Below are 57671 nucleotides of genomic sequence, written 5' to 3' on the forward strand. Positions count from 1 at the left end.
GGCCTCGTCCTGAGTGGAGAAGATGTTGCACGACACCCACCGCACATCCGCACCCAGCGCAACCAGGGTCTCGATCAGCACGGCGGTCTGCACGGTCATGTGCAGGGAGCCGGCGATGCGGGCACCCCTGAGCGGCTGAGAACCGGCGTATTCCTCCCGCGTGGCCATCAGGCCCGGCATCTCGTGCTCGGCCAACCGGATCTGGTGCCGACCCGCCTCGGCCAGACCCAGGTCCTTCACGGCGAACTCCAGGCCGTTGACCTTCTGCAACTTGACGCTCATGACTTCCCCTCGGGTGCAAAGATCCATCGACGATCCAGTCCGGTGTGGACTGCTGCGTGGGAGGTGCCGGACGGTGATCGCACGGGGCTGGCGTAGATCCGGCTCAACACGGCCCAGCATCGTCGGCCGGCAGCCCTGAATCCCTCTCGCGACATCAAAAAAGGCACCTCCGTCAGGAGGCGCCCTTACCGTGCTGTCCCTTTACCCCGCCGGCCGAGCGTGGCGGACGTGTCGTCCGTTGCAGCGCCTCTCAGCCAGCGGTCGCGCTCCGAATCGGAGCGCATCGAGTCGGTCGAACCCGGCGTGCCCAAAATTTTGGTGACGCCCGAGGACTTTGTCAAGCTGCCAGGTCGGGGCGTTCACCTTCCCACACATCACCGGAACAGGTGGTGTTCGTCGGGCTGGCCGTCGCGCCTTCAAGGTTTGCGCGCGCGAGCGCGATAAACACGAGTGTCAAACCGTTGAGGTCAAAGCTAAAGAATGCGGCGCTCATGACACTTGTTGGTGGCTTCCGTGGGGTGGACGAGAACGAGACGCTCCAAGGCGAACGGCAGGACGAACCCCGCCGGGGGAATGCCGACCCGGCCATGGCCATGCGGACGTTCTTCGCCCCTCCGTTCGCCAACCTGCCCGTTGATCTCTACGCCAAGATCGAAGACGGCGCGGCCACCCGGCACCGCAAGGCGGTGACGGTCCACCCGCACAGCACGGTGTCCACCTCGACCTACTTCGGGCGCTTCCCAGCCAGCTACTGGCAGCGCTGGACCGCCGCCTCCGAAGTGACCGTCCGCGCCAGCGTCAGCGGCGCCGGAGTCGTGCGCGTGATGGCCTCCGACTCGCGAGGAGGAGCCCGCACGCTGCACACCGAGCGGGTCGCGGGGGAGACCACCGAGACCCAGGTGTGCCCGACCGTGGACATCGGCAAGTTCGTCGACGGTGGTGCGATCTGGCTCGAACTCATCACCGAGGCCGGCTCGCTGCAGGTCGCCGACGTCGCGTGGTTCGTGCCGAACCCACCGCGCAGCCGCCCCACCTCCGCGGTGCTGTGCACCCACGACCGCGCCGACGACTGCCTGAACACGCTGCGCGCGCTGGCGGCCGACCCCGCAGCGATGAGCGCGCTGTCAGCGGTCTACGTGATCGACCAGGGTGACGACGCCGTCGAGTCCCGCGATTCCTTCGAGTCCGTCAAGGAGGTGTTCGGGGGTCTGCTGCGCTACCGGCGGCAGCGGAACCTCGGTGGCGCAGGCGGCTTCACCCGCGGACTGCACGAGACGCTCGCCGACGACGAAACCGCCGCCAACGCGCTGTTCATGGATGACGACATCCTCCTGGAACCGGACACGGTCGTGCGGATGACGACGTTCGCCAACTCAGCCGTCGAACCGATCGTGGTCGGCTCGCAGATGTTGCAGCTGCTGCACCCGTACCGGATCCACGTCTCCGCCGAACGCGCCCGCTTCACCACCATCGAACCCGGCCTGGCCGTCGAGGGCGGCCTCGACCGCGTCGACCTCACCGAGGAGCTGCAGGAGCGGCGGGTCGACGCCGACTACAACGCCTGGTGGTGCTGCTTGCTCCCCTCGGAGATCGTGCGCGACGCCGGCTACCCCATCCCCATGTTCTTCCAGTGGGACGACGTGGAGTTCGGCTACCGCATCCGGGGCCGTGGCCACGCGACGGTCACGCTGCCCGGGGCGGCGGTGTGGCACGCCGACTTCGACTGGAAGGACGAGGACAGCTGGGTCCGCTACTTCACCTTGCGGAACGCGTTGATCATCGACGCGCTGCACGGTGACTTCGACGGAACCGCCAGCGCGAAGGTCTTCCTGCGCTGGGCTGCCGAGTGCCTGGTGTCGATGCGCTACGCCCAAACCGAGGTGCTCATCGCGGCGGTGGAGGACTTCCTCGCCGGTCCGGACGTGCTGCGCGACGGCGACGCCTCGACGCCGGCTCGGATCGCGAGGATCCGCGCCCCGCACGCCGAGACCGCACGGCACAAGCCCTCGCAGGTCCCGGGGCTGACCGGTGCGTCGCGGCCGATCGCCAAGGCCGGCCCGCACCCGGCCCGGCGCAGGCTCGTGCTGGTCAAGCGCCTGATCTGGCACCTGCTGGGCAGGGTCGGCGGTTCGGCGTCCATCCCGTCCCGCGACGCCCACTGGTGGCACGTCGGGCTCTTCGAGACCGCGGTGGTCACCGACGCCTCGCAGGAGTCGGTGTCGGTCCGCAGGGTCGATCGCGAGGAGCTGCACCGCATCGGCGCGAAGGTGCTGCGCACGGCGTTGCGGCTGCACCGCGAGGGGGACCGGGCGCGCGGTGCGTGGCGTGCGGGCCACCGCTCGCTCACCAGCAGGGAGAACTGGACACGCCTGTTCCAGCTCGACGAGACCAACGCTTCCAAGGAGTAGATCGTGAACATGCTGTCCCGCATCCTCACTCCCGTGCGGGCCGCCGCACGGGAGAAATTGCAGCGAGCGGTCTCCGAGGCCGTCGCGGGAGTGATCCGCCCGGAGATCGATCGCGCCGTCAACGCCACCCGCGACTTCGAGATGCGGTCCCGCCGCGACCTGTTCGCCGCAGGCGAGCGCGACGCCGCGGTCTCCACCGCACGGCTGGTGCACCAGGAGATGGCCTCGGCTCGGATGCTGCCCAACCCCATCGCCACCCTCAACCACGCGCTGTCGCTGGCTCCGGCCGAGGGCATGGCGCTGGAGTTCGGCGTGTACTCCGGCACAACCCTCACCGAGATCGCCCGCTCCCGCAAGGGCGTCGACGTCTACGGATTCGACTCGTTCGAGGGCCTGCCCGAGCACTGGCGGGCCGGTTTCCCGGAGGGCACCTTCGGCGGCGAGATGCTCCCCGACGGCCCGCCCGCGGTGGAGGGAGCGGAGCTGGTGGTCGGCTGGTTCGACGACACGCTGCCGAAGTTCCTGGAGACCCACCCGGGCCCGGTGGCGTTCCTGCACGTCGACTGCGACATCTACTCCTCCACCAAGACCGTGCTGGAGCTCGTCGGTCCGCGCCTGCAGCCCGGGAGCATCGTGGTGTTCGACGAGTTCTTCAACTACCCGGGCTGGCAGTTCGGCGAGTACCGCGCCTGGGGAGAGCACGTCGACGCGACCGGTTGGAAGTTCTCCTACGAAGCGTTCACCATCGACAACGAACAGGTGGCCGTCCGGCTGACCGACGTCGGTTCCCCCGTGGACATCGAGAGGTTCGCGCCGGCCCCCCGCGCCGCGGTTCAGCACCGCTGAACGCGTCGTCCCGTCGGCCGGTGCCGGCCGGGGGTCCGCCGGCACGAGGCCGGAGGGGTGTGGTCGTCGGCGTCCGCCTCGGGAGCGGAGGGCCATGGCTGAGAGCGACCGGCTGGATGGGGCGTCCGGGCTGGACGAGGAGCTCCGCGACCTGGCCTGCGAGGTCAACCGGGCCGCCGCCTGGAGCTACCGGTTCTCGGACGGCGATTTGCGCTGGTCGGCGGGGATGGCGGGCTTGCTGCAGGTCGACGAGGGCGATGCGGATGAGCTCCCGCGCCGGCTGCGGGAGCTCATCGCGCCCCTGGTGCATTCGGCCAGGACCGGGCAGGCGGACGGTTCGCAGTCCGTCGAGGAGCCGTTCCACACGCCGTCCGGGGAGCGGCGGACGATCTTCCTGCGCTGCTGCACCACGCTCCACGGCTCCGAACAGCGCCTGGTCGGGATCGCGGTGGACGTGGCGTACCCGCTGAGCGAGGAGGGACACGACACCGACGTCGCCGACCGCTACCGGCGGCTGATCGAGCTGAACCCGGACGCGGTGTGCGTGCACCAGGACGGCGTCACCGTCTACGTCAACCCCGCCGGGGTGCGGATGATGAACGCCTCCTCCCCCGAGGAGATCGTCGGGCACCCCATCACCGAGTTCGTCGCCGAGCACGCGCAGCCGGAGTTGTTCTCCCGACTGTCGGTGGCCAACGATCCGGGGACGACCACTGATCCCGCCGAAGCGGAGATGATCCGGGTCGACGGGTCGCGGATGCTGGTCGAGTCGATCGCGGTGCGCACCAGCTGGCACGGCCGTCCGGCGTTCCAGGTCATCCTGCGCGACGTCACCGCGCAGCGGGAGGCCGAGGCCGCTCTGCGCTACCAGGCGGCGCTGGTCGAGAACGTCAGCAACGCCATCATCGCCACCACCTGGCACGGCGTGGTGACCAGCTGGAACCCGGCGGCCGAGACGATCTACGGCTATTCCTCGGCGCAGGCGCGCGGGCGGCCGGTCTCCGAGGTCGTCGGATCCACGATCGATCCGGCCGCGCTGCTGACCGTGGGCGGCACCGTCGAGGCCAAGCACCGGCACGCCGACGGGTCACCGGTTCAGGTGCGGATCTCCGCGGCGGAGATGAGCGACGGCTACGTGCTGGTGTGCACCGACGAGACGGCGCGGCGCCGGGCCGAGAGGCACTACGCGACGGTCGTCAGCCTGCTCGACGAGGGCGTGCTGGTCATCGACGAGGGCGGCAAGGTCGTGATGGCCAACCCCGCGGCCACGTCCATCCTGGGAGCCCGGGAGGAGGACATCGTGGGCACCCGACCGGAGTCGTGGGCGACCTTCGACGAGGACGGCAACCGGCTCCCGCAGGCACCGTCCCTGCGCACCCGGCTCACCGGTGAGCCGGAGACCCGGCGCGTGGCGCGCTTGGTGCGCTCCGACCGCAGCAGCGTGTGGCTGGCGATCTCGGCGCGGTCGCTGACCGCGGACGATTCGCCGCCGCACCGGACGCTGGTGTCGTTCAGCGACATCACCGAGCCTCGCGCGTTCCGCAAGCGGCTGGAGCGGGAGGCCACCCACGACCCGCTGACCGGGCTGGCGAACCGGACGATGGTGCTGCGCAGGTTGCAGGCCGCGATGCGCGAGCCCGACCGCACGGTCACAACCGGCGTGATGTTCATCGACCTGGACAAGTTCAAGATCATCAACGATTCGCTGGGGCACGTCGTCGGTGACGAGGTCCTGCGCGTGACCGGTGAACGCCTCCGCGCCGTGATGCACTCCGCCGAGCAGGTCGGCAGGCACGGCGGCGACGAGTTCGTGGTGCTGGTGAACGACGAGGACGGCGGGCCGTCCCTGCGCGACCTGGCAGGCGCGATCCGGCGGCGGCTCACCGAGCCGATCACGGTCGAGGGCAGGCAGCTGCACGTCGACGCCAGCATCGGGATAGTGCTCGTCCCGCCCGGCGATCCGCGCACCGCCGAGGACGTGCTGCGCGATGCCGACGTGGCCATGTACGAGGCGAAGACGCGCGGCCGCGGGCGGGCGGCGTTCTTCGACGTGCAGCTGCGCGAGCGCCTTCAGCGCTACCTGGAGTTGGAGCAGGACCTGCGCTCGGCGGTCGACCGCGGCGAGCTCTGGCTGGCCTACCAGCCGATCGTGAACCTGCACGCCAACCGCGTCAGCGGCGTCGAAGCGCTGTTGCGCTGGACCCACCCGGTGCACGGGCAGGTCTCCCCTGAGGAGTTCATCTCGTTGGCCGAGGAGAGCGATCTGATCCACCACATCGGGTGGTGGGCGCTGTCCACCGCGATCGAGCAGCTGGCCGACTTCCGGAAGCGCTACGGCCTCGACCTGCGGGTGAAGGCCAACCTGTCGGTGCGCCAGCTGGAGGACCCGGGTCTTCCGGAGACGGTGGACGAGGCGCTGCGCACATCGGGGTTGTCCGCCAAGTCGTTGTCGCTGGAGATCACCGAGAGCGCGCTCATGCACGACCCGGTCACCGCCACCCGCATGCTGCGGGAGCTGCGCCGGTACGGGATCAGGCTGGCCATCGACGACTTCGGGACCGGCTACTCGTCGCTCGCGCAGCTGCTGCGGCTGCCGCTCGACTCGCTGAAGATCGACCGGTCGTTCATCGACGGCATCGCCCGCTCCCACGACGCCGAGGCTCTGGTCAACAGCATCATGGCGATGGCTCACGCGGTCGATCTCGCGGTGATCGCCGAGGGCGTGGAGACCGCCGAGCAGCTGGAGGTGCTCCGGCGGCTGGGCTGCGACCAGGCGCAGGGCTTCTACCTGGCCCGGCCTGTGCCGATCGAGGACCTGGCCGCGACCATCGACCTCGCCGACCGGCGCACGAGGTTCGGATGAGGCGCAGGTCGCGCGGTGCGACCCGCACATCCTCGAACGCATGCGCTCAATCGCGCGCGCCTTGCCTTGGCGGTCCAGCACAGGTCCAGGCCGAGCTTCTCAGCTTCGCGGACGAACTCGACGATTTCGCGCCAGTCCCCCGCCGGTGTAGCGCGCGCCCGTCCACTCCATGCCCGGCGACCTCCTCGGCGTGTGGCGTTGACCAGCGGGGTTGCGTTGTAGAACCCCGCCGCACGACGGAGAGTCGTCAGTCGAGCCGCGAGATCGAGACGGGCGCCGCCACCCGCGGAGCGACGACCTGATGAGAGGCCTCCAGCACGCGCTTGATGACGGTCACCACGTCCCGGCCGGGCTTCGAACAGGTGAACGCGGCGCGAGCGTGCTCGTTGATCGCGGCGCCCGCAGACACCTCGATCTCCATGTGCCGGAAGAGGTGGGTCATGCCCTCGACCTCGGAGAAGCTGTAGGTGATGGTCACCGAGGACGTGTCACCCACGCCCCGGGACCGGACGATCCAGCGGCGCCCCGGTTCGGACTCCAGTATCGCCCAGTCCTCGCCTTTCGATTCCCGCCAGGTCGTGCCGGCGGGTTGCCTGCCCCGGGGCACGAGTGTCCAACCTGGATCGGTCACCGGTCGACCGTCCTCCCAATTGGCCGGATCGGTGATGTAGCTGTAGACGTCCATGGCCGGGCACGCGATATCGGTCTCGGCCATCGTCGAATAGAAGGGCATAGCTCAAGCGTCCTTCCACTCAATTTCCCCCTGGGGCGCCCGCTACCGGATTACCCCCACCGGGACCATTGTTGGCCCCGAAAGGGAATCAGCAACTCGATCGGAACCCGGTGATCGCGCGGCAGGCACGACATCAGGCGACAGCGGTGGCACAGAACACATCCGCGTCGACACCCGAAAACCCGTGGACCCTAACCGCTTTCGCGATAGATCCCTCCGAATCGGACACCGGCGGATCGCTGCTCCCGCCGAGGTCGGCGAAGCTTACCCAACGCGACGTTCCCGGCAAGATCGCGAGCCCGCTTCAGGTTGCCCTCGAAGCGGCCCTGACCCGCAGGTTCATTGCACCGGCAACATCATGACCGGACCCCGCCAGCGTCACACGATGGTGGGGGTTTCCAGATCGATTCCGAAGTCCGCGACGGGGTCCGTCGCGGCTCCGGCGAGGCGCGGGAAGGGGCGTCAGGCGCGACCCCGCGACCGCCCGCGACCAGCGCATGTACCGTGACTGGCGAACCCACCGGCCGGCCCGCCGGGCGGTGATCCGCTGGAGCGTCCACAGGAGACTTACGACCGATGCAACCGAGTAACGAGCAGGACCGCGCGAAGTGGGCCGCGGGTACGGCCGTCATCGACGCCTACATCCGCGACGGCATGAAGCTCGGCCTGGGCTCGGGCACGACCTCGCACTGGTTCGTCCGCGCGCTGGGCGAGGCCGTGTCGAACGGCCTCAACGTGGTGGGCGTGCCCACCTCGACCGGCACTCGTGACCTGGCGCTCGAGGTCGGCGTGCCGCTGACCACGCTCGCCGAGGTCGGGCGGCTGGACCTCACCGTCGACGGCGCCGACGAGATCGACCCCGCGGGCCACATGATCAAGGGCGGCGGCGCCTGCCTGCTGTGGGAGCGCATCATCGCCGACACCTCGAACAAGGTGGTGTGCGTGGTCGACGAGGGCAAGGTCGTCGACCAGCTCGGCAAGTTCCCGCTGCCCATCGAGGTCGTGCAGTACGAGTGGCAGGCCACCGAGCGCGCCATCAGCTCGCTGCTGGACGAGCTGGGTCAGCCCGGCGTGAAGCTGACCCGCCGCGAGAAGGACGGCGGTCCGCTGGTCACCGACAGCGGCAACTTCATCGTCGACGCCCACCTCGAGGCGATCAAGGATCCGATCGCGCTGGACTCGCAGCTCAACTGGATTCCCGGCGTGGTGGAGAACGGCCTGTTCACCGGCATCGCCGCGGAGGTCGTCATCGGCCGTGCGGACGGCAGCCACGACATTCGCGACGTCTCGGCGACCCGGTCGGCCCGCCCGTCGACCCGCGGTCGCTGAAGCCCGCACCCGAGAGAGGGGCCGTGAGCGCTGCTCACGGCCCCTCATCGCGTTCTCAGAACCCCGCGTAGCAGTAGGAGTCCGACGAGGCGTCCCCTCCCTGGAGCCGGACCTGGTGGGCTCGACGGCCGCGGAAGTCCTCGCCGTGGGGGAAGAAGCCCTCGTCGACGGTCAGGCCGCCGCGGTGCGGGTCCGTGCTGAGCTTGGCCATCCACGCGCCGACGCCGTCGGGGTAGAACTGGTCGTCCCAGGACCCGTAGAGCGAGTTGGTCATGTAGATCCGAGTCCCGTCCCGGCTGACCTCGACCATCTGCGGCCCGCCCGCCAGCGGCCGGTCGGGTTCCGACGGGTGCGGGACCCGGCCGACGATGCCGCCGAGCCGGATCGATCCGGCTTCGCGAGGTGTGGCGGGGTCGCTGACGTCGTACTGCTTGAGCTCACCGGTCCCCCAGCACGAGACGTAGAGGAAGCGGTCGTCGACGGAGAGGTTGATGTCGGTGACCAGCGGCGGGACAGCGCCGAAGGGCTTGAGCGCGGGCGGCAGCAGTTCGACGTCGGCGGGTTCGGCGGGGATGGTGATGACCTTGTCGGCGGTCCACCGATCGCCGTCTCGCCGCCAGCGCCACACCGATGCGGACAGGTCTTCGGTGCTGATCACGACGCCGGCGAAGCCCCACGTGGCGTTCGGGTCGTGCGAGGGCCGCAGCTCCAGAACCATCTGGTGCTCGGCGCCGAGGTCCACCCGCTGCAGGTGCTTGCCCGCGGCGAGGTCCCAGAAGTGCAGCGCGTGGCCGTACTCGTTGGCGAGCAGCAGTTCGGGCACCACGCCCTCCTCGATCATCGAGGGCGTGCCCCACTCGCTGGTGATCAGGGTGTTCTGGTTGAGGTGCCACCAAGCGTCGTAGGCGAGCTGCTGCGGGCCCCGGTCGGACTCCCACGCCCGCACGACCTCGAAGGTGTCGTGGTCGAGCACCGCGATCCCGCCCGGCCCCCCGTCGCCGTCGGCGGCGCCCAGGCAAGACAGGTAGATGCCGTCGGGGCCGCAGTGCAGCGTGTGCGGACGGGAGTACCCGGCGCGGGCGGCGAGCTCGTCGGCGCCGACGGTGCGCACCAGCCGTGGCTGCTTCGGGTCCGGGTGGGTGTCGTAGACGTGCAGGTTCGAGGAGCGCAAACCGGGCAGCAGCAGGTACCGGCGTTGCAGGCCGTCGGTGTGGTGACCGGCGTGGGCGAAGGCGCTGCTGCAGGCGTTCCAGCCGAAGTGGTGCAGCTCATCGCCCTTGGTCGGCAGATCCGCCCACCCCACGATCTGCCCGTGCTGGGCGGATTCCGGGTCGGTGTCGATGACGGCGAGGGCATCGGGTTGTTCGGCCGCGCGGTCGAAGGTGACCACGTAGGCCAGCTTCTCCGGTGGCGCGGCGATCGCGTCGGCGGGACTGCGGTAGAAGGTCGGATCGACCGCGGCATGGCTCATCTCGTCCTCCTCGGGAGATGGCGTTCGGTCGTTCCAGCATGGTCCCGCGCTCCCCCCTCAGCGACCGTGCCCGCATTCCAGGAAGCCGCAGGTCGAGTGGTTCTGCAGCTGCGCGCAGCACAAGTCCGGACTGACCCGGTAGGTGGTGTGCAGGAGCACGTACCGGCCGCCCAACCAGCCCGTATCGCACTCGAGGTGAACCGTGCGCACGATGACGAAGTCCCACTCCTGCGACTCCCCGCGGAACTCGATGGCGACGTGGTTTCACCCGAGCGGAGGGCGGGGACGTGCCCATCCGCGTAGGGCACGTCCGCTCCGAGAGCCGCCAGTTCCGCCATGTCTCCAGGGCGAAGTCGCGGATGTCGGCTACGCCCGGCTCGTAGGCCACGCCCAGCACCAGGACCCGAGCTCCTGTGGCGCGCTTCCCGCGATCGGCGAGGAGCTGCCTGGCGCGATACACGACCTCGCGCGGGCGGGCCGCGATCGAACCCATGGCGGCGTTCATCAGCGGGGCGGGCAGGCGTTGGGCGCGCAGCTGCCCCAGCAGTGGATGCCGTGCCCGCCGACTCGATTGGTCGCCGTTCCACCGAGCAGGTGTCCCGGTGCTCGAACAGCACTTCGAGCACCGGGTCCACGCGCAGCCGCACGGGGAGCTCATCCTCGGACTCGGGATGCTGGACCTGCTGTTCGTCCAGGGCCGCTCAGCCGTCAGGACGTTCCAGGCCTCAGCCGCTTCGAAATCCCTCCGTTGCGCCCGCAGCGGTGTCCGCCGCCCATCCACAGAGGAGCGTTCTTCCGCTGACGCTTCAACTTCCACCTCATACTCGGTGTGAACTCCCGTGCGAGGACGGGACGCGCGGCCGCTGCGCGCATGCCTGGCTGACGGATTCGCTGATTACCGGCGGTCATGTCGGCCTGCCGGCGGTCGCGGCCGAGCGGCGTCGCCGGAAACCAAGCACTTTTCGTCCGCTTGAAGGCAACCCCAGTCGAGCGTGCGACGTGAGATGGGTGTCGCGATGCCAAAGCCCGGACTTCGGGCCTGGGGGCCACAGCACCACTCCACGGAACACGACTGTGCGATCGCACGCGTGTGAGCACTGAAACTGGGAGGAAAAGGATGTCGACGAACACACTGCGCAACAAGGGCTTCAAAGCCACCCTCGCGATTGCCGGGGGTCTGCTGCTGGCCGGATCGAGCATGGGCCTCGCCTCTGCCGAATCCGACCAGGAAGCCACTCACCGCGCCATGGCCGAAGCATGCGGGGACGGCTACCTGTGCGTCTGGCCCGAAGCCAACGGGCACGGCGAAATGGTGAAGCTCTTCGAGTGCGGCGTCTACGACACGCCGTGGCCGGTCGGGTCCTGGATCAACAACCAGTACACCGGCCAGGTGGCCGAGTTCATCGGTCCCGACCCGGCGAACCCGGGCGGCGAGTGGATCGTCCAGTACACCTCCACCGCGCCCGAGTTCAGTGACAACAGCAGGGGATTCGACACCCGGCGGGTGCACCCCTGCTGATGTGGAGGACGTCCCGGCCGCCGCTGTTCACGCGGTGGTGGCCGGGCAAAACCCTTCGAGATCGATCATGAAGGGGCAGACCCCCGGCACCGTCGCGCACTCCCACGGCGCTGGGGGTGAATGGCAGTCCTCCACCGCAGTGGAGGGATCACCCCGATGACGGGTTTCGACTCGATCCCTGCTGACAGAGGACGTCGACGGCCACGGCTGCTTCGAGCGGTCGTGGTCATCGGCATGCCGCAACATCGGTGGCACGATGGGCGGCATGACGCGATGGAGCAGCGATCAGCTACCGAACTTGGCCGGCAAGACGGCCGTCATCACCGGCGCGAACAGCGGACTCGGTTTGGAGACCGCGCAGGCGCTGGGGCGGGCGGGCGCGCACGTCGTGCTCGCCGTGCGCAACGCCGCCAAGGGTGAGCAGGCCGTCGGCAGCGTGCCCGGCTCGGCCGAGGTGCGCCGACTCGACCTGGGAGACCTCGCCTCGGTGCGCGAGTTCGCCGACTCGTGGGACGGCGAGATCTCCATGCTCATCAACAACGCCGGGGTCATGTTCCCGCCCGAGGGGCTGACCAGGGACGGGTTCGAGATCCAGTTCGGCACCAACCACCTCGGCCACTTCGCGTTGACCAACCTGCTGATCGACCACGTCACCGATCGCGTGGTCACGGTGTCCTCCAGCATGCACCGGTCGGTGAAGGGAATCCGCTGGGAGGACCCGAACTTCACCGGCGCCTACGACCCGCAGAAGGCTTACGGCCAGTCGAAGCTGGCGAACCTGCTGTTCACCCTGGAGCTGCAACGCCGGCTCTCCGAGGCGGGTTCGGCGGTTCGCGCCACGGCGGCGCACCCGGGCTACGCGGCGACGAACCTGCAGAGCCACGCGGGGAACCCGCTGCTGCGCCGGTTGATGGCCGTCGGCAACCTCTTCGCTGCGCAGCCTGCGCAGGTGGGTGCGCTGCCGACGCTGTTCGCCGCCACGCAGGACGTCCCGGGCGCCAGCTACGTGGGCCCGGACGGCCCGTTCGAGCTGCGCGGCTCCCCCACCCTGGTGGGACGCACCCAAGCGGCCAGCGACCCCGAGGCAGCCCAACGGCTGTGGACCCTTTCCGAGCACCTCACCGGGATCACGTTCCCGATGGCCGAGAAGTTCTGACGTCCACATCGACCCGTGCTCGGACCGAGCCGTGGGGATCGGTGGCCTCCGCGTAGGGTGGGCGCTGCATTTGAGAGTTCTGATGAGGACGAGGCCGGGGCGCTTGCTCTGACTTCCTCACCGCTGCGGAGGCCGGTGGTTCCTGCTGCGCCTGGCGGCGCGGGCTCCGCGATCGCCAAGTCGCCTCGGTGGGTTCCGGCTGACACCGCACAGCGAGCACACGCGCACGTCGTTCGCGTGACCGATTATCGGCACGGAGTCGGTGCGGGAGAAGCGGTCCCACGTGAAATCACCGCGTCCGCCCACCCCACACCGTCTCGACCTGTTAGCTCGCGGTGGCCGCGCTCCAGGCGAGACCATCCGAAACCGCACCTGCTCGCGCACCTGCGCACTCCTCGTTGAACGACCCCCAACGATCAACGCGTGGTGATGGTCAGCGGCAGGCCGTGCGGGTCGATGAGCAGCGGCTCCGGTCCCGGTCGCAGCACCGCCCCCGCACCAGCGGCGGTCATCGCCCCCACCGCTGCGGGCGCTTCGGCCACGCCGAGTCCGACGGCGCGCAGGCCGAGCCGGGACTGCCCCGCCGACCACGGGCTGGGCGTGGTCTCGCGGCGGAAGGTGAACAGCTCCAGCACGGCGCCGCCGAGTCGCAGGTTGGTGATGACGAACCCGCGCGGATCATCGGAGCGGACGAGCTTGCCGATCACCTTCGCGCCGAGGGTGCGGCCGTAGAAGTCGAGCGCTTCTTGCAGGTCCGGGGCGGTGACGGCGATGTGGTCGAAGACCGGGCCCGCGTCGCGCGGCCGGTTGTCGTGCGCGGCGACGTCTTCGGCGGCCAGCTCGGGCGAGTGAACCTCGTCGTGGCGGACGGCGCCCTCGACGAATTCCAGCGGCGTCCCGTCGGGGTCGGTGAAGAAGGTGATGCGCACGTTGCCGTGGGCATCCTTGGGAGGCGTGGTGAACTCGACGCCGGCCTCGCGCAGCCGGGCGGCCTGGGCGTCGACGTCGCCGACCTTCATGCCCACGTGCCGCATCCCGCACTGCAGGTCATCCGGCGCCCAGCCACCGAGGTCGCCCTCGCCGATCTCGACGAGCTTGATCCGCGCTGGCCCGGCATCGAGCCAGCGGACACCGGAATCCCGCGCGATTTCGTTGAATCCCAGCAGTCCGGTGTAGAACTCCTGGGAACGCGCCAAATTTCGGCAGCCGATCTCGACGTGCCGGATCGTGGCGGTGGCCGCGCTCGGGTCGGCGGAATGGTTCGCGGTCATCGCCCCTCCGGCGAGTCGTTCCGGACGCCGCTGGTGGTCGCGATCCGGTGGTCGTGCGTGATCACGATGCTGCCACCGCTCTCGATCTCAGGGCAACGGATTGTCCAGGACACGAACCGAACGCTGTCCGGTTCGTGTCCTGGACGAAGAGGTGCCCGCCTCACCGAGGGGGCGGGAGCGAGACGGGCAGCCGCGAGACTACGCCGTTCGGCTCAATGACGATCCCCGAAGGCGGCACTGCGTGACGATCTCACCGCATCCGGTGATCGGATTGGTTCGCCGGGTCAACTAAAAAGCCGCGTTTCCCTCTTCGAGGAGGACCGGAAGATGGTCGCACCGATGGCGGTCGCACGAAAAACCTTGTCATCGGGCGCTTCGGGTATTAGTTTGGCGGCCATACTTATTGGAGGTGGGTGTGGCCGAACGAGGAAGCGGTGAGGCCGTGCGGCTCGACGCGTCGCCGGCCGGTGTCGACCAGACCGCGGTGCGGCGGGCCAACCTCGCGCGCGTGCTCGACGAGGTGCGGCGCGGCGAGGTCGTCTCGCGCGCCGACATCGCCACCAGCAGCAAGCTCACCAAGGCGACCGTCTCCAGCCTGGCCACCGAACTCATCGACCGCGGCCTCATCCGCGAGACGGGCCTGCGTCGCGACGGCGCCGTCGGCCGTCCCGGACGCTCGCTGGAGCTCGACGGCGGCGGCATCACCGCGCTCGGGTTGGAGATCAACTCCCAGTACCTGGCCGCGCGCGGCACCGACCTGGCCGGTCGCGTCATCGTCGAACGGCGGCTCGGGTTCGACGCCATGCGCGCAGACCCGGAGACCACGCTCGACCGGCTCGCCGCGATCGCCCGCGAAGCCGTCACCGAACTGGCGGGCACCGGGTCGTCGTTCCTGGCAGGCATCGCCGTGGCGGTGCCCGGCCTGGTCGACGCCGAGACCGGCCGGGTGCGCTACGCGCCCAACCTGGAATGGCGCTCGATCCCGATCGCCGGAGCGCTGCGCGAGCGCCTCGGTGGTGACGTGCCGATCGTGGTCGACAACGAGGCCAACCTCTCCGCCCTCGCCGAGCTGCACTCCATGCCCCAGCCCGCCGCCGACCTGGTGTACCTGACCGGCGAGGTCGGTGTCGGCGCGGGCTTGATCACCGGCGGGCGACTGCTGCGCGGCTCCGGCGGGTTCACCGGGGAGATCGGGCACGTCCCGGTCGACCTCGACGGGCAGGTCTGCGGATGCGGACGCCGCGGCTGCCTGGAGACCAAGATCGGGTTGCCTGCCGTGCTGCGCGCGGCGGCACCCGACCTGGCCGACCAGGACGTCGACCCGCAGGAGCAGGCCCACGCGCTGCGCCAGCGCGCCGAGGACGGCGGGCCGGAAGCCATGGCCGGTTTCGACGAGATCGGCAGGTGGCTGGGCATCGGCGTGTCGGTGCTGGTCAACCTGCTCAACCCGGAGGTCGTCGTGCTCGGCGGCTACCTCGGCACCGTCGCGCCCTACCTGGTTCCCGCCGCGATGCGGGAACTGCGCGACCGCTCGGTGGCCGGAGACGCGGCGGTCTGCCGGATCACCGCCTCCACCCACGGGTTCTCCGCCGCCGTGCGCGGCGCCAGCAGCATCGTCATCGAGGAGATCTTCCGCGATCCGCTGCGCATCCCCGCGGCCGAGAAGGCCGTCGATTGAACGAGTTTCGCGGCACCGCCCGGTGCCGTCACGACATCGCACTGCACCACGACGTGAGGAGCACCAGCTCATGACCGACTTCACCCCGAAGCGCGAGGACAAGTTCTCGTTCGGCCTGTGGACCGTCGGCTGGCTCGGACGCGACCCGTTCGGCGAAGCCACCCGCAGCCCGCTGGACCCGGTCGAGGCCGTGCACCGGCTCTCCGACCTGGGCGCCCACGGCATCACCTTCCACGACGACGACCTGGTGCCGTTCGGTTCCGACGCCACCGAGCGCTCGGCCATCGTCTCCCGCTTCCGGGGCGCGCTGGACGAGACCGGTCTCGCCGTGCCGATGGTGACGACCAACCTGTTCAGCCACCCGGTGTTCAAGGACGGCGGCTTCACCGCCAACGACCGCGACGTGCGCCGCTTCGCGCTGCGCAAGGTGCTGCGCAACGTCGAGCTGGCCGCCGAGCTCGGCGCCCGGACCTTCGTCGCCTGGGGCGGTCGCGAGGGCGCCGAATCGGGTGCGGCCAAGGACGTTCGCGCCGCGCTGGACCGCTACCGCGAGGCCGTGGACACCGTCTGCGCGTTCATCAAGGAGCGCGGTTACGACCTCAAGCTGGCCCTGGAGCCCAAGCCGAACGAGCCGCGCGGCGACATCCTGCTGCCGACCGTCGGACACGCGCTGGCGTTCATCAACGAGCTCGAGCACGGCGACATCGTCGGCGTGAACCCCGAGGTCGGGCACGAGCAGATGGCGGGGCTGAACTTCACCCACGGCATCGCGCAGGCGCTGTGGGCGGGCAAGCTGTTCCACATCGACCTCAACGGGCAGAACGGCATCAAGTACGACCAGGACCTGCGCTTCGGCGCCGGCGACGTGCGCACCGCGTTCTTCCTGGTCGACCTGCTGGAGAACGGCGGCTACGAAGGCCCGAGGCACTTCGACTTCAAGCCGCCGCGCACCGAGGACTACGACGGCGTCTGGGCTTCGGCGGCCGGCTGCATGCGCAACTACCTGATCCTCAAGGAGCGCGCGGCGTCCTTCCGCGCGGACCCGCGGGTCGAGGAGGCGCTGGAAGCGGCTCGGGTCGCCGAGCTGTCCACCCCGACCCTCAACGCCGGGGAATCGGTGTCCGACCTGCTGTCCGAGGACCTCGACGTCGACGCGGTGGCCGCGCGGGGCATGCACTTCGAACGGCTCGACCAGCTCGCCATGGACCACCTCCTCGGCGTCAACTGATCAACCGAGACCCGGCCCCAGCACCCGAAACGGAACCCCCCTTCGGGTGTCGGGGCCGGTGATCGCACAACCGCGTCCTGATCGCGCACAATCGTGTCCGGTCAGAACCGACTCCGGCGTTCCATCGCCGCACGAACTTGCCCGGGAGTGCTCGCACTCCGCGAGCACGAAGGATGATCCGCAATGCTGGTGCTAGGCATCGACTCGTCGACCCAGTCCACCAAGGCGCTCGTCGTCGACGCCGACGACGGCGCGGTCGTCGCCGAGGCCAAGGCGTCGCACCCCGACGGCACCGAGGTGGACCCCGCGGTCTGGTGGGAAGCAGCGCAGAACGCCATCGCCGAGGCCGTCGCGAAGTCGCCGGGCCGCATCGAGGCAGTGTCGGTGGGCGGCCAGCAGCACGGCATGGTCGCGCTGGACGCCGGCGGCGAGCCGGTCCGCGACGCCCTGCTGTGGAACGACACCCGCTCCGCCCCGCAGGCCGAGGAGCTCATCGAACGCCACGGGGCCGAGTCGCTCGCCACCCGCACCGGGCTGGTCCCGGTCGCGAGCTTCACGATCACCAAGCTCGCGTGGTTGGCGCAGCACGAGCCGGGCAACGCCGACCGCGTCGCGCAGGTGCTGCTGCCGCACGACTGGCTCGGCTGGCAGCTCGCCGGCCGCCCCGAGCAGAGCTGGACCGACCACGGCGACGCCTCGGGCACCGGCTACTACTCCCCCACCACCGGTGAGTGGCTGCCCGAACTGCTCACCGAAGCCATGGGCGGACGCACCCCGAAGCTGCCGGAGCTGCTGAGCCCCAACGCCGAGGCCGCGCAGGCGACGTTGCCGAGCATCGAAGGCGCGACCATCGGCGTCGGCACCGGCGACAACATGGCCGCCGCGCTCGGTCTGGGGCTCAAGCCCGGTGACGTGGTGGTGTCGCTGGGCACCTCGGGTGCGGTGTTCGCGCCCGCCGAGAAGCCCAGCGCCGACCAGACCGGGATCGTTGCGGGCTTCCGCGACGCCACCGGCCGCTACTTGCCGCTGGTGTGCACGCTCAACGCCGCGCGCGTGCTCAGCTCCACCGCGCACATGCTCGACACCGACCTCGAGGGGCTCTCACGGCTCGCGCTGTCGGCCGAGCCGGGTGCGGGCGGGCTGAGCCTGCTGCCGTACTTGGAGGGCGAGCGGACTCCGAACCTCCCGGAGGCCACCGGCACGCTGGCCGGGCTGACCGGCGCGAACATGACGCCGCAGAACCTCGCCAGGGCGGCCGTGGAGGGGATGCTGTGCGGCATGGCCGACGCCATCGACGCGCTGCGCGACACCGGCGCCGAGGTCCGGCGAGTTCTGCTCATCGGCGGCGCGGCCCGTTCCGAGGCGGTCCAGGCCATCGCACCGGCCCTGTTCGGCGTCGACGTGGACATCCCCGAACCGGCCGAGTACGTGGCCATCGGCGCGGCGAAGCAGGCCGCCTGGGCCCGTTCCGGCAGTGCCGAGCCGCCGGAGTGGGAGGTCGCGGGCACCCGCCGTGCCGTCGGGGACGACACCAGCGGTGACGCGGTCAGGGCTGCCTACGCCGCCGCGCGGAAGCAGGCCCACGGCATCTGACACCGGTTCACGCGGCGACGACCTCGACGATCGCGGATGCCCGGAGGGTGCGGGCCGCGAGTCGAGAGGTTGTCGGGATTCGGTTCCCACCACCGGTTCCGGTGAAGCAGTGGTCGTAGCGGAACGTCGCTGGTAGCACCGAGGCCGCCGCCGAGACCGATGGAGTGGCTTCGCGCGGTTCCAGGCCGAGTGGCAGCGCGGGCTTTCCGGCCAGCGGGTCGCTCGGCAGCATCGCCAGCCAGGAGCGCAGCGGAACGCTGCCGTGCTGTTCGCAGCGGGACGTCACGAGCAGCACGAAGGGACACGACAGCACGGAGCTCTTGGAACGCGGTGCGAGCGCAGCCGTGACCGAGAACCGGTGGGGGAGGAGCGATCCCGGGCCGAACGGTTACCGGTCAGCCGTGGTTCCACAGATCGCGCTGCACACCCGCAACAGGTCGATGTGGCACCGCACCACGAGACCGGCCTGGGATGGCATGCCGGACAGCGATCGGGCGCGCTGTGGGGCGCCGCCGCTCGCCGTCCGGCATCTCAGCCGGGACACGCACCCCGTCAGGCCTCAGACGGGCTGCCGGTTCGACACGAAGGTCACCGACACCAGTCCGATGACCGCCACAGCCGCGAACGCGTAGAAACCCCACGGGTAGGCCAGACCCGCGCTGAGCAGCGCGCCGCCGACCAGGGGCCCGCAGATCGCGCCGAGCCGCCCCACGCCGCTGGACGCGCCGAGCGCGGTGGCCCGCCCGACGGCCGGGTAGTGGTGGCTGACGTAGGCGTAGACGAGGACCTGCGTGCTGAAGACGAACACGCCGGCCAACAGCACGCTGACGTACACGCCGAATCCGGGCAACCGCACGCTCAGCAGAGCCAGGAACACCGCTGCGGCGGTGAACCAGATCAGCGTGCAGGTGCGCACCCCGATGCGGTCGGACACCCGTCCGGCCAGCAGCAGGCCCAGCACCGCGCCGACGTTGAGGGTCAGCAGCAGCGCCAGCGCAGCGCCGAGCTCGTAGCCGGCCTCGCGCATGATCTCCGGCAGCCAGGTGTTGAGCCCGTAGACCAGCAGCAGGCCCATGAACGAGGTCACCCAGAACGCGAGCGAAGACCTCAAGTAGCCGCCCCGGAACAGGGTCGCCACGGGACTGCTAGCGGCCTTCTCCTCGGCCGTGGCCGGGAGCGACTCCGGAAGGTGGCGCGCCAGCAGGGGCAGCAGCACCAGCGCGGGCAGCGCACCGATGACGAACATGGCGCGCCAGCTCAGCGCGGGGATCACCAGGATCCCCAGCAACGAGGTGACCACGGCGCCCACGTGGTAGCCGGTCATCAGGGTGGTCGTCGCGCTCCCGCCCTTGGCCTCGGACGCCTCGTTGACCAACGCGATCGCCACCGGTAGGACGCCGCCGAGCCCGAGACCGGCCAGGAATCGCAGCGTGCCGAACAGCAGCGGGCCGCCGGCGAACGCGCACGCCAGGGTCAGCGCCGAGAACAACGCGACCGTGGTGATCATGAGGTTGCGGCGGCCGAAGCGGTCGGTCAGCGGTCCCACGCACAGCGCGCCGATCATCACGCCCACCAGTCCGACCGAGGAGATCAGCGAGGCCGTCGCGGGGGTGAGCTGCCAGCTGGGGTCTCGCAGCAGCTTGGGGAGCACGACGCCCAGGACCACCAGGTCGTAGCCCTCCAGCGCCACCACCGCCCAGCACAGCGCGGCGACGCCCCGGGCGCTGGTCTGCGGCGCGCGGCCGGTCCGTCCTGACGCCGTTGTCATTCCAGGTCACCTCTTCGATGTCGGTGTCGTGCCCGGAATCATGTGGGTTCCTCCCGGGACCCGTACCAGCGTTCGTTTCTGCTCAGCGGAAGCCGTTGGGAGGTTGATACCTGCGCGGCCCACGGTCACCCTCCCCGCCGGTCGGCACTGGGCGGTCTCGGTCCGGATCAACCGATCAGAATGAATTCCGGGTCCCGGACGGATCGGACCGGAGCTGGGTTCACGACGAGCTTGCCCGAAATGTTTCGGAGCCGGAGTCGAGTTTCAGCCCAGGCGGAGGTTCATCGTCTTGGCGCTCGAGGGCTGGGAATCGCTTCCACCGTGAACTCGAAAGTTGCGGATCTTGACCTTTCTTCGCCCGCGCCAATAGTCTTCGAAATCCGTGATGCTTGAAATATTTCGGAAACAGTTCCAGTAGAGAACGCGGGAGTCCGCAATGAAGCCGATTCGTCTCGCCACCACCACCGCCGCAGCGGTCCTGCTGCTACCCGTCCACGCCGAAGCCGCAGCCCAGGCTCCCGCCCTGCGCGATGCCGCACCGGAGGACCTCGTCGTCGGCTCCGCCGTCGCCGGCGGCGGCCACCACGACGAGCAGCCCTATCCCGACCCGTTCACCTCCGACCAGCCCTACAGGGACGTGCTCGCCCGCGAGTTCAGCTCGTTGTCGCCGGAGAACCAGATGAAGTGGGAGTACCTCCACCCCGCTCGCGACACCTACGAGTTCGCCACCGCCGACGCGATCGTCGACTTCGCCGACCGGAACGGCCAGGTGATGCGCGGCCACACCTTGTTGTGGCACAGCCAGAACCCGGAATGGCTGGAGAACGGCGAGTTCTCACCCGAAGAGCTGCGGGAGATCCTGCACGAGCACATCTCCACCGTGGTCGGCCGCTACGCCGGGCGGATCCAGCAGTGGGACGTGGCCAACGAGGTCTTCGACGAGTCCGGGAACCTGCGCACCACGGACAACATCTGGATCCGCGAGCTCGGCCCCGGCATCATCGCCGACGCCTTCCGCTGGGCCCACGACGCCGACCCCAACGCCAAGCTGTTCTTCAACGACTACGGGGTGGAGGCCGACAACGCCAAGAGCGACGCCTACTACGCGCTAACCCAGGACCTGCTGGCGCAGGGAGTTCCGGTGCAGGGCTTCTCCGCGCAGGCCCACCTCAACCTCGACGACGGGTTCCCGGCGGACCTCACGCAGAACCTGCAGCGCTTCGCCGACCTCGGGCTGGAAACCGCGATCACCGAGCTGGACGTGCGGATGACGCTGCCGCAGGGCGGTGCGCCCACCCCGCAGCAGCTGACCGAGCAGGCCGACTACTACCGCCGCGCGCTGCAGTCGTGCCTGGACGTCTCCAGCTGCCACTCGTTCACCGTGTGGGGGTTGCCGGACAAGTACTCCTGGGTGCCCGGCACGTTCCCGAACCAGGGCGCGGCGACGATCTACTGGGACGACTTCACCCCCAAGCCCGCCTACGACGCGCTGCTGGAGACCCTCTCCGCGAGCGAGCGGAAGAGCGGGGACCCAACTGGACGATGACGACGTCCGGTTGAGTCACGCCGGTCTCGCGAGGGCCCTCCTGCGGCACGGTGGATCGACTGGGGTTCTTCGCGGTGCGACGCGTGGACGACGTCCGGACTCGTGATGCGCGCTGGGGCGGCTTCCCGCCGCTCCACGCACGAGTGGCGACGGGTGGATGCGGGTCCGATGCGTCGCGGGCCGAGATCATCACTTCGACCGAACTCGCGCCGGGACGGCACACCGGCACGAGGACCGGAAGCGCGGATCACGCTGCGCACCTGTCGCAGCAGAGGCGGTTGCGCGACGGAGAGCGACGACGGGCACGTCCACTACGTCGACGGCTCCGCGCTGAGCACCGCCCCCTACGGCACGATCACCTCCACCCAGCCGGTGCCGTCCCACAGCTGACCTGCTGCGCACGTTCGCCGGTGGCCGCCGCCGAGCAGCCGCCTGCAGTGTCCTCCGAGACCTGACATGGGCGCTGCACTGCTTGAATGGGTCCACCGAGACGCGTGGAGGAGGACTGCACCATGGGCGAGTTGCACGTCAGCGATGAGTTCGACGCACTCATCGGACGGATCCGGGCCATCGGTCCGCTGCTGGAGGACCACGCCGAGCACAGCGAGGAGATCGGCAGGCTCAGCGACGAGTCCGCCAAGGCGCTCATCGACACCAGGATCTTCCGCATCGGAATCCCCGCCGAGCTCGGCGGCTACGAGTTCTCCCCTCGCCAGGCGATGGAGACCATCGCCGAGGTCAGCTACATCGACGCCTCGGCGGGCTGGGCGTTCATGGCGCTCCAGCTCGCCACCGGCACCACACCGGCCTACCTGGGCTGGGACGTGGTGCACGACCTGTTCCCGAACGTCCGAAGAGGACACCACGCGCTCATCGCCGGACAGGGCACCAGATCCGGCAAGGCCGTCAGGACCGAGGGCGGTTACCGGATCAGCGGGAACTGGCAGTTCGCCTCCGGCGTGTCGATGGCCACCCACATCCACACCGCCGCCCACTGCGCGGATGAGGGGCGCACGCTGGTGTTCACGCTGCCGATCGAACAGGTCGCGCTGCAGGACAACTGGGATGTGATGGGCCTGCGCGCCACCGGAAGCATCGACTACAGCATCCACGACGTGTTCGTGCCCACCTCCTACGCCTACGAGGCGACCTGCACGTCGCCCCGGATGGGCGGGGCGCTGTACCGGCTGGGGCTTGCCGGCATGTCGGGCATCTGCCACGCCGGCTGGGCTTTGGGCGTGGGGCGCCGCATGCTCGACGAGGTGCGCGCGCTGGCGGCCACCAAGACCGGCACGCCTCGGGCGGCGGTCGACAACCAGCAGTTCCACGCCGAGTACGCCCAGGCCGAAGCCAAGTTCCGGGCGGCGCGCGCGTTCGCCTTCGAGACCTGGCAGCGGTGCGAGGACGTCCTCGACGAAGGCCGCGCCCTCAGCACCGAAGACGAGACGCTGACCCGACTGGCGTTGAGCAACGCGACTTCGTCGGTGCACGAGGTGGGCCAGACCGCGTACAAGTGGGCGGGCACGGCAGCTCTGCGGCGCAGCGTCCTGCAGCGCTTCTTCCGCGATCTGCACGGGGGCACCCAGCACGTGACCTCGGGGCCGGGCGTGCTGCAGAACTGCGGCAAGCTGCTCGCCGGCCTCTCGGACGGTCACTGGCAGTTCCTGGACCTCGTCGAGAGCGACTGAGCTGGCCAGTGTTCCCCCAGCTCAACGGCTACGTCACGAAGAGTGACCGGCGGCGGCCGAACGGGTGCAATCCAGCGCAATCCGGGCGCGCCGGACATCAGCGCTTAACTTCTGCACCGGCCGCCTGTCAGATTGACCCAAGCACTCGGGTGCGCGGGCATGCCCACCTCGTCGGCGGTCGACCGAACGGATCAACGATCCCGAAGCCGTCGGGGCAGGCGGGAACCTCTGCCCGCGACGGATGAGGATGATCGGCCGCGAGGGGGCGCTGGTTTGAACACCGCACAGGTCCACCGGAAGGCACGGCGCAGGCAGCACACACGCGGCAGGCACAACACGCGGCCGACCGCCACCCGCCCCTGGGTGGGGCGCCCGCTGCCCGCTCGCCCCGGCACCTCCCCGATCCGCACTCCGCTGCCGGTCACCCCGGCCGCGCCGCCACCTGAACCCGAGCCCACCCGAGGAACCACCATGACCGCACGTCACGCCGAGATGATCACGGCGACGCTGTCCTTCACCACCTTCCTCATGGTCGGTGCGATGTGGATCGGCCACTCCTAGCGGCTGACGCGAGTTGAGTCGCGGACCACCAGTTCCGGCTGGAACACCATCTGGCGGTGCCGGATCGGCTCACCGGAGGTTTCAGCGATGAGCAGTTCCGCCGCCGTGCGGCCGAGCTTGCGCGCGGGCTGGCGCACCGAGGTCAGCGGCACCGCCGCAGCCCCGGCGAACTCGATGTCGTCGTACCCGACGATGGCCATCTCCTCCGGCACCCGCACACCGGCGGCCACCATCGCCTGCAACAGGCCCAGCGCGAGCAGGTCGTTGGCGCAGAACACGGCCGTCGGGCGCGGGCTCATCCCCAGCAGCCGCGCACCCGCGTCGCGTCCCGATGCGACGTCCAACGCGGAGGACTCCAGCACCGACAGGTGCGCGGCGGTGCCTTCCAGCGCCGATCGGGCACCCGCCTCGCGGTCCCGGCACTGCGCGAGCATCGACGGGCCGTTGACCATCGCGATCTCACGGTGCCCGGTCCCGGCCAGGTGGCGCGCCGCCAGCGCTCCCCCGGTCACGTCGTCGACGGCGACCGAGCTGCCCTGCACCTCCGGCACGGTGCGGTCGACGAACACGTAGGGGATGCGGCTGCGGGCGAAGGTCCGCAGCCGCTCACCGGTGGTGTCCACCGGGGACAGCAGCAGTCCGCGCACCCGCTGCTCGGCCAGCATCGACAGGTAGGACGACTCGAGGTCGACGCGCTGGCCGCTGTTGCAGGTGATCACGTTGAGCCCGGCCTCGTGAGCGGCCTCCTCGGCCCCTCGGGCGAGGTCGACGAAGAACGGGTTGGCCAGGTCCAGCACGAGCAGCGCCATGATGCGGCTGCTGCCGGCGCGCAACTGCCGAGCCGACTCGTCGCGGACGTAGCCGAGCTCCTCGATCGCCGCCCGCACCCGCCGCCGCGTCTCGTCCGACACCAGCTGCGGGCGGTTGACCACATTGGACACCGTGCCGATGGAAACCCCGGCCAGTCGCGCGACGTCCTTGATTCCGACCATGCTCAGACCTCACTCACAGACTCCCGTGAGCTTAGTCGCCGGTACCGGGCCCGGCGCGCGGCCGGGCCCGGTACCGCTCACACCTCGCGCGGCATCTCCTTGACCTCGCGGCGCAGGATCTTGCCGGTCGGCCCCTTCGGCAGCTCCGGGACCAGCCAGATCTCGCGCGGGTACTTGTAGGCGGCGATGCGCTGCTTGACGAAATCGCGCAGCTCGTCCTCGGTGGCGTCCTGGCCGGGCTTGAGCGACACGGCCGCGCCGACCTCCTCGCCGAGGTCGGGGTGCTTGACGCCGACCACGGCGGCCTCGGCGACGGCCGGGTGCTCGTAGAGCACCTCCTCGACCTCACGCGGGTAGACGTTGTAGCCGCCGCGGATGATCAGGTCCTTCTTGCGGTCGACGATGAAGAAGTAACCGTCAGCGTCCTTGGTGGCGATGTCGCCGCTGTGGAACCAGCCGTCCTTGATCGCCTCGGCGGTCGCCTCCGGCCGGCCCCAGTAGCCCTTCATCACGTTCTCGCCGCGGATCACGATCTCGCCCGGCTCGTCGAGGCCGACCTCGTTGCCGTCGAGGTCGACGACCTTCATCTCGCAGCCGCGCACCGGCAGCCCGATGGAACCGGGCTTGCGCTCGTAGCCGGGCTGGTTGAACGAGGCCACCGGCGAGGTCTCGGACAGTCCGTAGCCCTCCAGCACCTGGCAGTCGAACTTCGCCTCGAAGCCGCGCAGCACCTCCACCGGCATAGCCGAACCACCGGTCGCGCAGGTGCGCAGCGAGCTCATGTCGGCGCCGTCGGCGTCGGGGTGGTTGAGCATCGCGGCGTACATGGTGGGCACGCCCTCGAAGATGGTGACCTTGTCGCGCGGCACGATCTGCAGGGCCTTCGCCGGGTCGAACCGCGGCAGCAGGGTCAGGCACGCGCCGACCATCACCGAGGTGTTGAGCGCGCAGGTCAAGCCGAAGACGTGGAACAGCGGCAGGCAGCCCATCACCACGTCGTCAGGGGTGAGCTCGAACAGCGTCTCCACCGCCATCTCGGCGTTGGAGACGAGGTTGTGGTGGGTCAGCTCGGCACCCTTGGGCTTGCCGGTGGTCCCCGAGGTGTAGAGCAGCACGGCGGTGTCGGAATCAGTGCGCTCGACGGGTTCGGTGATCGGCTCGCCGCCGAGTTCGACCGGGCCGGTCGCCCCCACCACGAGTCCCGGGATTCCCACCTCCGCGGCAGCGGCAGGCACCGCGTCGCCGCCGCCGTCCCAGCCGTAGACCAGCGACATCTGCGAGTCGCGCAGGTAGTACTCGACCTCGCGGGCCTTGAGCAGCGGGTTCATCGGCACCACGGTCGCGCCTGCCAGCAGCGCGCCGTAGAACAGGATCGGGAAGGCGGGAACGTTCGGCAGCACAAGACCAACTCGGTCACCAGGCGAGATGCCGCGTTCCCTCAGGTCACCGGCCACGGCTGCGGCCGAGGCGTGGAGCTGGGCGTAGCTGAGCACGTGCTCGTCGAAGCGGACCGCGGGCCGGTCGCCGTGCCGCTGAGCGGACGCGACAAGGTTCGCTGCCAGGTTGGTCATGTTCCGTTCCCGTCGTCGTTGAGGTGGTTCGGAGCAGGCGAGATCGTCGATCCCCAGCGGATCGTCCACGTTCCGCAGCCAGGTGGCAATCGTTCAGGTGTACATTTCGGTAACACGTAGACGTCATACCTGTGGCAATGCGCCGAACGGACGATCACCTGCGCCTCAGGCCCTCAGAGGAGCTGGGCTGCGAGTTCGGCGATCGTCGCGGCTTGCAAGTCGAACTCGTCCGCTCCGACCGGCTCGCCGTCGTCCTCACCTTCGCGGGCGATGTAGGCGGTGGCCATGCCCTGCTCCGCGGCGGCGCGCAGATCCCACGGGTGGGAGGCCACCATCAGCGCTCGCCCGGATTCGACGCGCATGAGCTCCAGCGCCTTGCGGTAGACCGACGGGTCCGGCTTGTAGGCGCCGACCAGCTCCGAAGACAGGGCGAACGCCCAGCGCAAGCCGCCGCGACGGGTGATCTCGGCCAGCGCGAGCATGGTCGTGTTGGACAGCGCGACGACGTTGAACCGGTCCCCCAGCGCGCCGACACCGGGCGCGGCGTCGGGCCAGGGCTTGGGCCGCAGACCTTCCGCGGCGAGCTCGGTCAGGGCGTCGTCGCCGAGCGAGACGTCGCTGGCCTTGACGGCGTGTTCCAGGGCCTCGCGGTTGAGCTCGTCCATCGGCCGGTACTCGCCGTCGGCCGCCTCGGACAGCAGCTCGTCGAGCCTGTTCAGCCAGGCGGTCGCGAGCGCGTCGCCTCTTTCCTCCGCTTCACCCGCCTCCGCCAGCGTTCCCTGGACCGCGGCGCGGATCGAACCTCGTTCGTCGACAACGGTTCCCAGGACATCGAAGATCAGCACGGACAGGCGAGAGACATCGAGCGACACCGGGTGATCATGCCTGTTACAACGCGAGATCACACCCCTTCGGGTGAACACGGTTCGGTCTCGAGTCGGCAGCCGAAGTAGCAAAAGTCGGAAGCAACTCGACCACTTCGCTGCGACCTCCATGGTCTCGCTCGGCCTGCACCTGCTCAAGCCGAGCCAGATCGTCACCGGTGGAACGGCCGGGCTGTCACTGCTGCTCAGCTACGGCGCCCTTCGGGGTGCTGCTCCACGTCGTCCACCGGCCGTTCATGGCTCGGCGGTGGCCGATGAGGGCCGCCGGTGCGCGGATCTCGATCGCGCTGATCTCCGCGTTCGCCCCGGTGACGTGCAGCTGCTCGGCGCCCTGCACCTGCCGCAGTGCTAGGCGGCGGTCTGCGGCAACCTGCTCATCGGGATCGGGCTGCTGATCGTGCCCCGGCACGATTCCAGCCTCGGCGGGTTCGACGTGATGGCGTGATGGCCCAGGAACGGCTGCGGTGGCGGGCGGGCCACGTGCAGGTGGGTCTGGACGTGCTGGTGATCGCCGCCGCGCTGCTCCTCGTCTCCCCCACCGCGATGCTGATCGCGCCGCTGGGTGCGGTGCTGCTCAACGGGAATCGCGCGCTCAAGCACCGCCCGGGGCGGCACCTGGGGCGTGCTCGCGCGGGCGCGAAGCGGCGCTGTCGTCTACGAGGACGACCGTCGGGTTCGGCTTCGCACAGCGCGGATGAGGTCTTGGAGCGTGGTAGTTTTCCCGCGTTGACGAGGGATGTGTGCGATCTGCTGCGGAGGCTCGCTTGAGCACCGGACTTCCTGACTTCGACGCCGTCTACCGGGGCGAAGCGCCGGTGACCGAAGACGCGCGCGTGCCGTGGAACATCGGCGTGCCGCAACCGGCCGTCGCCGAGGTCATCGAGCGCGGGGAGATCGTCGGTCCGGTCCTCGACGCCGGGTGCGGCGTCGGCGTCACCACTCGGGAGCTGGCTGCCCGCGGCTTCGAAGTGCTGGGCGTGGACCTGTCCGAGACCGCCATCGCACAAGCCGAGTACGCCCGCGACGAACGGCACGCCTCGGCGACGTTCCAGGTCGGCGACATCACCGAGTTCTCCGGCCACGACGGGCACTTCGGCACGATCATCGACAGCACCCTGTTCCACTCCATGCCCGTCGAGAGCCGCGCCGCCTACGTCGCCGCCATCGCCCGCGCAGCACGCGAGGGCGCACGGCTGCACATGCTGGTGTTCGACAAGGGCGCGTTCCCGGAAGGCGGCGGACCCAACGCCGTCGACGCCGACGAACTGCGCGCGGCGCTCGCCGAGCACTGGACGATCGACTCGATCGAGCCGAGCACCATCGCCGGTTTCCTGCCCGCCGGGGTCGGCGCCCACCACCCGGCCGACGACGCGGGACGGGCGCTCGTTCCGGCCCACTTCCTCACCGCGCACCGCTGATCCGGTGCCGGTCGTGACGCCGAACCCACCGTCCTCGGGTGCGCCGCTGGCACGGCGGTTGGGCACCGTCGATGCGACCGCGATCGGCCTGGGCTCGATGCTGGGTGCCGGAGTGTTCGCGGTGTTCGCACCCGCCGCTGCCGCCGCCGGTACCGGCTTGCTGTTCGCCCTGGTCATCGCCGGGTTCATCGCCTACTGCAACGCCACGAGCTCGGCGCAGCTGGCGGCTGTCCACCCGGCGTCGGGTGGCACCTACGTCTACGGCCGCGCCCGGCTGGGCCACTGGTGGGGTTTCACCGCCGGGTGGGGTTTCGTGGTCGGGAAGACGGCCAGCTGCGCGGCGATGGCCCTGACCTTCGCGGCCTACGCCGCACCGGGCCTCGAACGACCAGCCGCCGCGCTGGCGGTCGCGGTGCTCGCGGCCGTCAACTACGTCGGCATCACCCGCACCGCCGCTCTGACCCGCATCCTGCTGGTGCTGGTGCTGCTCGTGCTTGCCGGTTCGGCGACGCTGCTCTACCCGTCCGCCGAGCCCATCGGTGCGCACGACTGGTTGCCGCGCGGGCCGGTGGGCGTGCTGCAGGCATCCGGTCTGCTGTTCTTCGCCTTCGCCGGATACGCCCGCATCGCCACACTCGGCGAAGAGGTCCGCGATCCGGCGCGCACCATCCCGCGTGCGGTCCTGCTGGCCCTCCCGATCGCCGCCGTCACCTACGGCGTCGTCGGACTTGCCGTGCTGATGGTCCTCGGCCCGCACGCGCTGGCCGCCAGCACCGCGCCGATCGCCGACGCGCTCACCGCGGCCGGGTACGCGCAGCTGACGCCGGTGGTGCGGATCGGCGCGGCGACCGCCAGCCTCGGCGCGCTGCTCGCGCTGATCGCCGGTGTCGGACGCACCGGGCTGGCGATGGCCCGCGAGGGAGACCTGCCGCGCTACCTCGCGGCGGTGCACCCGCGCTTCCAGGTCCCGCACCACGCCGAGCTGAGCCTCGCCGTGGTGGTGATCGTGCTGGTGCTCACCACAGACCTGCGCGGTGCGATCGGGTTCTCGAGCTTCGGCGTGCTGGTGTACTACGCGATCGCCAACGCCGCCGCCTTCACCCAGCCACAGGCCGAACGCCGGTGGCCGAAGGCGCTCAACGCCGCCGGGCTGGCGGGGTGCCTGCTGCTGGCCGCGACGCTGCCATGGACCTCGGTGGTGGCCGGCCTGGCGGTGTTCGCCGCCGGGCTCGGCCTTCGCCTGCTCAGCAGGGCACGCTCGGGTTGATGTCCGCGTTCAACCTCCTTCGCAGCTCGCCGGCCTCCGGAGCGTCGAGCTCCTCGTAGACCCGCACCGCCGTTTCCCAGTGGCGCGTGGCTGATTCGCGCCTGCCCGCCGCGTCGTGCAGATCGCCGAGCCCGGTGTGGGCGCGGGCCCGCACGTAGTTGCTGCACCCGCTGTTGGCCACGCCCAGGGCGTGCAGGTGGCAGCGTCTCGCTTCCGCCTCGTCGCCCATCGCTGCGTGGGTCTCGGCCAGCGCGATGAGCGCGATCGCCTCCAGGTTCGCCGACCGCATCTGACGCGCGAAGACCAGTGCCGCGCGGTGGCCTTCCAGCGCCTGCGGGTGGTCACCGAGACAACGCCGGATGGTGCCCAGCCGGTGCAACGTCATGCCTTCGAGGAACCGGAACTTGCTGCGGCGGGCGAGCACCAGCGCGCGCTCGGCGTGCTCGGCCGCCTCGGCGAACCGGTGCAGGTCCCGGTAGAGGCCGGCCAACGCGTAGGACGCGTCGGCCTCAGCCGGCCGGTACTCGTGCGCTGCAGCCACCCGGGAGGCTTCCCGCAGGCACTCCAGCGACTCCTCGTGCCGCCCCCATCGGCGGTGCAACCGTCCGAGGCAGATCATCGGCCGCAGGCCCAGCAACCGCAGCCCGGCCTGCTGGTAGAGCCGCGTCGAACGCCGCAGGTGGTTCAGCGCCAGCTCGGTGTGCCCGGTGAACACGCAGAGCTCCCCCAGGCTCTGCAGCACAGCAGCGGTTCCGGCTGGCCCGACGGCCGTGCGCAGCGCCCGTTCCAGCAGGTCGCGGGCCGCTGCGAAGTCGTTGCGTCGGCAATGCGCCACACCCAAGCCGCGCAGCGCGACTCCCTCTCCGACCCGATCACCGCGCCGCACGGCGATCTGCAGCGCCTTGCCGTGGAGTCGCAGAGCCGCGTCGACGTGCCAGCCGAAGTCGAGCGCCGCGTCCAGCACGATGGCGAAATCGACCGCGTAGTGCTCGAATTCGCCATCGACGATCTCTGCGATGCGCACCATGGTGTCGCGCTTGTCGTCGAGCCAGCGGGCCGCGTCCTCGTGGTCGCGGATCGGTGGCGCGGGGAAGACAGGTTCCGGCGCCGGAAGCGAGCCCGGGGCGAGGAATCCGGACGCGGTGGTGGCCACCTGCGAGTAGTAGTCGTAGAGCCGCCGCAGCGCTTCCCGCCGCTCGGTGGCGTTCTCGGTGGTGCTGGACAGCTCGGCGGCGTAGGTCCCCAGCAGGTCGTGCAGCCGGACCCGCTTGCCCGCGACCTCCTCTACCAGGTGTGCGCGCACCAGCTCTACCAGTCCCCGGCGGATCACGCGGACGTCATCCTCCCCTGCCAGCGCGGCCAGCGAGTAGGCGTCCACCTCCTCGCCAAGGTGCAGTCCGAGCAGCCGGAACAACTTCGCCTCGGCCACCGACAGGTTCCGGTAGGACGCGGCGAAGATGGTGCGCACCGACGCCTGCGGGTCACCGCTGTCGAGCAGGTCCAGACGCGCCTGGGCGCACCCGAATTCGGCGATGGTCTGGCTGATGCCGCGGTTGCGGTGCCGCCGCACGCGTTCCGCGGCGATGCGCAGCGCCAGCGGCAACCGGGCGCAGCACTCGATGAGCTCGTCCACGGAGCCCTCGTCGGTGACCAGGTCGCCCAGCAGTTCCTTGAGCAGCAGCCGCGCCTCGTCCGCGGACATCCGGTCCAGCTCGACCAGGTGCGCTCCGTGCCCGACGAGCAGTCCGTCGAGCTGGTGGCGGCTGGTGACCACCACCGCGCAGTCGGAGTTGCCGGGCAGCAGCGGACGCACCTGCTCGGCGCTGGCGGCGTTGTCCAGCACCAGCAGCACCCGCTTGCCGTCGAGGAGGCTGCGCAGCCGGCTGCCGCGCTCGGCCGGGTCCAGCGGTACGTCCTTGCCGTCCACGCCCAGCGCCCGCAGCCATCCGGCCAGCACGTCGCCGGGTTCAGCCGGTGTTCCGGTGCCGAACCCGCGCAGGTCGGTGTAGAGCTGACCGTCCGAGAAGCGGGTTTTGACCCGGTGCGCCCAGCGCAGCGCCAGCGAGGTCTTGCCTGCTCCGGCCGTGCCGACGATCACCGCGATCGGGATCGTGCGGGACTTGGCGTCGAGCATCGCGTCCAGCTCGGACAGCGGGAGTTCGCGGCCGACGAAATCCGATGCGCTGTGCGGCAGTTGAGCGGGTACCTGCGTCCTTCCCATGACCTCGACCGCTTCGCCCGCGCGGATCTGACCGTGCAGGGCGCGCAGTTCCGGCCCCGGGTCCAGGCCGAGCTCGTCGTTGAGCACCTCGCACGCGTGCTGGTAGGCCGACAGCGCCTCGGCCTGCCGCCCGCTGCGGTAGAGCGCGAGCATCAGCAGGCCGTGCAACCGCTCCCGGAGCGGATCGCGGTGCACCGCATCGAGCAGTTCGCGCGCGAGGGCCTCGTGCCGACCGGCCCGCAGCTCGGCGGCGTAGCACTCCTCCACGGCCAACGACCGCTGCTCAGTGAGCCGTTCGACGACGGAGTTGACGTCGGGCAGGTCGACCTCCTGGTACGGCCTTCCCCGCCACAAGCCCAGCGCGCGCCGCAACAGCCCGGCCGCACGGGTCGGATCGGGCTCGCCCGCCGCTTCGTCGAGCAACGCCGCGAAGACCGCCGCGTCGAGTTCTCCCCTCTCGACCCGCAGGCAGTAACCAGCGGGGCCGTAGGTCAGTCGGTCCGGGTCGTCGAGTTCCCGGCGCAGCCGGTGAACGTGCACCTGAAGCCGGCTCGCCCCGTGCTCGTCCGACTCACCCCACAGCGCTTCCAACAGGACGGTCACCGGTACCGGTTCGTTGGCGTGGGCGAGCAGAACCGCCAGCAGGCTGCGCCGCAGCGCGCCGGTCAACGGCGCCGCTCTGTCCCCGTCGAACATCCGGACCGGTCCAAGGACTTCGAACCGCATCTCGCTTCCCCCAGAAATCCACAAACGATCTATCTTGCCGCACTCCGCCCTTCGCCGCTGCCTCCGGAAAGCGGCGAGAAAGCCACGCCGCGCACATTGGCCGCACATCGTCGGCCAACTCAACAAAAAGCACTCGAATGAGTGGTACCGAGTACCTGTTCGATACAGGTTCACATTTCGGATAGCGCGAACGGCCGGGCGACAACAGGTCCTCAGCGAATGGAGCGACTTGTCCGAGAGCCCGAACCGCTCGCGACGACGCGACGGCCGGGGCCGCGGGAACGTCAGAGGTGATCCGACCTCTCGGGTCGGCGTGTGATCGGCTTCCGGCCTGCTGGCGAAGCAGGGCGGGGCCATGCGGTTCCTACAGGCGTGGCCAGAAAATACGATGATGCATCGCTACACCCCCAGGTGTTCGCGTAGCTTCTTCCCCAGAGCTCGGTGGTTGAACCACCGGCGTCGGTTCCGATGATGACCGTTCCCCCGAACAGCGCACAAGCTCTCAGGCCGAACAATTTTCGACGCTTGCCGCCGCCGCCATTCTGACCTGGCGCAACGCGGTGCGAATTGATTCGATCCAATGCGCTCCGACACGCCGAGGTCGTGTCGGACCTCGCGTGCGGACCACTTCCGAACGACAGATCGGTGGTGAGGCGGCCCCCTCATCCGCCTCACCACCGCGCGCCGAGAATACGACGGAAGACGGATCGTTGCGAGATCAAACACCCCTGCCACCAGCGTGCTTTCGCCCACTCGCGATCTGCCGAGGCCACCCGGTTGGGTTAATGTCCACACCATGAACCGCACGCCATCCACGCCTGCCGATGCGTTCGCGACGCTCCTGGAAGGCAACCAGCGCTTCGTCGAGAGCACCCGGCTGCACCCCAACCAGGACGCCGACCACCGCGCCTCCCTGGCGCCGGGCCAGGCGCCGTTCGCGGTGCTGTTCGGCTGCTCCGACTCCCGCCTCGCAGCGGAGATCATCTTCGACCGCGGCCTGGGCGACCTGTTCGTCGTGCGCACCGCCGGTCAGGTGACCGGTTCGGAGGTGCTGGGCAGCATCGAGTACGGCGTGGGGGTGCTGCGCACTCCTCTGGTCGTGGTGCTCGGACACGACTCCTGCGGCGCGGTCGTCGCGGCGCGGCAGGCGGTCGTGGAAGGCACCAACCCGCCCGGGTACCTGCGCGACATCGTCGAGCGGGTGACGCCGAGCGTGCTGGCCGCCAGGGCCGCCGGTGAGGACGACGTGGACGGCATCGTCGACGTCCACATCCAGCGCACCAGCGAGCTGTTGGTCGAGCGGTCCTCGCTGCTGGCCGACGAGATCGCCGCCGGCCGCTGCGCCGTGGCGGGCCTGTCCTACCGGTTGGCCGACGGCACGGTTCGCCTGGTGGCCAGCCACGGCCCGCTGGAGCTCACCGCCGCCTAGCGGCACCGGCCACTGTGGATGATGACCGCGGTGACCGTTCTCGGGAAGCCGGTCCTCTCGTCAAGCGTTAGCCTGCGATGGCACGTGCGGCGAAAGGAACCGGCAGCGTGAGCTTCCAGCCCCGTCGGGTGCTCCTGATCAGCGCCACCATCGGTGAGGGCCACAACGCGACCGCTCGTGCCGTCGAAGAGGCGGCCCACGAGGTCTGGCCCGGTTGCGAGGTGGTGTGGCTCGACGCGCTCCGCATCATGGGGCGCTGGGTTCCCGGGGCGTTCAACTGGATCTACGTCACCAACGTCGAGTCCACGCCCTGGCTCTACGACTTCTTCTACGACTCGCTGTGGCGCTACCGGTGGTTCGCCAACGCCTCGCGTCGCTTCGTCGGCGCCTGGTGCGGTCCGCTGCTGCGCCGCGAGATCCGCCGGGTCGACCCGGACATGATCGTGTCCACCTACCCGCTGGGAACCGCGGGGCTGGACTGGATGCGGCGGCACGGCGACCTCGACCTCCCCGTCTCAGCGGTGGTGTCGGACTTCGCGCCGCACCCGTTCTGGGTGTACCCGGAAGCCGACCTGCACTACGTGATGAGCGAGGCGAGCCTGCGCGCGATGCACCGCGCCGAGCCCGAGGCGATCGGCGCGGTGTCGGTGCCGCCGGTGCGACGCGACTTCCAGCCCCGCGATCGCACCGAGGCGCGAGCCGAGTTCGGATTCCCGGAAGCCGGGTTCACGGCGCTGATCTCCTGCGGTGCGATGAGCTTCGGCGCGGTGGAGCGAGCCGTGGACGCGGCGCTGCGGGTCGAGGGTCTCGCCCGGGTCCTCGTGGTGTGCGGGCGCAACGAGGCGTTGCGGGAGCGCCTGCTCGCACGGGGCGAGCAGCGGCTGGTGCCGCTGGGCTGGGTCGAGGACATGCCCGGCCTGATGGCCTGCTCGGACGTGGTGATCACCAACGCCGGTGGCGCCACGGCGTTGGAGGCGCTGGCCTGCGGGCGCGCGGTGCTGATGTTCGAGCCGATCGCCGGTCACGGCAGGGCCAACGCCGAGCTGATGGCCGACGCGGGTCTGGCCGAGCTGTGCCCGGAGGGATCGCAGCTGACCGCGACGCTGCGTCGCTGGGTCGCGGACCCGCAGGAGGTCGGCGAACGCGAGGAGCGGGCGCTCAAGCACAGCCGATCGGCGGAGTTCGCCGATCAGGTCGCAGCCTTGGCCGACCTGCCCCGCCACCACGGCCCGCGTCGACTGCGCCCGCAGGACGCCTTCTTCGTCTACGCCACCACACCTGAGGTGCCGCAGCACACCGGGGCCGTCCTGCGCCTGGAGCCGTCGCCGGATCCAGCACGGGTGTGGTGCGAACACCTCGCCCGCCGCATCCAGGACTGCGCGCCGTCGCTACCGATGCTGAACCGCACGCTGGTCACCCGACCCAGACGTCGTCCACAGTGGAGGAACGCTGGACCGGTCGACCCCGCCCTGCACCTCAGCTTTCGCGAGCTCGGCCCCGACCAGGACGCCGAGGGGCTCACGAGCGAGTTCTTCTCGACGCCGGTGCGCACCGACCGCCCTCCGTGGGAGCTGCGCCTGCTGCACGACGCGGCCACCGGCCGGGTGACCCTGCTGGCGAAGATGCACCACTCCCTGGGTGACGGCCTGGCCGTCGCCAACGCGCTGATCCGGCTGCTCTGCGACGGCCACCACCCCGCTTCGGCCCCGAGCGCGAGCGGGCGGTCGTGGGTGCAGCAGGCCCCGCTGGTGCTGCGCGGACTCCTCGGCCTGGCCACCTCCGCCGGGGCGCCCGACCCAGCCTGGACCGGGCGGAGTTCGCACGCGCGCAGCTTCGGTCACGTGACGCTGCCGGCGGCGCAGGTCCGCGCCCGCGCGCGCGATCAAGGCGTGACCAGCAGCGCCCTGCTCATCGGGCTGGTCGCCGAGGCGCTGCACCGCGCGCTCGGCGAGCAACGACGCGAGGCCCGGTTCCGGGTGATGGTTCCGCGCACGGCCCGCACCGGGCGCGACGGCGCCGGTACCGCCGCTCCCGGCAACCACACGCAGTCGCTGTCGGTGGACCTCCCGGTCGGGCCGATGCCGCTGGTGTGGCGGATCCGCGCGGTCGCCGACGCGCTCGCCGAACCCGACCACAGCGGACAACCCGAGGCGGCAGGCGCGGTGCTGGCCGGGCTCGGCCTGCTGCCCGCCCCGGTGCACGCGTGGATCGTGCGGCGCATCTACGGGCGCCGGTTCTTCAACGCGGTGGTCTCGGTGATGCCGGGCCAACGGCGCCCCGCCCACGTCAACGGCACCCGGCTCAGCCAGGTGCTGCCGGTGCTGTCGCTGGCCGACGGCGTCGGCGTGGCGATCGGGGCGATCGGATGGGCCGAGGAGTTCGGCTTCGGCATCACCACCGATCCCGGACTCGCACCCGACGCCGGGCGGTTGGCCGCACACCTGCGGGAGGCGTTCGACGAGCTGCGGGAGAGGCGTTGACCACCGGGACGGTGGTGGCGGTCGCGGTGCCGGCCGCGGTGATCGGTGCCGCGAGCTTCGGGATGGCCAGCGCGATCCAGCACCGCGTCACCAAGCAGGTCCCCGAAGTCGCCACGTTCAGCCCGCGGATGCTGTGGGACCTGGTGCGCAAACCGATCTGGGTGCTCAGCATCGGCACCGTGATCATCGGCTTGTCGCTCCAGGTGGTGGCGCTGGCGTTCGGTCCGCTGGTGCTGGTGCAGCCGCTGCTGGTGACCTCTGTGCTGTTCGGCGCGGCGTTCGCCGCGTGGCTGGCGGGCAGGCGGATGGACCTCGTCCTGGCGATCGGCGCGTTGTCGTGCGCGGGCGGGTTGGCGGCGTTCCTGCTCCTGGCACGGCCCTCCGGCCAGGGCAGCGAGTTCACCGGAGCGCCCGTGCTCCCGCTGGCGCTGGGGATGGGACTGCTGGTGATCATGTCGCTGCTGGCGGCCCGGTGGCTTCCCGGCGAGTTCGGCGTGGTGGGCCTGGCCGTGGCCACCGGGGTGTTCTACGGGGTCACGGCCGGGTTGATGCGCGTGGTGGCCGGCCAGTTCCGCACCGGCGGGCTCGTCGAGCCCTTCGGGCACTGGACGTTGTACGTGGTGTGCGTGATCGGGCCGATGGGTTTCCTGCTCAGCCAGCAGACCTTCCAACGAGGCCGGTTGATGTCGCCGTCGCTGGCGGTGATCACCACGGTCGATCCGCTGGTGGCGGCGGCGATCGGGGTGAGCTGGCTGGGTGAGCGCATCGAGTCCTCCCCCACCATCCTGGCCGGCGAGGCGGTCGCGGGAGCGCTCATGGTCGGCGGCATCGTCGTGCTGGCGCGGCGCAGCGAGCAGATCGGCCGCGAGCTGGCCGCCAAGGGCAGCGAGTCGTGGGGATGAACTCGGCCCTGATCACCGGCGCGTCCTCGGGGATCGGCGCGGCAACCGCCCTCCGACTCGCAGCCGACGGCTGGCAGGTCGTGCTGGCCGGACGCGACCGGACGCGCCTGGAGGCGCTGGCCGAGCGCACCGGAGGCGAGTCCGTCGCCGGGGACCTGACCACCGATGACGGGCTGCGGCAGGTGGCGGATGCGGCGAACGGGGTTGATCTGCTGGTGCACAGCGCCGGGATCGGCTGGGCGGGAGCGTTCGCCGACATGCCCCCGGAGCGCATCGACGAGCTCGTCGAGCTGAACCTGACCGTTCCGATGCGGCTGACGCGCGCGGTCCTGCCACCGCGGGTGGCGTTCGTGGCCTCGGTGGCCGTGGTGGGCGTCCGCGACGAGGACGTCTACTCGGCAAGCAAAGCGGGGCTGCGGGCCTTCGCCGCGAGCCTGCGCTACCGGGGCATCGCCACGACGACGGTGTTCCCCGGCGCGGTGCGCACGCCGTTCTTCCACGGCCGCGACTACCGGCGCCGGTTCCCGCGCATGGTCGAGCCGCGGGAAGTCGCCGACGCCCTGGTGGACGCGGTGGTGCGCGGCCGCGCGGAGGTCTTCGTACCGGGCTGGCTGACCGCGGCCGACCGGGTCCACGGCGCGCTGCCCGGCGTCTTCCACCGCCTCGCCCGCAGGTTCGGCTGACCCCCGCTCCGGTCGATGCTGGGACATGAGGCGGTCCTGGCCCGACCACGCTCGATGTTCCACGAGTCCGGTCAGATCGAACCAGAGCCGCCACCGGCACCGCCGAGCAAGGTGATTCCGAGGCAGCCTAGCCGCGCACGGCTCGGAGCGATTCCCGCAGCGAGCCCATGGTGGCCAGGACCGAGGTGGGTTCGTAGCCGCAGTGGGCCATGCAGTTCGCGCAGCGCGGGTCGTTGCCGCGCCCGTAGGCCGCCCAGTCTGTGTCCTCCAGCAACTCCCGGTAGCTGCTCGCGTAGCCGTCGCTCATCAGGTAGCAGGGCCGTTGCCAGCCGTAGAGCGAGTAGGACGGGATGGCCCAGGCCGTGCACCCGAAGTCGATCTTGCCTTCGAGGAAGTCCAGGAACAGCGGCGAGTGGTTGAAGCGCCACCTCTTCCGCCGCCCGTCGGCGAAGACCTTCCTGAACAGCTCGCGGGTCTCGGTCACGCCGAGGAAGTGCTCCTGGTCCGGCGCCTTGTCGTAGGCGTAGGCCGGCGAGAGCATCATCTGGTCGACCTTGAGGTCGTTGTTGAGGTAGTCGAGCACTTCGATCACCGACTGCGGCGTGTCGGTGGTGAAGAAGGTCGAATTCGTGGTCACCCGGAATCCGCGCCGCTGGGCGTCCTCGACGTTGTCCACGGCCTGGGCGAACACCCCCTGCTTGCACACCGAGGCGTCGTGGCGCTCTTCCAGTCCGTCGATGTGCACGGCGAAGGAGAAGTACGGGGACGGCTCGAACTCGTCGATCTTGCGCGGCATCAGCAGCGCGTTGGTGCACAGGTAGACGAACTTCTTGCGCTTGACCAGTTCCTTGACCAGCACGTCGATCTCGGGGTGCATCAGTGGTTCACCACCGGCGATGGACACCACCGGGGCACCGCACTCCTCGACCGCGGCCAACGCCTGCTCGACCGGCATCCGCTGCTTGAGAACGCTTGCCGGGTGCTGGATCTTCCCGCACCCGGCGCACGCCAGGTTGCAGGCGAACAGCGGTTCCAGTTCCAGGGTGAGCGCGAACTTCTCGCGCCGGGCCAGCTTCTGCTTCATCAGGTACGCACCGACGCGAACCGCTTGGCGCACGGGAATTCCCATGGTTACAACGCCTCCTCACAGGTCGTGCGAAGTTCCGGTGGGATGTGGCGGCCCCACCGCCGCAGGCAGGAGCCCACGGCGTGCAGCCGCGCCAGTCCGGACATCACCCGGTGAACGGTGCCGGGCCGCAGCAGGGGTTGTTGCGCGGTGTCGACCACGACGCGCACGATCGCCAGCGGCCGGTGCCCCGCGGCCTGGGCCAGCACCGCCGATTCCATGTCCACCGCGAGCGCACCCGTTGCGGTTAGCTCGGCGCGGCGCTGACCGTGGACCAGCGCGTCGGCGGTCACGACCGGCCCGCAGCGCACCGGGAACCCGCTGCGCGTGAGTTCGGCGGCCAGCGAGTGGGCCGTCTCGCAGCGCAGCACCTCGCGGTGTCCGCGCAGTTCGTCGGCGACGATCACGTCCCCGCTGCGCACCTCCGGTGACAGCCCGCCCGCCAGGCCCGCGACCACCAGGACGTCGAAGTCCGCGGCCAGCAGCCGGACCGCGCTGCTCGCGCTGCGGCGCGGCCCGTACCCGGTGCGGCGCACCGTCACCGAATCGGCTCCGAGCCCGGTGGTGCGCAGGGTTTCCTGGCCGGTCGCGGCCCCACCGAGGGCGGAGCGCAGCGCGCTGGCCTCCAGTCGCATCGGCGCGCAGATCAGCATCCTCGTCGACATGTCACTCCCCGTCCCGCAGGTAGCGCCCGAGCGCGGTCAGCGGGAAGATCACCCGGTACAGGTGGTAGTTGATGTAGAAGTCCCCGGGGAACCCGGTCCCGGTGAACTGGGGTTCGTCCCAATTGCCGTCGGCGCGCTGGCTTCGGGCCAGGTAGCCGATCCCGCGGCGCACCGCGTCGGTGTCGTGCCTGCCCACGGCCAGCAGCGCCATCAGCGCCCAGCCCGTCTGGGAGGCCGTGGAGGTGCCTCGGCCGATCCACTGGGGATCGTCGTAGGAGCGCAAGTCCTCGCCCCAGCCTCCGTCATCGTTCTGGTGGTTCTCCAGCCAGCGCACGGCGTCCCGCAACGCGCGGTGCTGGCGATCCACTCCGGCCGCGACCAGGGCGGGCACGACGGCACCGGTGCCGTAGACGTGGTTGGCGCCCCACCGCCCGAACCACGACCCGTCGCGCTCCTGGTTGGACAGCAGCCACTTCACCCCGCCGCGCAACACCTCGTCGTGCTCGCCGAGGACGGCCAGCGCCTCCACCACGTGCGCGGTGACATCGGCCGAGGGCGGGTCGATGACCTCGCCGAAGTCGCAGAACGGCAGCTTGCCCACCAGCTGCCGGGTGTTGTCGGCGTCGAACGCTGCCCAGCCGCCGTCCTTCGAGCGCATCCCGCGCAACCAGCGGACACCACGCGCGATCGCACCGCGCACGGCTTCCGAGTCGGGGTGCTCAACGCGGTTGAGCGCGAGGAGCACCTCGGCGGTGTCGTCGATGTCGGGGTATCCGTCGTTGTCGAACTCGAACGCCCAGCCACCCCCAGCGGGCAGCTCCGGGCGCTTGACCGACCAGTCACCCTTGACCCGGATCTCCTCGGCCAGCAGGTAGTCCACCGCTCGCTGCAGCGACGGGTGGTCGGCGGGAACACCGGCGTCGCGCAGCGCCTGCACGCCCAGAACGGTGTCCCACACCGGAGACTGGCACGCCTCCAGCCTGCGGACGGTGCCCTCGGGCGTCTGCTCGCGGATCAGGAACCGCTCCAGCCCGCCGAGGCCCTTGGCGATCACCGGGTGGTTCATCGGGTAGCCGAGCAGGTGCAGCGCGAGGATCGAGTACACCCACGGAGGCTGGATGCCGCCCCACGAGCCGTCGGCCTCCTGGCGCGCCACGATCCACTCGGCCGCGCGCCGCATCGCGTGCGTGCGCAGCGATTTCACCGGTCGGCGGTGGTAGCGGTGCAGAACGCGGTCGAGGGTGTGGAAGCCGTAGCCCCAGGACCACTCGCGCTTCGGTCGCGCCGCGGGCCGCCCGGTGCGCAGCTCCCGCAACCCGATGCCCAGGTCGCGGCGCGGGCGCATGGTGCACACCACGGTCAGCGGCACCACGGTCTGACGGGCCCAGCACGCCCAGTCGGAAACGTTGAGCGGGCACCACTCGGGCAGCAGCACCACTTCCGGCGGCATGGCGGGCAGGTCGTCCCAGGACCACTCGCCGAACAGCGCCAGCCAGATCCGGGTGAACACCCGGGTTCCCTCCAGGCCACCGCTGTCCAGGATCCAATCCCTGGCGGCCCGCATGTGCGCGGCGTCGACGTCGTCACCGGCGAGCTTGAGGGCCGCGTACGCCTCGACCGTGGTGGACAGATCGCCGGGACCACCGTGGAAGGTCGCCCAGGTGCCGTCCTCGCGCTGCTGGGAGCGGATCCAGCGGGCCGTCTGCACGGTTTCCGACGAGGTGCGGATGCCGAGGAACTGCCGCAGCAGCAGGTCCTCGACGTCCATGGTCACGTTGGTGTCCAGCTCGCCCTTCCACCAGCCCTCCGGGCTCTGCAACGACAGCAGGTGGTCGCGGGCGGCCAGCGCCGCCGTCCGGGCTTCGGCCCGCGCCGCTCCCTGGCTGGGGATCTGGACGGCGGTGGCGGCCGATCGCGTGGGCTGTTGCAGCTGTTCGGTCAAAGCTTCCTCCGTACGATGAATTCAGCGAGCTCTCGCAGTGCCGCGGTGTCGCCCAGCGATCCGACTTCGAGCTGCGCCTCCGCGATTTCGAGTCGGCGGCGGCACTCCCCCCGCGTCCAGTCCTCGGAACCGGCGCGACGCACCATCTCGGCGGCTTCGCACAACTGCGCCTCGGTGAGCTGTTCGGGCTGCTCGTAGAGCTCCCACAACCGCTCCCCCGCTGCTGTTCCTGAGGTCAGGGCGTGCACCACCGGGACCGTCTTCTTGCGGGTGCGCAGGTCCGACAGCACTGGTTTGCCGGTGACCTCCGGGTCTCCCCACAGGCCCAGCAGGTCGTCGACCAGCTGGAACGCCATCCCCAGCTCGGTGCCGTAGGCGTGCAGCGCGCGAACGCCCTCCCGCGGGGCTCCGACGCTCAGCGGCCCGATGGAGCAGGCGCAGGCCAGCAGCGCGGCGGTCTTGTCGTGCGCCATGCTCAGGCATTCGGTGAGGTCGACGTCGTGGCGGCGTTCGAAGCCCAGATCGGCGGTCTGCCCGGCGATGAGCACCCGGGTGGTCGTCAACAACGAGCGCACCGCCACCGACGCGTGGGGGGCATCGGATTCCAGCAGGACCTCCGGTGCCATGGTCAGCAGCGCGTCACCCGCCAGGATCGCCGCGGACGATCCGAAGACCGTCCAGGCGGTGGGCCGGTGCCTGCGGGAGATGTCGCCGTCCATCACGTCGTCGTGCAGCAGCGAGAAGTTGTGCACGATTTCCACCGCTGCCGCCGCCGGGACGCCGTGTTCTGCTGTGCCGCATGCTGTTTCGGTCGCGGCGAGGACCATCGCGGGACGCAGCGCCTTGCCCCCGGCGTCGGTGGGCGAGCCGTCGACGCCGATCCAGCCGAAGTGGTACTCGCTGACCCGCCGGGTGTCGGCGTCCAGCCGCGCCACCGCCGAGCGCAGCGTCGGTTCGACCTGCTCCCGCGCTGTGCGCAGGGCCAGAGGCAGGAGTGTGGTCATGCCGTCACCTCCACGCTCGTCCGCGCTCGCTGTTCGGCGTCCACCACTTCGGCGGCGCGGATCCCGCTTCGCACCGCGCCTTCGGTGGTGTCCGGCCAGCCGGTGGCCGTCCACGCACCGGCGAGCACCAAGCCGGGCACGTCGGTGTTCGCGGAAGGACGGAGTGCCGCGCTGCCGGGCGCCTGCCGGAAGGTGGCGTGAGGTTCGCGGGTGACGAAGAAGTCCAGCAGATTCGCCTTCCCGACCGCGGGGAACAGCTCGCGCAGCGCCGGGAGGAAGATCTCGCGCAGTTCTTCGGTCCGCATCCCGATCTCCTGCTGCGCGGCGGACTGCGACAGCGCCAGGTACTGGCCTCGACGGGCACCGGAGATGCGGGTGCGGTCGAAGACCCACTGCACGGGCGAGTCGAGCACGGCGGCCATTTCGACATCGGTGACCGCGCGGTCGAAGTGGGCGTGCACGTTGACGATCGGCGATGACGACAGCCGGGACCACTCAGCAGAGCCGCGCACCGGCAGCTCGTCGACGAGAGCCGCAGCCGCCGGGTGCGGGGTGGCCACCACGACGGAGTCCGCGTCGAGCACGCTCGCGCCGGCCTGCTCCTCGACCGGTATTTGGAAACCCTTCGGCCCGCGGCGGATCGCGCGCGCCTTGCACCGGAGCCGCACGTCGACGCCCGCCGCGAGCAGGGTGCGCCGCCCGGCCTCGCCGTGCAGCTCGGAGAGCGGTCGCTGCGGGACCCCGATGTCGCAGGCGTCGGAGTTTTCGAGCAATCCGGTGCGGAAAACTCTGGCGGCCAGCGCCATCGAGGCATCGTCGGGTTCGGCGTTGAGCGCGGCCACGGCCAGCAGACCCCACAGCGCGTCGACCGCGCGCGGTGTCTCGCCCTGATCGCGCAACCACTGGCCGAGGCTCTTCTCGTCGATCGCCGGGTCGAGGGGGTCGATGCCGCGCAGCGCGAGCGCGGTGCGCGCCGCCCGGACCCGCTGCGCGACGTTGAGCCGCCGGTAGCTCAGCAGCGCCGGGGCCAGGTGCGCGGGGGCGCGCAGGTTCCAGCGGGTCAGCGACGCCGATGCCGCACCCGGGCTGAGCACGGGCACGCGGAACTTCTGCTGCAACCGGATCCCGTCGGCCGCGCCGAACCTGCGCAGCAGGTCGAGGTAGGCGGTGTAGCAGCGCAGCAGCACGTGCTGACCGGTGTCGACCAGCAGGTCTCCGCGCGTGAACGAGTAGGTCGCCCCGCCGAGCCGGGGCCTCGCCTCCAGCAGCCGCGCGGAGTACCCGCGTTCCCGGCAGTCCAGGGCAGCGGCCATGCCGGCGAGCCCGCCGCCGATGACCACCACGGTCCCGCGGTTCACGGCGTCATCCCGGCCAGCGAGCGGACCGCGACTCCCGCTTTGCGCCAGCCCGACAGCGAGGTCCGCTGGTGCATCGCGGCGTTGGGATCAGTGGCGATGCGCACCAGCAGCTGGTGGTAGATGCCCGCCATCGAGGCACAGCAGGCGCGCGAGCGCCGGTCCAGCATCGGCAGCAGCCGGAAGCCCTCGGTGTACCAGCGGTCGGCGCGCGCGGCTTGGAACCGCATCATCCTGTTCCACCTCACGGTGTCCTCGACGAACCCGCCACCGGGTTCCAGCCGCACGCCGAAGTGCGCGAGGTCGGAGGCGGGCAGGTACACCCGACCGTTGAGCTGGTCCTCGCGGACGTCGCGCAGGATGTTGGTCAGCTGCAACGCCACGCCGAGCGCGTCAGCCCGCGCCGTGGCGACGTTCGGTTCGTCAGTGCCGAACACGCCCAGCGACAGCCGGCCGATCGAACCCGCTACGCAGCGGCAGTAGTGCAGCAGCTCGTCGAAGGTCGTGTAGCTGGTGCCGCGCACGTCGGCCTCGCAACCGTCGATGAGTTCGTCGAACGCTTCCAGTGACAACGGCATGCGCGTCGCGGCATCGGCCAAGGCGACCAGCACCGGATCGGTCGAGTCGGTCGACGACTGGTGCACGGCTTCGCGGCACGCCTTGAGCTCGCGCAGCTTCTCCTCGCGCGGCAGGTCGCCGTCGCCCACGTCGTCCACGCGGCGGGCGAACGCGTAGACCGCCGAGAGCGCGCCGCGCTTCGGACCTGGCAGCAGCCGGATGCCGTAGGAGAAGTTGCGGGCCTGCTCGCGGGTGATCCGCTCGCACTCCTGGTAGGCGTCCCGCAACCGGGTAGGTGAGGTCACCGAGTTCCTCCCATCGCGTGCAGCCGCGCCCATTCGGTGAAGGTGCGCGACTTGCTCGGGCTGACCTGCGCGGCCAGCGGGTCGTGTCCAGCCGCGCGGAACGCGGCGACGGTGGCCAGCCCGCCTGCGACGTAGCCGGCGACGGCCACCCGGGCGGTGCCCGACAGGGCACCGACCAGGACGCTGCCATCGCGCAGCATCCGGCGAGCGCGGTCGACCTCGAAGCGCACCAGCCCGCGCAGCGCGGTCGAGGCGCGCGGCGCTGTGAAGTCCTGCTCGTCGCAGCCGTAGCGCTTGAGGTCCTCGGCGGGCAGGTAGACGCGGCCGGCCAGGTGATCTTCAGCGAGGTCCTGCAGGTGCTCCAGGAGCTGCAGCGCGGTGCAGATCTTGTCGGACAGGGCGATCAGGCCCTCCTCGGCGCGGCCGAAGACGTGCAGCACCGACTCCCCCACCGGGTTGGCCGACAGCGCGCAGTAGTCCAGCAGGCCGGCGAAGTCGTCGTAGCGCTTGACGTGCTGGTCCCACCGGTTGGCCTCGATCAGCTTGACCAGCGTGGACATCGGGATTCCGCACTCGGTGACCGTGGGCTCCAGCGCCTGCATGATGGAGGTGCGCGCGGTGCCCTGGTAGGCGCGTTCGAGGTCGTGTTCGAGGAAGGCCAGCAGCGCGTCGCGGTTGCCGGGGGCCTCGTCCCCGGCGTAGTCGACGAGCCGGAAGTAGCCGTAGAGGGCGTGCAGGTGCCTGCGGACACCGCCGGGCAGGACGCGGGAAGCCACCGGGAAGTTCTCCGAACGCATTCTCGCCAGCACGGCGGCGCTGCGCGGCAGCTCCCCCGGACGCGCCGACCACTGCGGGTGTTCGGGATCCTCTCCGGACAGCGTCTCGTCCGGCAACGACAAGACCATCGGTCCTCCTCCTATCCACCGGCCAGGAGGCGCAACCGGCATCGTATGAGCGCCCCTGCCGCACCGCAGGGCGAACGAAGAACCACGTGAATCACGGTGATTCGCGCCGGTGTTCGACCACGCACCTTCTCCCGTTCCATATTGGACACCGGAAGCGCGCGTCCCGCGCAGACCCGCCAGCAGGTGGCCGGATCGAGTGGCCAGCCCTGACCACAATGGACCAGTCGACTACCCACCGCGACTGCGCGCGGGCGTGAGGGACGACCCCGGGTCACCGAGTCGGCGCAGCGCTAGGCCGAAGCGGATCCGCCGGAGCAGAACGCGCCCGGCGGAGATCACCGCCGGGCGCGAGTTACGAGGAGGTCAGCCGTCGAGCTGTTCGATGGTGGCGATCGACGGCGATTCGGTGCGCTGCAGCTCCGCGGCCACGCGCTCGGCGTCGCGCAGCACGCGGACGGCGTTGTGCCAGGTCAGCTTGCCCAGGTCGGCGTGCGACCAGCCGCGGCGGAGCAGCTCGGCGATGAGGTTCGGGTAGCCGGACACGTCATCGAGGTCCTGCGGCAGGAACCTCGTGCCGTCGTAGTCGCCGCCGAGGCCGATGTGGTCGATGCCGGCGACCTCGCGCATGTGGTCCAGGTGGTCGGCAACGGTCGACGAGGTGGCCACCGGCTGCGGGTTCGCCTCCTCGAACTCGCGCAGCACCTCCTTTGCCTCCGGAGTGCCCGACAGGTCGCTGAGCCCGCGTGCGACCAGCTCGCGCTGCGCGGCGGCGGTCCACTCCACCGACTCCTGCAGGACGAACTTGGTCACGAACGTCGCCATCGCCACGCCACCGTTGCCGGGCAGCTGGGCGAGCACGTCGTCGGGGATGTTGCGCGGGTGCGAGCTGACCGCGCGCGAGGAGGAGTGCGAGAACACCACCGGGGCGCGGCTGGCGCGCAGCGCGTCGCGCATGGTGTCGGCGGCGACGTGCGAGAGGTCGACGAGCATGCCCATCCGGTTCATCTCGCGCACGACCTCGACGCCGAAGGCGGTGAGCCCGTCGTGCGCGGGCTCGTCGGTAGCGGCGTCGGCCCAGGGGGTGTTGTCGTTGTGCGTCAGCGTCAGGTACCGAACGCCCAAGTCGTAGAAGGCGCGCAAGGTGGCCAGCGAGCAGTTGATCGAGTGCCCGCCTTCAGCGCCCATCAGCGAGGCGATCTTGCCATCGGCGCGGGCGGCCTCGATCTCGTCGGCGGTGCGGACCAGGCGCAGCCGGTCCGGGTAGCGGGCGGCGAGGGCGTTGACGCAGTCGATCTGCTCCAGCGTGGCGCTGACCGCGTCGTCACCCTGCAGCTCGGTGGGCACGTAGACCGACCAGAACTGCCCGCCGACTCCCCCTGCGTCCAGGCGCGCGAGGTCGGTGTGCAGGCGCCCGGTCTGGTCGGTGGCGATGTCGCGCTGGTCGAGGTCGTAGCGGACCTGCTCCCGCAGTGCCCAGGGCAGGTCGTTGTGACCGTCGAGCACCGGCGTGGCCTTGAGCAGCTCTCGCGCCTCGGCCACCACGTCCGCGTCGCTCATCGCGCCTCCCGAATTCACCCGGTCGGTTGTTCTTGATGAGCATATCCGCTCGAGATCACCCGACCAGGGCCGTGTGGCACGCCGTAGATCGAATCGACGAATCGGACGTTCGGCCGCACCATCGTGATATGGAGCGATTTCCCAGGCAGCAGGACACCAGCAACCTCCCCACGGTGCTGGCCGAGTACGGGCACCTCGCCGCGCAACTCCCCGGCGCCTCGACCCAGCAGGCCGAGCGGTTGCGCACCCGGCTGGCCGAGCTGGACGAGCAGATCGACGACTACGTCGCCCGCCTGACCGAATACCACTCCATTGTGGATAGTTGACGGACTCAGCCGTCGCGGCGGCGAGCACCTGAGATCTCGCGCAACGCTCCGTCCTGCCCTGCCTCCAACGCTCCGGTGATCAGTCCGACGACCTGGCTCATGTCGTGCGTGCGCGGCGAGACGACGCCGACGCGCCTGCCGAGCCGGTGCACGTGGATCCGATCGGCGATGTCGAACACGTGCGGCATGTTGTGGCTGATCAGCACGACCGGGAGCCCTCTCGCGCGGATCCGGTCGATGAGTTCCAGGACCTTTCCCGCCTCGGCCACGCCCAGCGCCGCGGTGGGCTCGTCCATGATGACGGCCTTGCTGCCGAACGCCGCCGCGCGGGCGACCGCGACGCCCTGGCGCTGACCGCCGGAGAGCGTCTCCACCGGCTGGGTGATCGACTTGACCGCGATCCCCAGCTCGTCGAGAACCCGCTGCGCCTCTGCCCGCATCGCCGCCCGGTCGACCTTGCGCAGCACGCTTCCCAGCACGCCCGCGTGCCGCCGCTCGCGACCGAGGAACATGTTGGCCGCGATGTCCTGGGCCGGTGCCAGCGCGAGGTCCTGGTAGACGGTTTCGATCCCGCAGCGCCGGGCGTCCAGGGGGCCCCGGAACCGCACCGGCTCACCGTCCACGCGGATCTCGCCCGCGTCCGGGATGAGCGCGCCCGAGAGCGCTTTGATCAGGCTGGTCTTGCCCGCTCCGTTGTCGCCGACGACCGCCAGCACCTCGCCGGGGAAGACCTCGAAGTCGGCGTCGTCGATGGCGGTGACCCGCCCGTAGTGCTTGCTCAGGCCCGTGGCCGACAGCGTGGGCGTGCTCATGGTTGCCTCCTGGCCAGCCGGTCGAACACCACCGCCGCGATCACCAGCGCACCCGTGGCCACGTCCTGGTAGAGGGCGTCGACGCCGAGCTGAGTGAGCCCGGAGCGCAGCACCGCGACGATCAACGCGCCCATCAGGGTTCCCAGCACCGAACCGCGCCCGCCGAACAGGCTCGTGCCGCCGAGGACCACGGCGGTGATGGAGTCTAGGTTGCCGAGCTGGTAGGCGTTCGGGTCCGCGTTGGGCACCCGGCCGAGCGCCTGCCAGGCGGCGATCCCGAAGATCACCCCGGCGACGACGTAGACCGACAGCAGCGTGCGGTTGACCGCGACGCCCGACAGGCGCGCGGCCTCCGGCGCGTTGCCGACGGCGTAGACGTGCCTGCCCCACGCTGTCCGGGTCAGCGCGTACCAGACCACCAGGTACAGCAGCAGGGCGAGCGTCATGCCGTAGGTGATCTCGATGCCGCCGAACAGGTAGCGACGGGTTCCCAACCAGGTCAGCAGCCCGTCACCGGTGGGCACGGCTTCGCCGTCGGCGAGCAGCTTCGCGATGGCGGTGAGCATGGTCAGCATGCCGAGGGTGACGATGAACGGCGGCAGCCGGACACGGGTGACCAGCGTGCCGATCACCAGCCCGATCAGCGCCGTGGTGGCGATCCCGGCCGGCAGCGCGAGGACTCCGGGGGTGCCAGCGAGCACCAGCAGTGCCATCACGAGGGTCGCCACCACGGCGGCCGAGGCGTTGGCGAGGTCGATGCCGCCGGTGAGGATGATCAGGGTCTGGCCCAGCGCCAGCGTCCCGATCACCAACGACTGCTGGACAACCAGCGACAGGTTGTCCGGGTCGAGGAACGTGTCGGTGGTCAGCGAGAACACCGCGACGGCCAGCAGCAGCGCCAGCGCAGGGCCGACCGCAGGTGCGCGCAGCAGGAATTCGCGGGCGCTGAGGCGTTCCTCGGCGGTGGCCGTCACTTCTCGCCCCAGCAGTGCTGCTCGCCCCACGCCACGGGCTGGCTCGGGATGCCGGGCATCGGCTCGTCGGTGATCACCACCGAGCCGGTGTCGTGGAACCCGCCGGGCTTGGTGCCGGTGCGCGCGTGCTCGACGGCGGCGTCGACGCCCAGCTGCGCCATCTTGTCGGGGAACTGCATGACCGTGGCGCGGATCTGGCCGGACTTGATCGCCGCGATGCCTTCGCAACCGCCGTCGATCGAGGCCATCACGACCTGCTCGCCGAGGCCTCGGGCCTGCAGGGCCGCGTGGACGCCGCGCGCTGTGGGTTCGTTCATCGTGTAGGCGGTGTTGATGTCGCTGCTGCGGGCCAGGAGGTTCTCGGCGCCCTGCTGCGCGAGGTTCTGGTCCCCGTTGGCGTTGGTGGTGCCTCGGATCTGCGGAGCTCCGTCGGCCAGCCCCATGCCGGCGAGGAACCCCGCGTGCCGCAGGGTGCTCACCGAGGACCCCGCAGTGCCGTCGATCATCAGGACCGCGGGCGCCCGGTCGCCGAGTGCTGCCTTGGCGTAGGCGCCTTGGAGGCGTCCGGCCTCGAAGTTGTCGGTGGCGAAGGTGACGTCGGCGGCCTCGGTCGGTTCGGTCGTGGTGTCCAGGGCGATGACCAGGATGCCCGCCTGCCGGGCACGCGCCAGCGCGTCGATCACGCCGGTGGAGGAGTTCGGGGTGATCATGATCGTGGTCACGCCCTGCTGGATGAAGTTCTCGATGGCCCGGACCTGGCCGTCGTTGTCACCGTCGAACTGCCCAGCCAGCGCGATGAACTCTGCGTCCTTCGCCGAAGCCGCCGCCTCCGCGGCCGACCGCAGGCCGACGAAGTAGGGGTTGGTGTCGGTCTTGGTCACCAGCCCGATCTTGGCGGTTCCGCCGTCCGGAGCGGCGCTCCCACCCCACTCGCGCTCCGCCGAACATCCCGAGGCGACCAGCGCCAGGCCGGTCAGAACGATGCCCAAAACCCTTGCGAACATGAGTCCTCCACACTGAGGCCGCTCCGAAGACGCCCCGAGATCATGCACAACCGAACCGCCGGACAACTCCCCCGTTCGGTTGCCCTCGCTCCGCTCATGGCCATTCCCTCAGCACCCCGCGGCTGTCCGGATTAATTTCAGTCGACACTGAAGTTATCGATGATGCTGACCATCGGCTTCGCTCGGGGACGTAGCCGGTGTGTCGGCACAGGGAGGACGCCTTAACCCGGGCCGGTCGGTGAGACTGGTCGTATGAGTGTGTTGCGTCCTCGCATCGGCGACGTGGTCCTGGCGCTGCTGGTGACCGCGGTCGGGGTGGTCGGGACCATCGCCGCCCACCGGTGGGCAGGGCACGGGATGCGCGGTCTGGACGGGTTCGCCATCGGGTTCGTCGTGGTCGCCGGGCTGGCCTTGGCGTGGCGACGGCGGATGCCGCTGGTGGTGCTCGGGCTCGTGGCCGTCGCGGTGTCCGGGTACCTCCTCTCCGGGTTCCGGTACGGGCCGATCCTGCTGGCGCTGTTGGTCGCGGTGTACTCGACCGCGCGCCACCGGCCACCGCGCACGGCGGGCATCGCTGCCGGCGTCGCTCTTCTGCTGCTGTGGGCGCACACCTTCGTCACCGGCCCCGGCTGGGAGGGCATCATCCCGGCTTCGGCGTGGGTGTTGGTGCCCTTCGCCGCGGGGCTGGTGGCGCGCACCCAGGCGGAGGCCGTGGCCCGGCAGCGGTCCGAAGCGCTGCGGCGGCGAGTCGACGACGAGCGGCTGCGCATCGCCCAGGAGGTGCACGACGTGGTCGGCCACGGGCTGGCCGCGATCAAGATGCAGGCCGACGTGGCGTTGCACGTGCTGCCGAAGAAGCCCGACCAGGCCGGGATCGCCCTCAACGCGATCAGCCGCACCAGCAGCGACGCCCTCGACGAACTCCGCGCGACGCTGGCCGTCGTCCGAGCCGGAACCGGGCAAGGCCCCGAACCCGGCCTCAGCCGCGCGCACGACCTCGTCACCCGCACCCGCGCCGCCGGGGTGGACGTTGCGTTGCGGGTGCGCGGCGAGGTGCCGGAGCTGCCGAAGTCGGTCGACCTCACCGGATACCGGATACTGCAGGAGTCGCTGACCAACGTGCTGCGCCACAGCCGGGAGCAGCGCGCGGAGATCACCATCGACTACTCGCCGGAGGAGGTCCGCATCGAGGTCACCAACCCCTCCCCCGCGACCACCGGCAGGGACGGCCTCGGCATCCCGGGGATGCGGCGCCGCGCGGAGGCGCTCGGAGGCGAGTTCAGCGCCGGGTCCTCCGGCGGCCGGTTCCGGGTGCACGCCCGGCTGCCGATCGGAGCGCAGCAGTGATCACCGTGCTCATCGTCGACGACCAGGACCTGGTGCGGATCGGGTTGCGGACGCTCCTCGAATCCGAGGACGACCTCGACTGCGTCGGCGAAGCCGCCGACGGGCTCGACGCCGTCCGCAAGGTGCGCGAGCACCACCCAGAAGTGGTGCTCATGGACATCCGGATGTCCGGTGTGGACGGTCTGGAGGCGACCCGGCGCATCACCGCGGACGCGGACCTGGCCGGTACCAAGGTGATCGTGCTGACCACCTTCGAGATCGACGAGTACGTCTTCAGCGCGCTGCGCGCCGGTGCCAGTGGATTCCTGCTCAAGGACACCACCCCGGTGGACTTGCTGCGCGCGATCCGCCTGGTCGCGGGCGGCGAGGCGCTGCTCGCGCCGTCGGCGACGCGGAAGCTGGTGCGCGAGTTCGTCCACCTGGCACCGCGCTCCCGCGATCCGCACCCGCAGCTGCACACGCTCACCGACCGCGAGCGCGAAGTCCTGGCGCTGGTGGCGGAGGGGCTGAGCAACGAGGAGATCGCCGGACGCCTGGTGGTCAGCCCTGCCACGGCGCGCACGCACGTCAGCCGCGCGATGGTCAAGCTCGGTGCGCGCGACCGCGCCCAGTTGGTGGTGTTCGCCTACCAGTCCGGCGTCGTCGACTGACTCACTTGCTGATCGGAGCGAATTCCGACCAGGAGGTGTGGGCGAGCTTGTTGTTCGCGTCCCACAGCTCGACCATGACCCGCACCGAGCCCTCGGGCCTGAGCTGGAGCTTGCACTCGACGTACTCGCCCTCGCTGCTGGTGTCCCGGCACTCGGCGGTGTGGTGGTAGTCGGTCTCCGAGCGGATCTTGACCCAGTACCCGTCTTTGTAGGTGTCCCTGATCCCGATGTGGTCGCGGTCGGCGTTGAAGCACCCGTTGCCGCGCGCCTTGCCCTCGTAGGTGATGGTCTTGCACGTCTTCGACGCGTAAGGCCGCCGCGAGGCCGTCGGCGTCGCGGCGTTGCCGGGCGGCGCGGCCACCTCCGTGGACGCTGTGCTGGTCGACGGGCTGGCCGGCGCGGACTGGCTCGCCGGGGCGCTCGTCGCCGCGGGCGACGTGGGGGTCAGGACCGGCTCCGCCTGGCCGCGGGTGGGTTCGGGTTGCAGCGTCATGACCGCCGCGGCGACACCGGCCACCGCGGCGACCGCGCCGATGCCTGCGAGCGCGATCGGCCACCGCGACTTGCGCCGCTCGGTCTCGATCCCGGCGGACGCGGCGGCGCCGAGCGGGGTGGTGCTGCGCAGCGCTCGTCGGGCCGCTGCCGCGAGCTCACCGGCGGTGGCGTAGCGCTCGTCGGCGTTCTTGGCCATGCCGGTGGCCACCACGCGGTCGAACGCCGTTGACACGCCGGGCATCGCGGCCGAGGGCTTCGGGGGCTCGCGGTTGAGGTGGGCGTAGATCAGCGCTTCGGTGCTGGTCACACCGTAGGGCTTGGCGCCGGTGAGGCACTGGAAGAGAACGCAGGCCAGCGAGTACACGTCCACGCGGTGGTCGGACGGGGCGTCGCCGAAGCGCTCTGGAGCCATGTAGGCCAGCGTGCCCATGGTGACGCTGCCGGAGGTGCGGCTCGTGGCGTCCTGGATGGAGGCCGCGATGCCGAAGTCCACGAGGTAGGCGAATCCGCCCGCGCCGAGCAGCACGTTGGAGGGCTTGACGTCCCGGTGCACCACGCGCGCGGCGTGCGCGGCGTCGAGCGCCTGCGCGACCTGCTCGATCACGTGCACCACGTCCTGCGGGTGCATCGGACCGTGGGCGGTGAGCCGAGCGCCGAGGTCTTCGCCCTCGACCAGGCGCATGTCCAGGTAGAGGCGGCCGTCGATCTCGCCGTGGCCGTGGATCGGGATGACGTGGGGTTCGTTGAGGCGGCCAGCGGCGTGCGCCTCGCGCTTGAAGCGTTCGCGGAACTCCTGGTCAGCCGCCAGGTGCGGAGCGAGCAGCTTGAGCGCGACGATGCGGTCGTGGCGGGTGTCGTAGGCGCGCAGGATCTCGCCCATCCCCCCGCGGGCGATGACGCCCTCCACCCGGTACGGGCCGAACTGCGACTGCACGGCTGCTGCTCCTCGTCCGAAGTTGCGGCCATCCTATTGGGTTACGCGGAGCGCACAGCACGGCCCACTGCCCGATCCGCTGAACGGCCGCTGCGGTCGGTGAAGTTTCTGCTACGAAGCGCCAGCCCCAGCTGCGCCGATCATCGAGCGCCTGCTAACAAAGCGAAGAACGATCATGTTTCGCCACCGGCTTGGGGAAAGGACCGGTCCCACAGATGTCGACGACCGACGACGGCACGGACGCACGCAAGATCGATCGCGGGGAGAGCACCGGTGAGTGCCCGGTGAGCCGGGATTCCGGCGGTGTGTGGCGCGTTCGCGGTCACGCCGCCGCCCGCGCGGCCCTGCGCAGCACCGACACGGTCCAGGCCGGTCTCGGCGTGGAGACCGTGGAGAAGATGCCCGCCAAGATCCGCCGCCCGGTCCTCTACCGAGACGGTCCGGAGCACCGCGAGCACCGCCGCCAGACGGCGAAGTACTTCACTCCCCGCAAGGTCGACGAGTCCTACCGGGGGATCATGGAGCGGGTCAGCGACGAGCAGCTGGCCAAGCTCACGGCCAACGGGACCGCGGTGCTCTCGGAGCTGAGCTTCGAGCTGGCGATCGGCGTGGCGTGCGCGGTGATCGGGCTGACCGAGAGCCGTCCGGGACTGGCGGGACGCCTGGAGCGGTTCTTCCCGGAGGAGTTCGGCGAACCGGGTTTCACGAGCCTGCACGGCCTGTACTGGGTGTGGCGGCAGGCGGTGAACTGGGGCGGCATCTACTTCGCCGACGTGCTGCCCGCGGTGCGCGCCCGGCGCAAGCAGCCGCAGGACGACCTCATCTCGCACCTGCTGGCGGACGGTTGCTCGTCTGCGGAGATCCTCGGCGAGTGCATCACGGTCGCGGCGGCGGGCATGGTCACGACCCGCGAGTTCGTGAACCTGGCTGCCTGGCACCTGTTCACCGATGACGCTCTGCGCGAGCGCTACGTCAACGCCGACGAGGCCGAGCGGCTGGCGATCCTGCACGAGTTCCTGCGGCTGGAGCCGGTCGTCGCGCACCTGATGCGCCGCACCACGGCTCCGGTGGAGCTGCCCGGCGAAGACGGCCAGACGCACACCGTTCCGGCAGGTGAGGTCATCGACATCGATGTGAACAGCACCAACGCCGATGAGGCCGCGTTCGGCGAGAAGCCGCTGCAGGTGTGCCCGCACCGCGAGCTCACCGACGCCACGGCGCCGGGGCTGTCGTTCAGCGACGGTCCGCACCGCTGCCCGGGCAACAACATCGCCATGCAGGAGACCGACGTCTTCCTGACCAAGCTGCTCGCCCTCCCCGGCGTGCGCCTGCAGACCCCGCCGAGGGTGTCGTTCAACGACGCCATCGGCGGCTACGAGCTGCGGGGCATGGTCGTGGCCGTCGGCGAGTGACGGTGCGGTGGGGGAAGTTCCCGCGGGCGCTCCCCCCACCTCGCCTCAAACCCCCTGCCAAGTGAAGGTCGTGACGGCCCCCGCCGGGAGGGCGTGCTCGAAGCTCTGACCGCCGCTGCGCACCTGGAAGGCCTGTTCGGAGTCCGAGGCGTTCAGCACCAGCAGAGCGATGGAGCCATCGCTGTTGCGGAAGGCGACGGACTCGATGCCATTGGGGTTGCTGGTCGATTCCACGCGCTGCGCCCCGGGTTCCACGAACTTCGCGACGTGGCCGAGGACGTAGTACTCCTCGTTGTAGGTGACCTGCCCGTCGTCGGTGTTGACGGTGACCACGCCCCGGCAATCGGAGCAGCCGCCGTTGGTCGGGCCGTGGTTCTGGTCCAGCGCCACGTTCCACAGCGCGACGCCCTTGGCCCAGTTCCGGGTTCCGCCGATGACGAGGTTCTGCGTCTGCCACTTGAGGTTCTGGGCGAAGTCCGGCGACCAGTCACCACCGGAGCACTCGGTGAGCCAGATGTCCTTGTCCGGGTGCGCCTGCTGGAACTCGCTCTGACCGGACACGTCGCCCTCGTAGCAGTGGAAGGCCGCGCCCTGCACGTACTGGCCCGCTTCGGGGTCGTCGACGACGATGCCCGGGTACTCGGGGTGCGACCAGTTGTGGTCCCACGCGAGCAGCTGCGTCTTCAGACCGGATGCGGCCAACTTCGGGCCGATCTCGTCGCCGATCGCCGCGGCCTGCTGCTCCGGGGACATGTGCATCGACGGGTATCCAGCGGAACCGTCACCGGACTCGGGGTGGTAGGGCTCGTTCTGGATGCTCAGGAAGTCCAGCGGCACACCGGCGTCGGAGTAGGCCTGGGCGGCCTTGACGAGGTAGTCGGCGAACACGCCGTGGTTCTCGGTCTTGAGCTCACCGCCGTCGACGTCGTCGTTGGTCTTCATCCACGCCGGAGCGCTCCAAGGCGTGCCCATCACCTTCAGGCCCGGGTTGATCTGCTTGGCCTGCCGCAGGATCGGCAGGATGTAGGCCTCGTCGTGCCCGGTGGTGAAGTCGGCGAGGTCGCAGCAGGTGTCGTCGAAGGTGTAGTCGCCGGACTCGGCGGTGGCGAAGTCGCTGGCGCCCAGCGGCTGCCGCACCATGCTCAGCCCGATGCCGTCGGCGCCGAAGAGGTCGTTCATCAGCTCGTCGCGCGTGCCCTGGTCGAGGTTGTTGGCGACCAGCGAGGCCGAGGAGTCGGTGAAAGCGGCGCCGAACCCGTCGATGGTCTGGTAGGTCGTGGCCGGGTCCACGTCGATGATCGTTTTCGCGCTGCCGCCGGACCCGAACTCCACGTCCGCTTGGCGTTCGAGGAGCTTGCTCTTGTCGCCGGTGGTCTCCCACACCTGCACGACCGGCGCGGCACCGCCGGGCGCGGCGCCCGCAGCCGTGCCCAGCAGCAGGGTGCCGGCGAGCAGCGCGGCACGCCTGCGCCAGGGTCGGGTTCGCTCCATCGCGAGTTCCTCTCAACCGAGGGACGGGTGAACGACGGGGATCATTCGCCAAATCCGCCACGAACGCACATGGGAATTCCCATTTCATACTGCATTCCGGCGAACATCGCGCGGTTTTCCGGGGCTCCGTGTCGAACTCTCGCCACACTTCCCGAGATCCCGTTCCCGGTGCTATGTTCGGCAATCACGACAAACCCGACCGAACCGCGACGTCCCAGGACTGCATCGGTTCGGAGGCATTCGATCCGCGCGGGAATCCGAAACTCTAGGAATTCAACACGCAATAGCACGAATGC

At 70.3% G+C, this 57671-nt stretch carries 47 protein-coding genes; 22 read left to right on the forward strand and 25 right to left on the reverse strand.

All coding sequences use genetic code 11. The features are described 5' to 3' along the window. Together E1161_RS19210 and E1161_RS27300 are read right to left on the reverse strand one after the other, a co-directional pair. The coding region (locus E1161_RS19210) for an adenosylhomocysteinase (RefSeq protein ID WP_165939868.1) at nt 1–282 on the reverse strand (282 nt) is incomplete at its 3' end. 337 nt (nt 283–619) lie between these two features. Further along, entirely contained in the window at nt 620–775 is a 156-nt protein-coding gene (locus E1161_RS27300) for a hypothetical protein (RefSeq protein WP_165939869.1), read from the reverse strand. 25 nt (nt 776–800) lie between these two features. Between E1161_RS27300 and E1161_RS19215 the strand changes: the two genes are divergently transcribed. The 3 genes from E1161_RS19215 to E1161_RS19225 all read left to right on the forward strand — a co-directional run bounded on the left by E1161_RS19215 (nt 801) and on the right by E1161_RS19225 (nt 6399). Continuing rightward, nucleotides 801–2690, forward strand: a complete 1890-nt coding sequence (locus E1161_RS19215; RefSeq protein WP_165939870.1) for a glycosyltransferase — start codon at nt 801–803, stop codon at nt 2688–2690. A gap of 9 nt (nt 2691–2699) precedes the next feature. Next, the gene (locus tag E1161_RS19220; RefSeq protein ID WP_132625343.1) at nt 2700–3536 is read left to right on the forward strand and encodes a class I SAM-dependent methyltransferase; all 837 of its coding nucleotides are present in this window, start codon (nt 2700–2702) and stop codon (nt 3534–3536) included. Nucleotides 3537–3630: 94 nt separating this feature from the next. Next, the gene (locus tag E1161_RS19225) at nt 3631–6399 is read left to right on the forward strand and encodes a sensor domain-containing protein (protein ID WP_132625231.1); all 2769 of its coding nucleotides are present in this window, start codon (nt 3631–3633) and stop codon (nt 6397–6399) included. Nucleotides 6400–6646: 247 nt separating this feature from the next. Here the strand turns inward: E1161_RS19225 and E1161_RS19230 are convergent, their stop codons facing one another. Further along, nucleotides 6647–7114 (reverse strand): SRPBCC family protein, encoded by a 468-nt coding sequence (locus E1161_RS19230; RefSeq protein WP_132625233.1) that lies wholly within the window; start codon nt 7112–7114, stop codon nt 6647–6649. A 594-nt stretch (nt 7115–7708) separates the two neighbouring features. Here E1161_RS19230 and rpiA point away from each other — a divergent pair. Next, nucleotides 7709–8461: a ribose-5-phosphate isomerase RpiA gene (gene rpiA / locus E1161_RS19235; protein WP_132625235.1), complete on the forward strand. Its 753-nt coding sequence runs from the start codon at nt 7709–7711 to the stop codon at nt 8459–8461. A gap of 55 nt (nt 8462–8516) precedes the next feature. Here the strand turns inward: rpiA and E1161_RS19240 are convergent, their stop codons facing one another. Further along, a complete protein-coding gene (locus E1161_RS19240) occupies nt 8517–9932 on the reverse strand; it encodes a selenium-binding protein SBP56-related protein (RefSeq protein WP_132625237.1) in 1416 nt (471 codons plus the stop codon). A 1117-nt stretch (nt 9933–11049) separates the two neighbouring features. On the opposite strand from E1161_RS19240, the gene E1161_RS19245 reads away from it, so the two are divergent. Both E1161_RS19245 and E1161_RS19250 read left to right on the forward strand, forming a co-directional pair. After that, nucleotides 11050–11451: a peptidase inhibitor family I36 protein gene (locus tag E1161_RS19245; protein WP_132625239.1), complete on the forward strand. Its 402-nt coding sequence runs from the start codon at nt 11050–11052 to the stop codon at nt 11449–11451. Between the two features lie 265 nt (nt 11452–11716). Further along, nucleotides 11717–12607, forward strand: coding sequence for an oxidoreductase (locus E1161_RS19250; RefSeq protein ID WP_132625241.1), 891 nt, complete (start codon nt 11717–11719; stop codon nt 12605–12607). A gap of 416 nt (nt 12608–13023) precedes the next feature. Here the strand turns inward: E1161_RS19250 and E1161_RS19255 are convergent, their stop codons facing one another. Continuing rightward, nucleotides 13024–13878, reverse strand: coding sequence for a VOC family protein (locus E1161_RS19255; protein WP_132625243.1), 855 nt, complete (start codon nt 13876–13878; stop codon nt 13024–13026). Between the two features lie 415 nt (nt 13879–14293). On the opposite strand from E1161_RS19255, the gene E1161_RS19260 reads away from it, so the two are divergent. From E1161_RS19260 to xylB, 3 genes are all read left to right on the forward strand, one after another. Then, nucleotides 14294–15556 carry an ROK family transcriptional regulator gene (locus E1161_RS19260; RefSeq protein ID WP_207920303.1) on the forward strand — a complete coding sequence of 421 codons (1263 nt, stop codon included), beginning with the start codon at nt 14294–14296 and terminating at the stop codon, nt 15554–15556. Between the two features lie 70 nt (nt 15557–15626). Further along, on the forward strand, nt 15627–16784 hold the full coding sequence (xylA, locus tag E1161_RS19265) for a xylose isomerase (protein ID WP_132625245.1): 1158 nt from the start codon (nt 15627–15629) through the stop codon (nt 16782–16784). A gap of 183 nt (nt 16785–16967) precedes the next feature. Continuing rightward, complete coding sequence (xylB, locus tag E1161_RS19270) at nt 16968–18377, forward strand: xylulokinase (protein ID WP_132625247.1); 1410 nt, start codon at nt 16968–16970, stop codon at nt 18375–18377. A gap of 7 nt (nt 18378–18384) precedes the next feature. On the opposite strand, the gene E1161_RS19275 is transcribed toward xylB, so the two are convergent. Both E1161_RS19275 and E1161_RS19280 read right to left on the reverse strand, forming a co-directional pair. Continuing rightward, complete coding sequence (locus E1161_RS19275) at nt 18385–18672, reverse strand: hypothetical protein (RefSeq protein ID WP_132625249.1); 288 nt, start codon at nt 18670–18672, stop codon at nt 18385–18387. Nucleotides 18673–18936: 264 nt separating this feature from the next. Then, nucleotides 18937–20145, reverse strand: a complete 1209-nt coding sequence (locus tag E1161_RS19280; RefSeq protein ID WP_132625251.1) for an MFS transporter — start codon at nt 20143–20145, stop codon at nt 18937–18939. Between the two features lie 436 nt (nt 20146–20581). On the opposite strand from E1161_RS19280, the gene E1161_RS19285 reads away from it, so the two are divergent. Both E1161_RS19285 and E1161_RS19290 read left to right on the forward strand, forming a co-directional pair. After that, on the forward strand, nt 20582–21691 hold the full coding sequence (locus E1161_RS19285; RefSeq protein WP_132625253.1) for an endo-1,4-beta-xylanase: 1110 nt from the start codon (nt 20582–20584) through the stop codon (nt 21689–21691). Nucleotides 21692–22203: 512 nt separating this feature from the next. Further along, a complete protein-coding gene (locus E1161_RS19290) occupies nt 22204–23379 on the forward strand; it encodes an acyl-CoA dehydrogenase family protein (protein WP_132625255.1) in 1176 nt (391 codons plus the stop codon). 557 nt (nt 23380–23936) lie between these two features. Here the strand turns inward: E1161_RS19290 and E1161_RS19295 are convergent. From E1161_RS19295 to E1161_RS19310, 4 genes are all read right to left on the reverse strand, one after another. Beyond that, nucleotides 23937–24932 (reverse strand): LacI family DNA-binding transcriptional regulator, encoded by a 996-nt coding sequence (locus tag E1161_RS19295; RefSeq protein ID WP_132625257.1) that lies wholly within the window; start codon nt 24930–24932, stop codon nt 23937–23939. A 77-nt stretch (nt 24933–25009) separates the two neighbouring features. Next, nucleotides 25010–26503: a long-chain-fatty-acid--CoA ligase gene (locus tag E1161_RS19300; RefSeq protein WP_132625259.1), complete on the reverse strand. Its 1494-nt coding sequence runs from the start codon at nt 26501–26503 to the stop codon at nt 25010–25012. Between the two features lie 173 nt (nt 26504–26676). Next, complete coding sequence (locus tag E1161_RS19305) at nt 26677–27375, reverse strand: haloacid dehalogenase type II (protein WP_165939871.1); 699 nt, start codon at nt 27373–27375, stop codon at nt 26677–26679. Between the two features lie 187 nt (nt 27376–27562). Continuing rightward, nucleotides 27563–27796 carry a hypothetical protein gene (locus E1161_RS19310; RefSeq protein ID WP_132625263.1) on the reverse strand — a complete coding sequence of 78 codons (234 nt, stop codon included), beginning with the start codon at nt 27794–27796 and terminating at the stop codon, nt 27563–27565. Nucleotides 27797–27831: 35 nt separating this feature from the next. Between E1161_RS19310 and E1161_RS19315 the strand changes: the two genes are divergently transcribed. Genes E1161_RS19315 through E1161_RS19325 form a run of 3 tightly spaced genes read left to right on the forward strand, consistent with a single transcriptional unit; the run spans nt 27832 to nt 30072 of the window. Continuing rightward, nucleotides 27832–28155, forward strand: coding sequence for a hypothetical protein (locus tag E1161_RS19315; protein ID WP_132625265.1), 324 nt, complete (start codon nt 27832–27834; stop codon nt 28153–28155). Next, on the forward strand, nt 28152–28805 hold the full coding sequence (locus E1161_RS19320; RefSeq protein ID WP_132625267.1) for a class I SAM-dependent methyltransferase: 654 nt from the start codon (nt 28152–28154) through the stop codon (nt 28803–28805). The genes E1161_RS19315 and E1161_RS19320 overlap by 4 nt, the downstream gene beginning before the upstream one ends. 13 nt (nt 28806–28818) lie before the next feature. Continuing rightward, a complete protein-coding gene (locus E1161_RS19325; protein ID WP_268951410.1) occupies nt 28819–30072 on the forward strand; it encodes an APC family permease in 1254 nt (417 codons plus the stop codon). On the opposite strand, the gene E1161_RS19330 is transcribed toward E1161_RS19325, so the two are convergent. After that, the gene (locus E1161_RS19330; RefSeq protein ID WP_165939872.1) at nt 30050–33019 is read right to left on the reverse strand and encodes an AfsR/SARP family transcriptional regulator; all 2970 of its coding nucleotides are present in this window, start codon (nt 33017–33019) and stop codon (nt 30050–30052) included. The genes E1161_RS19325 and E1161_RS19330 overlap by 23 nt on opposite strands. Nucleotides 33020–33815: 796 nt before the next feature. Here E1161_RS19330 and E1161_RS19335 point away from each other — a divergent pair. The 4 genes from E1161_RS19335 to E1161_RS19350 all read left to right on the forward strand — a co-directional run bounded on the left by E1161_RS19335 (nt 33816) and on the right by E1161_RS19350 (nt 38513). After that, the gene (locus tag E1161_RS19335; protein ID WP_132625271.1) at nt 33816–34448 is read left to right on the forward strand and encodes a carbonic anhydrase; all 633 of its coding nucleotides are present in this window, start codon (nt 33816–33818) and stop codon (nt 34446–34448) included. Nucleotides 34449–34555: 107 nt separating this feature from the next. Further along, entirely contained in the window at nt 34556–36928 is a 2373-nt protein-coding gene (locus E1161_RS19340; RefSeq protein WP_132625273.1) for a wax ester/triacylglycerol synthase domain-containing protein, read from the forward strand. Beyond that, nucleotides 36925–37830, forward strand: coding sequence for a DMT family transporter (locus tag E1161_RS19345; protein ID WP_132625275.1), 906 nt, complete (start codon nt 36925–36927; stop codon nt 37828–37830). Before E1161_RS19340 ends, E1161_RS19345 begins: the two co-directional genes overlap by 4 nt. Further along, nucleotides 37827–38513 (forward strand): SDR family NAD(P)-dependent oxidoreductase, encoded by a 687-nt coding sequence (locus tag E1161_RS19350; RefSeq protein WP_132625277.1) that lies wholly within the window; start codon nt 37827–37829, stop codon nt 38511–38513. Before E1161_RS19345 ends, E1161_RS19350 begins: the two co-directional genes overlap by 4 nt. A gap of 127 nt (nt 38514–38640) precedes the next feature. Here E1161_RS19350 and hpnH read toward each other — a convergent pair whose 3' ends face one another. The 8 genes from hpnH to E1161_RS19390 all read right to left on the reverse strand — a co-directional run bounded on the left by hpnH (nt 38641) and on the right by E1161_RS19390 (nt 47930). Continuing rightward, the gene (gene hpnH / locus E1161_RS19355) at nt 38641–39642 is read right to left on the reverse strand and encodes an adenosyl-hopene transferase HpnH (protein ID WP_132625279.1); all 1002 of its coding nucleotides are present in this window, start codon (nt 39640–39642) and stop codon (nt 38641–38643) included. 2 nt (nt 39643–39644) lie between these two features. Then, nucleotides 39645–40304 carry a 5'-methylthioadenosine/S-adenosylhomocysteine nucleosidase family protein gene (locus E1161_RS19360; protein ID WP_132625281.1) on the reverse strand — a complete coding sequence of 220 codons (660 nt, stop codon included), beginning with the start codon at nt 40302–40304 and terminating at the stop codon, nt 39645–39647. A gap of 1 nt (nt 40305) precedes the next feature. Beyond that, the gene (gene shc / locus E1161_RS19365) at nt 40306–42195 is read right to left on the reverse strand and encodes a squalene--hopene cyclase (protein WP_132625349.1); all 1890 of its coding nucleotides are present in this window, start codon (nt 42193–42195) and stop codon (nt 40306–40308) included. Nucleotides 42196–42242: 47 nt separating this feature from the next. Further along, nucleotides 42243–43250 carry a polyprenyl synthetase family protein gene (locus E1161_RS19370; RefSeq protein WP_132625283.1) on the reverse strand — a complete coding sequence of 336 codons (1008 nt, stop codon included), beginning with the start codon at nt 43248–43250 and terminating at the stop codon, nt 42243–42245. After that, a complete protein-coding gene (gene hpnE / locus E1161_RS19375) occupies nt 43247–44608 on the reverse strand; it encodes a hydroxysqualene dehydroxylase HpnE (RefSeq protein ID WP_132625285.1) in 1362 nt (453 codons plus the stop codon). The genes E1161_RS19370 and hpnE overlap by 4 nt, the downstream gene beginning before the upstream one ends. Then, nucleotides 44605–45501, reverse strand: coding sequence for a presqualene diphosphate synthase HpnD (gene hpnD / locus E1161_RS19380; RefSeq protein ID WP_132625287.1), 897 nt, complete (start codon nt 45499–45501; stop codon nt 44605–44607). The genes hpnE and hpnD overlap by 4 nt, the downstream gene beginning before the upstream one ends. Continuing rightward, complete coding sequence (gene hpnC, locus E1161_RS19385) at nt 45465–46373, reverse strand: squalene synthase HpnC (RefSeq protein ID WP_132625289.1); 909 nt, start codon at nt 46371–46373, stop codon at nt 45465–45467. Before hpnC ends, hpnD begins: the two co-directional genes overlap by 37 nt. Before the next feature lie 363 nt (nt 46374–46736). After that, entirely contained in the window at nt 46737–47930 is a 1194-nt protein-coding gene (locus E1161_RS19390; protein ID WP_132625291.1) for a dipeptidase, read from the reverse strand. A gap of 128 nt (nt 47931–48058) precedes the next feature. Here E1161_RS19390 and E1161_RS19395 point away from each other — a divergent pair, with 128 nt between their 5' ends. Then, a complete protein-coding gene (locus E1161_RS19395) occupies nt 48059–48256 on the forward strand; it encodes a hypothetical protein (protein ID WP_132625293.1) in 198 nt (65 codons plus the stop codon). A 5-nt stretch (nt 48257–48261) separates the two neighbouring features. Here E1161_RS19395 and E1161_RS19400 read toward each other — a convergent pair whose 3' ends face one another. From E1161_RS19400 to E1161_RS19410, 3 genes are read right to left on the reverse strand one after another with little or no spacing between them, the layout of a single operon-like run. Next, complete coding sequence (locus E1161_RS19400; protein ID WP_132625295.1) at nt 48262–49068, reverse strand: ATP-binding cassette domain-containing protein; 807 nt, start codon at nt 49066–49068, stop codon at nt 48262–48264. Then, entirely contained in the window at nt 49065–50042 is a 978-nt protein-coding gene (locus tag E1161_RS19405; protein ID WP_132625297.1) for an ABC transporter permease, read from the reverse strand. Before E1161_RS19405 ends, E1161_RS19400 begins: the two co-directional genes overlap by 4 nt. Beyond that, on the reverse strand, nt 50039–51046 hold the full coding sequence (locus E1161_RS19410; protein WP_132625299.1) for a substrate-binding domain-containing protein: 1008 nt from the start codon (nt 51044–51046) through the stop codon (nt 50039–50041). Before E1161_RS19410 ends, E1161_RS19405 begins: the two co-directional genes overlap by 4 nt. Before the next feature lie 252 nt (nt 51047–51298). On the opposite strand from E1161_RS19410, the gene E1161_RS19415 reads away from it, so the two are divergent. Further along, entirely contained in the window at nt 51299–52393 is a 1095-nt protein-coding gene (locus tag E1161_RS19415) for a sensor histidine kinase (RefSeq protein WP_132625301.1), read from the forward strand. Beyond that, nucleotides 52390–53043 carry a response regulator gene (locus tag E1161_RS19420; protein ID WP_132625303.1) on the forward strand — a complete coding sequence of 218 codons (654 nt, stop codon included), beginning with the start codon at nt 52390–52392 and terminating at the stop codon, nt 53041–53043. The genes E1161_RS19415 and E1161_RS19420 overlap by 4 nt, the downstream gene beginning before the upstream one ends. 1 nt (nt 53044) lies before the next feature. Here the strand turns inward: E1161_RS19420 and E1161_RS19425 are convergent, their stop codons facing one another. Next, on the reverse strand, nt 53045–54472 hold the full coding sequence (locus tag E1161_RS19425) for a serine/threonine-protein kinase (RefSeq protein ID WP_132625305.1): 1428 nt from the start codon (nt 54470–54472) through the stop codon (nt 53045–53047). A 215-nt stretch (nt 54473–54687) separates the two neighbouring features. Here E1161_RS19425 and E1161_RS19430 point away from each other — a divergent pair, with 215 nt between their 5' ends. Beyond that, complete coding sequence (locus E1161_RS19430; protein ID WP_132625307.1) at nt 54688–55884, forward strand: cytochrome P450; 1197 nt, start codon at nt 54688–54690, stop codon at nt 55882–55884. 45 nt (nt 55885–55929) lie between these two features. Here the strand turns inward: E1161_RS19430 and E1161_RS19435 are convergent, their stop codons facing one another. After that, nucleotides 55930–57375 carry a glycoside hydrolase family 30 protein gene (locus tag E1161_RS19435; protein ID WP_132625309.1) on the reverse strand — a complete coding sequence of 482 codons (1446 nt, stop codon included), beginning with the start codon at nt 57373–57375 and terminating at the stop codon, nt 55930–55932. Nucleotides 57376–57671: the final 296 nt, after the last annotated feature.

Origin of the sequence: Saccharopolyspora aridisoli, from assembly GCF_004348445.1 — a bacterium.
In the GTDB taxonomy this organism is placed as follows: domain Bacteria; phylum Actinomycetota; class Actinomycetes; order Mycobacteriales; family Pseudonocardiaceae; genus Saccharopolyspora; species Saccharopolyspora aridisoli.

Coding starts and splice junctions, on each gene's coding strand:
- E1161_RS27300 (WP_165939869.1), bottom strand. CDS start 775: ATGAGCGCCGCATTCTTTAGCTTTGACCTCAACGGTTTGACACTCGTG.
- E1161_RS19220 (WP_132625343.1), top strand. CDS start 2,700: ATGCTGTCCCGCATCCTCACTCCCGTGCGGGCCGCCGCACGGGAGAAA.
- E1161_RS19225 (WP_132625231.1), top strand. CDS start 3,631: ATGGCTGAGAGCGACCGGCTGGATGGGGCGTCCGGGCTGGACGAGGAG.
- E1161_RS19230 (WP_132625233.1), bottom strand. CDS start 7,114: ATGGCCGAGACCGATATCGCGTGCCCGGCCATGGACGTCTACAGCTAC.
- rpiA (WP_132625235.1), top strand. CDS start 7,709: ATGCAACCGAGTAACGAGCAGGACCGCGCGAAGTGGGCCGCGGGTACG.
- E1161_RS19240 (WP_132625237.1), bottom strand. CDS start 9,932: ATGAGCCATGCCGCGGTCGATCCGACCTTCTACCGCAGTCCCGCCGAC.
- E1161_RS19245 (WP_132625239.1), top strand. CDS start 11,050: ATGTCGACGAACACACTGCGCAACAAGGGCTTCAAAGCCACCCTCGCG.
- E1161_RS19250 (WP_132625241.1), top strand. CDS start 11,717: ATGACGCGATGGAGCAGCGATCAGCTACCGAACTTGGCCGGCAAGACG.
- E1161_RS19255 (WP_132625243.1), bottom strand. CDS start 13,878: ATGACCGCGAACCATTCCGCCGACCCGAGCGCGGCCACCGCCACGATC.
- xylA (WP_132625245.1), top strand. CDS start 15,627: ATGACCGACTTCACCCCGAAGCGCGAGGACAAGTTCTCGTTCGGCCTG.
- xylB (WP_132625247.1), top strand. CDS start 16,968: ATGCTGGTGCTAGGCATCGACTCGTCGACCCAGTCCACCAAGGCGCTC.
- E1161_RS19280 (WP_132625251.1), bottom strand. CDS start 20,145: ATGACAACGGCGTCAGGACGGACCGGCCGCGCGCCGCAGACCAGCGCC.
- E1161_RS19285 (WP_132625253.1), top strand. CDS start 20,582: ATGAAGCCGATTCGTCTCGCCACCACCACCGCCGCAGCGGTCCTGCTG.
- E1161_RS19290 (WP_132625255.1), top strand. CDS start 22,204: ATGGGCGAGTTGCACGTCAGCGATGAGTTCGACGCACTCATCGGACGG.
- E1161_RS19295 (WP_132625257.1), bottom strand. CDS start 24,932: ATGGTCGGAATCAAGGACGTCGCGCGACTGGCCGGGGTTTCCATCGGC.
- E1161_RS19300 (WP_132625259.1), bottom strand. CDS start 26,503: ATGACCAACCTGGCAGCGAACCTTGTCGCGTCCGCTCAGCGGCACGGC.
- E1161_RS19315 (WP_132625265.1), top strand. CDS start 27,832: ATGGCCCAGGAACGGCTGCGGTGGCGGGCGGGCCACGTGCAGGTGGGT.
- E1161_RS19330 (WP_165939872.1), bottom strand. CDS start 33,019: ATGCGGTTCGAAGTCCTTGGACCGGTCCGGATGTTCGACGGGGACAGA.
- E1161_RS19335 (WP_132625271.1), top strand. CDS start 33,816: ATGAACCGCACGCCATCCACGCCTGCCGATGCGTTCGCGACGCTCCTG.
- E1161_RS19350 (WP_132625277.1), top strand. CDS start 37,827: ATGAACTCGGCCCTGATCACCGGCGCGTCCTCGGGGATCGGCGCGGCA.
- hpnH (WP_132625279.1), bottom strand. CDS start 39,642: ATGGGAATTCCCGTGCGCCAAGCGGTTCGCGTCGGTGCGTACCTGATG.
- E1161_RS19360 (WP_132625281.1), bottom strand. CDS start 40,304: ATGTCGACGAGGATGCTGATCTGCGCGCCGATGCGACTGGAGGCCAGC.
- E1161_RS19370 (WP_132625283.1), bottom strand. CDS start 43,250: ATGACCACACTCCTGCCTCTGGCCCTGCGCACAGCGCGGGAGCAGGTC.
- hpnD (WP_132625287.1), bottom strand. CDS start 45,501: ATGGGCGCGGCTGCACGCGATGGGAGGAACTCGGTGACCTCACCTACC.
- hpnC (WP_132625289.1), bottom strand. CDS start 46,373: ATGGTCTTGTCGTTGCCGGACGAGACGCTGTCCGGAGAGGATCCCGAA.
- E1161_RS19390 (WP_132625291.1), bottom strand. CDS start 47,930: ATGAGCGACGCGGACGTGGTGGCCGAGGCGCGAGAGCTGCTCAAGGCC.
- E1161_RS19395 (WP_132625293.1), top strand. CDS start 48,059: ATGGAGCGATTTCCCAGGCAGCAGGACACCAGCAACCTCCCCACGGTG.
- E1161_RS19400 (WP_132625295.1), bottom strand. CDS start 49,068: ATGAGCACGCCCACGCTGTCGGCCACGGGCCTGAGCAAGCACTACGGG.
- E1161_RS19410 (WP_132625299.1), bottom strand. CDS start 51,046: ATGTTCGCAAGGGTTTTGGGCATCGTTCTGACCGGCCTGGCGCTGGTC.
- E1161_RS19415 (WP_132625301.1), top strand. CDS start 51,299: ATGAGTGTGTTGCGTCCTCGCATCGGCGACGTGGTCCTGGCGCTGCTG.
- E1161_RS19430 (WP_132625307.1), top strand. CDS start 54,688: ATGTCGACGACCGACGACGGCACGGACGCACGCAAGATCGATCGCGGG.
- E1161_RS19435 (WP_132625309.1), bottom strand. CDS start 57,375: ATGGAGCGAACCCGACCCTGGCGCAGGCGTGCCGCGCTGCTCGCCGGC.